General features: G+C 60.5%; 51 protein-coding genes and 1 pseudogene (1 of these 52 running past the window's edge). 37 read left to right on the top strand and 15 right to left on the bottom strand.

Translation table 11 applies throughout. From position 1 onward, the window contains the following. Positions 1–1,914: the 5' portion of an AAA family ATPase gene (locus IVB46_RS07250; protein ID WP_247311815.1), read on the bottom strand. It extends 1,191 nt beyond the left edge of the window; only the first 1,914 of its 3,105 coding nucleotides appear in the window; its start codon is at positions 1,912–1,914; its stop codon lies off the left edge, out of view. Positions 1,915–2,614: 700 nt separating this feature from the next. Here IVB46_RS07250 and IVB46_RS07245 point away from each other — a divergent pair. From IVB46_RS07245 to IVB46_RS07225, 5 genes are all read left to right on the top strand, one after another. Continuing rightward, positions 2,615–3,343 carry a sulfite exporter TauE/SafE family protein gene (locus IVB46_RS07245; protein WP_247311821.1) on the top strand — a complete coding sequence of 243 codons (729 nt, stop codon included), beginning with the start codon at positions 2,615–2,617 and terminating at the stop codon, positions 3,341–3,343. Between the two features lie 390 nt (positions 3,344–3,733). Then, positions 3,734–4,849 (top strand): DUF2336 domain-containing protein, encoded by a 1,116-nt coding sequence (locus IVB46_RS07240; RefSeq protein ID WP_247311824.1) that lies wholly within the window; start codon positions 3,734–3,736, stop codon positions 4,847–4,849. Positions 4,850–5,511: 662 nt separating this feature from the next. After that, complete coding sequence (locus tag IVB46_RS07235) at positions 5,512–6,354, top strand: enoyl-CoA hydratase-related protein (RefSeq protein WP_247311827.1); 843 nt, start codon at positions 5,512–5,514, stop codon at positions 6,352–6,354. 582 nt (positions 6,355–6,936) lie between these two features. Continuing rightward, positions 6,937–7,971, top strand: coding sequence for an ABC transporter substrate-binding protein (locus IVB46_RS07230; RefSeq protein ID WP_247311830.1), 1,035 nt, complete (start codon positions 6,937–6,939; stop codon positions 7,969–7,971). Between the two features lie 213 nt (positions 7,972–8,184). Continuing rightward, a complete protein-coding gene (locus IVB46_RS07225) occupies positions 8,185–9,132 on the top strand; it encodes an ABC transporter substrate-binding protein (RefSeq protein WP_247311833.1) in 948 nt (315 codons plus the stop codon). A 155-nt stretch (positions 9,133–9,287) separates the two neighbouring features. On the opposite strand, the gene IVB46_RS07220 is transcribed toward IVB46_RS07225, so the two are convergent. After that, positions 9,288–11,042 (bottom strand): amidohydrolase, encoded by a 1,755-nt coding sequence (locus IVB46_RS07220; RefSeq protein ID WP_247311836.1) that lies wholly within the window; start codon positions 11,040–11,042, stop codon positions 9,288–9,290. 784 nt (positions 11,043–11,826) lie between these two features. On the opposite strand from IVB46_RS07220, the gene IVB46_RS07215 reads away from it, so the two are divergent. Further along, positions 11,827–12,297 (top strand): hypothetical protein, encoded by a 471-nt coding sequence (locus IVB46_RS07215; protein ID WP_247311838.1) that lies wholly within the window; start codon positions 11,827–11,829, stop codon positions 12,295–12,297. A 476-nt stretch (positions 12,298–12,773) separates the two neighbouring features. Here IVB46_RS07215 and IVB46_RS07210 read toward each other — a convergent pair whose 3' ends face one another. Together IVB46_RS07210 and IVB46_RS07205 are read right to left on the bottom strand one after the other, a co-directional pair. After that, complete coding sequence (locus tag IVB46_RS07210; RefSeq protein WP_247342380.1) at positions 12,774–12,992, bottom strand: hypothetical protein; 219 nt, start codon at positions 12,990–12,992, stop codon at positions 12,774–12,776. 430 nt (positions 12,993–13,422) lie between these two features. Next, entirely contained in the window at positions 13,423–14,700 is a 1,278-nt protein-coding gene (locus IVB46_RS07205) for a complex I NDUFA9 subunit family protein (RefSeq protein ID WP_247316539.1), read from the bottom strand. 801 nt (positions 14,701–15,501) lie between these two features. Here IVB46_RS07205 and IVB46_RS07200 point away from each other — a divergent pair. The 3 genes from IVB46_RS07200 to IVB46_RS07190 all read left to right on the top strand — a co-directional run bounded on the left by IVB46_RS07200 (position 15,502) and on the right by IVB46_RS07190 (position 18,330). Next, a complete protein-coding gene (locus IVB46_RS07200; RefSeq protein ID WP_247316537.1) occupies positions 15,502–16,695 on the top strand; it encodes an aspartate kinase in 1,194 nt (397 codons plus the stop codon). A gap of 162 nt (positions 16,696–16,857) precedes the next feature. After that, positions 16,858–17,694 carry a glycosyltransferase family 2 protein gene (locus IVB46_RS07195; RefSeq protein ID WP_247316535.1) on the top strand — a complete coding sequence of 279 codons (837 nt, stop codon included), beginning with the start codon at positions 16,858–16,860 and terminating at the stop codon, positions 17,692–17,694. Positions 17,695–18,114: 420 nt separating this feature from the next. Further along, a complete protein-coding gene (locus IVB46_RS07190) occupies positions 18,115–18,330 on the top strand; it encodes a hypothetical protein (protein WP_085403297.1) in 216 nt (71 codons plus the stop codon). A 195-nt stretch (positions 18,331–18,525) separates the two neighbouring features. On the opposite strand, the gene IVB46_RS07185 is transcribed toward IVB46_RS07190, so the two are convergent. Then, positions 18,526–18,765, bottom strand: coding sequence for a hypothetical protein (locus IVB46_RS07185; RefSeq protein ID WP_247316533.1), 240 nt, complete (start codon positions 18,763–18,765; stop codon positions 18,526–18,528). Positions 18,766–18,978: 213 nt separating this feature from the next. On the opposite strand from IVB46_RS07185, the gene IVB46_RS07180 reads away from it, so the two are divergent. Then, on the top strand, positions 18,979–20,277 hold the full coding sequence (locus IVB46_RS07180) for a c-type cytochrome (protein WP_247342377.1): 1,299 nt from the start codon (positions 18,979–18,981) through the stop codon (positions 20,275–20,277). Here IVB46_RS07180 and IVB46_RS07175 read toward each other — a convergent pair whose 3' ends face one another. Then, positions 20,278–22,248, bottom strand: coding sequence for a 4Fe-4S binding protein (locus IVB46_RS07175; protein ID WP_247316543.1), 1,971 nt, complete (start codon positions 22,246–22,248; stop codon positions 20,278–20,280). Positions 22,249–22,294: 46 nt separating this feature from the next. Between IVB46_RS07175 and IVB46_RS07170 the strand changes: the two genes are divergently transcribed. The 10 genes from IVB46_RS07170 (at position 22,295) to IVB46_RS07125 (ending at position 31,618) form a co-directional block, all read left to right on the top strand. Next, positions 22,295–23,167: a biotin/lipoate--protein ligase family protein gene (locus IVB46_RS07170; RefSeq protein ID WP_256468550.1), complete on the top strand. Its 873-nt coding sequence runs from the start codon at positions 22,295–22,297 to the stop codon at positions 23,165–23,167. Beyond that, on the top strand, positions 23,164–23,703 hold the full coding sequence (locus tag IVB46_RS07165; RefSeq protein ID WP_247342373.1) for a DUF6505 family protein: 540 nt from the start codon (positions 23,164–23,166) through the stop codon (positions 23,701–23,703). The genes IVB46_RS07170 and IVB46_RS07165 overlap by 4 nt, the downstream gene beginning before the upstream one ends. Further along, positions 23,700–24,707 (top strand): DUF6352 family protein, encoded by a 1,008-nt coding sequence (locus IVB46_RS07160; RefSeq protein ID WP_247316528.1) that lies wholly within the window; start codon positions 23,700–23,702, stop codon positions 24,705–24,707. The genes IVB46_RS07165 and IVB46_RS07160 overlap by 4 nt, the downstream gene beginning before the upstream one ends. Then, a complete protein-coding gene (locus IVB46_RS07155; RefSeq protein WP_166082207.1) occupies positions 24,704–25,219 on the top strand; it encodes a DUF3305 domain-containing protein in 516 nt (171 codons plus the stop codon). Before IVB46_RS07160 ends, IVB46_RS07155 begins: the two co-directional genes overlap by 4 nt. Then, complete coding sequence (locus IVB46_RS07150) at positions 25,216–25,863, top strand: DUF3306 domain-containing protein (protein WP_247342369.1); 648 nt, start codon at positions 25,216–25,218, stop codon at positions 25,861–25,863. The genes IVB46_RS07155 and IVB46_RS07150 overlap by 4 nt, the downstream gene beginning before the upstream one ends. Positions 25,864–25,983: 120 nt before the next feature. Beyond that, positions 25,984–26,763, top strand: coding sequence for a molecular chaperone TorD family protein (locus IVB46_RS07145; RefSeq protein WP_247316526.1), 780 nt, complete (start codon positions 25,984–25,986; stop codon positions 26,761–26,763). Between the two features lie 28 nt (positions 26,764–26,791). Then, positions 26,792–27,001, top strand: a complete 210-nt coding sequence (locus IVB46_RS07140; RefSeq protein WP_063985307.1) for a twin-arginine translocation signal domain-containing protein — start codon at positions 26,792–26,794, stop codon at positions 26,999–27,001. Between the two features lie 12 nt (positions 27,002–27,013). Then, on the top strand, positions 27,014–29,962 hold the full coding sequence (locus IVB46_RS07135; protein WP_063985306.1) for a formate dehydrogenase subunit alpha: 2,949 nt from the start codon (positions 27,014–27,016) through the stop codon (positions 29,960–29,962). 12 nt (positions 29,963–29,974) lie between these two features. Beyond that, positions 29,975–30,571, top strand: a complete 597-nt coding sequence (fdh3B, locus tag IVB46_RS07130; protein WP_063985305.1) for a formate dehydrogenase FDH3 subunit beta — start codon at positions 29,975–29,977, stop codon at positions 30,569–30,571. A 42-nt stretch (positions 30,572–30,613) separates the two neighbouring features. Then, a complete protein-coding gene (locus IVB46_RS07125; RefSeq protein WP_063985304.1) occupies positions 30,614–31,618 on the top strand; it encodes a formate dehydrogenase subunit gamma in 1,005 nt (334 codons plus the stop codon). A 35-nt stretch (positions 31,619–31,653) separates the two neighbouring features. On the opposite strand, the gene IVB46_RS44840 is transcribed toward IVB46_RS07125, so the two are convergent. Continuing rightward, positions 31,654–31,776, bottom strand: coding sequence for a hypothetical protein (locus IVB46_RS44840; RefSeq protein WP_256376430.1), 123 nt, complete (start codon positions 31,774–31,776; stop codon positions 31,654–31,656). 306 nt (positions 31,777–32,082) lie between these two features. On the opposite strand from IVB46_RS44840, the pseudogene IVB46_RS07120 reads away from it, so the two are divergent. Then, positions 32,083–32,226 (top strand): annotated as a pseudogene (locus IVB46_RS07120) (SUMF1/EgtB/PvdO family nonheme iron enzyme); the annotation flags it as partial. Positions 32,227–32,356: 130 nt separating this feature from the next. Beyond that, positions 32,357–35,140: a UPF0182 family protein gene (locus IVB46_RS07115; protein ID WP_247342366.1), complete on the top strand. Its 2,784-nt coding sequence runs from the start codon at positions 32,357–32,359 to the stop codon at positions 35,138–35,140. Positions 35,141–35,326: 186 nt separating this feature from the next. Here the strand turns inward: IVB46_RS07115 and IVB46_RS07110 are convergent, their stop codons facing one another. After that, positions 35,327–35,539, bottom strand: coding sequence for a hypothetical protein (locus IVB46_RS07110; protein WP_038945406.1), 213 nt, complete (start codon positions 35,537–35,539; stop codon positions 35,327–35,329). A gap of 311 nt (positions 35,540–35,850) precedes the next feature. Between IVB46_RS07110 and IVB46_RS07105 the strand changes: the two genes are divergently transcribed. Beyond that, the gene (locus IVB46_RS07105; RefSeq protein WP_038945713.1) at positions 35,851–36,060 is read left to right on the top strand and encodes a cold-shock protein; all 210 of its coding nucleotides are present in this window, start codon (positions 35,851–35,853) and stop codon (positions 36,058–36,060) included. Between the two features lie 837 nt (positions 36,061–36,897). Here the strand turns inward: IVB46_RS07105 and IVB46_RS07100 are convergent. The 3 genes from IVB46_RS07100 to IVB46_RS07090 all read right to left on the bottom strand — a co-directional run bounded on the left by IVB46_RS07100 (position 36,898) and on the right by IVB46_RS07090 (position 40,109). Next, complete coding sequence (locus IVB46_RS07100; protein ID WP_247316524.1) at positions 36,898–37,629, bottom strand: protein-L-isoaspartate(D-aspartate) O-methyltransferase; 732 nt, start codon at positions 37,627–37,629, stop codon at positions 36,898–36,900. Between the two features lie 96 nt (positions 37,630–37,725). Beyond that, on the bottom strand, positions 37,726–38,913 hold the full coding sequence (locus IVB46_RS07095) for a 6-phosphofructokinase (protein ID WP_063985300.1): 1,188 nt from the start codon (positions 38,911–38,913) through the stop codon (positions 37,726–37,728). A gap of 50 nt (positions 38,914–38,963) precedes the next feature. After that, positions 38,964–40,109: a fructose-1,6-bisphosphatase gene (locus IVB46_RS07090; RefSeq protein ID WP_247316523.1), complete on the bottom strand. Its 1,146-nt coding sequence runs from the start codon at positions 40,107–40,109 to the stop codon at positions 38,964–38,966. Positions 40,110–40,832: 723 nt separating this feature from the next. On the opposite strand from IVB46_RS07090, the gene IVB46_RS45070 reads away from it, so the two are divergent. Beyond that, the gene (locus tag IVB46_RS45070; RefSeq protein ID WP_346016120.1) at positions 40,833–41,306 is read left to right on the top strand and encodes an Arm DNA-binding domain-containing protein; all 474 of its coding nucleotides are present in this window, start codon (positions 40,833–40,835) and stop codon (positions 41,304–41,306) included. Between the two features lie 241 nt (positions 41,307–41,547). Here IVB46_RS45070 and IVB46_RS07085 read toward each other — a convergent pair whose 3' ends face one another. Next, the gene (locus IVB46_RS07085) at positions 41,548–42,051 is read right to left on the bottom strand and encodes a MarR family transcriptional regulator (RefSeq protein WP_247316522.1); all 504 of its coding nucleotides are present in this window, start codon (positions 42,049–42,051) and stop codon (positions 41,548–41,550) included. Between the two features lie 145 nt (positions 42,052–42,196). On the opposite strand from IVB46_RS07085, the gene IVB46_RS07080 reads away from it, so the two are divergent. The 7 genes from IVB46_RS07080 to IVB46_RS07050 all read left to right on the top strand — a co-directional run bounded on the left by IVB46_RS07080 (position 42,197) and on the right by IVB46_RS07050 (position 48,814). Next, positions 42,197–43,327, top strand: a complete 1,131-nt coding sequence (locus tag IVB46_RS07080; RefSeq protein WP_247316521.1) for an amidohydrolase family protein — start codon at positions 42,197–42,199, stop codon at positions 43,325–43,327. After that, positions 43,324–44,427 (top strand): amidohydrolase family protein, encoded by a 1,104-nt coding sequence (locus IVB46_RS07075; protein ID WP_135217089.1) that lies wholly within the window; start codon positions 43,324–43,326, stop codon positions 44,425–44,427. Before IVB46_RS07080 ends, IVB46_RS07075 begins: the two co-directional genes overlap by 4 nt. Further along, positions 44,427–44,840, top strand: coding sequence for a Rieske (2Fe-2S) protein (locus IVB46_RS07070; protein WP_247316520.1), 414 nt, complete (start codon positions 44,427–44,429; stop codon positions 44,838–44,840). The genes IVB46_RS07075 and IVB46_RS07070 overlap by 1 nt, the downstream gene beginning before the upstream one ends. Before the next feature lie 47 nt (positions 44,841–44,887). After that, positions 44,888–45,904 (top strand): extracellular solute-binding protein, encoded by a 1,017-nt coding sequence (locus tag IVB46_RS07065; protein ID WP_224580631.1) that lies wholly within the window; start codon positions 44,888–44,890, stop codon positions 45,902–45,904. Between the two features lie 7 nt (positions 45,905–45,911). Continuing rightward, complete coding sequence (locus tag IVB46_RS07060; protein ID WP_247342363.1) at positions 45,912–46,628, top strand: ABC transporter permease subunit; 717 nt, start codon at positions 45,912–45,914, stop codon at positions 46,626–46,628. A 149-nt stretch (positions 46,629–46,777) separates the two neighbouring features. Beyond that, the gene (locus tag IVB46_RS07055; RefSeq protein WP_247342359.1) at positions 46,778–47,677 is read left to right on the top strand and encodes an ABC transporter permease subunit; all 900 of its coding nucleotides are present in this window, start codon (positions 46,778–46,780) and stop codon (positions 47,675–47,677) included. Between the two features lie 18 nt (positions 47,678–47,695). Beyond that, the gene (locus IVB46_RS07050; protein WP_247342355.1) at positions 47,696–48,814 is read left to right on the top strand and encodes an ABC transporter ATP-binding protein; all 1,119 of its coding nucleotides are present in this window, start codon (positions 47,696–47,698) and stop codon (positions 48,812–48,814) included. A gap of 14 nt (positions 48,815–48,828) precedes the next feature. On the opposite strand, the gene IVB46_RS07045 is transcribed toward IVB46_RS07050, so the two are convergent. Next, positions 48,829–49,881: an ABC transporter substrate-binding protein gene (locus IVB46_RS07045; RefSeq protein ID WP_247316517.1), complete on the bottom strand. Its 1,053-nt coding sequence runs from the start codon at positions 49,879–49,881 to the stop codon at positions 48,829–48,831. Positions 49,882–49,886: 5 nt separating this feature from the next. Beyond that, positions 49,887–51,215, bottom strand: a complete 1,329-nt coding sequence (locus IVB46_RS07040) for a Rieske 2Fe-2S domain-containing protein (protein WP_247342352.1) — start codon at positions 51,213–51,215, stop codon at positions 49,887–49,889. Positions 51,216–51,371: 156 nt separating this feature from the next. On the opposite strand from IVB46_RS07040, the gene IVB46_RS07035 reads away from it, so the two are divergent. Then, positions 51,372–51,851, top strand: coding sequence for a MarR family transcriptional regulator (locus IVB46_RS07035; RefSeq protein ID WP_085403315.1), 480 nt, complete (start codon positions 51,372–51,374; stop codon positions 51,849–51,851). 48 nt (positions 51,852–51,899) lie between these two features. After that, on the top strand, positions 51,900–52,277 hold the full coding sequence (locus IVB46_RS07030; protein ID WP_225048605.1) for a nuclear transport factor 2 family protein: 378 nt from the start codon (positions 51,900–51,902) through the stop codon (positions 52,275–52,277). Positions 52,278–52,569: 292 nt separating this feature from the next. Here the strand turns inward: IVB46_RS07030 and IVB46_RS07025 are convergent, their stop codons facing one another. Further along, positions 52,570–52,911 (bottom strand): YdhR family protein, encoded by a 342-nt coding sequence (locus tag IVB46_RS07025; RefSeq protein ID WP_166082224.1) that lies wholly within the window; start codon positions 52,909–52,911, stop codon positions 52,570–52,572. Between the two features lie 463 nt (positions 52,912–53,374). On the opposite strand from IVB46_RS07025, the gene IVB46_RS07020 reads away from it, so the two are divergent. The 4 genes from IVB46_RS07020 to IVB46_RS07005 all read left to right on the top strand — a co-directional run bounded on the left by IVB46_RS07020 (position 53,375) and on the right by IVB46_RS07005 (position 57,281). Continuing rightward, on the top strand, positions 53,375–54,505 hold the full coding sequence (locus tag IVB46_RS07020) for an ABC transporter substrate-binding protein (RefSeq protein ID WP_085398206.1): 1,131 nt from the start codon (positions 53,375–53,377) through the stop codon (positions 54,503–54,505). Between the two features lie 101 nt (positions 54,506–54,606). After that, a complete protein-coding gene (locus tag IVB46_RS07015) occupies positions 54,607–55,545 on the top strand; it encodes an ABC transporter permease subunit (RefSeq protein WP_224517721.1) in 939 nt (312 codons plus the stop codon). Continuing rightward, on the top strand, positions 55,539–56,327 hold the full coding sequence (locus IVB46_RS07010; RefSeq protein ID WP_063985287.1) for an ABC transporter ATP-binding protein: 789 nt from the start codon (positions 55,539–55,541) through the stop codon (positions 56,325–56,327). Before IVB46_RS07015 ends, IVB46_RS07010 begins: the two co-directional genes overlap by 7 nt. A 153-nt stretch (positions 56,328–56,480) precedes the next feature. After that, a complete protein-coding gene (locus tag IVB46_RS07005; RefSeq protein ID WP_247316515.1) occupies positions 56,481–57,281 on the top strand; it encodes a class I SAM-dependent methyltransferase in 801 nt (266 codons plus the stop codon). Positions 57,282–57,671: the final 390 nt, after the last annotated feature.

Below are 57,671 nucleotides of genomic sequence, written 5' to 3'. Positions count from 1 at the left end.
CTGTTGCTTGATCTCGCCCGCTTGTTCCGCGCAGGCAATCATGTCTCGCAGATCACGGATGGAGCCGGCGAGGTCGCCGCACGAGCGAAGAGCCCAGCTTCGCTCCCGCAAAAGAGCGACGCGGGTTGAGAATTTGTCGGCAGCATCGAAACGATCGAGTATGCCAAGCGCGCGGGTGAGATAGCTTGCGGCCTCCGCATGGCCGAGGCGTTTCGTCGAGTTATTTGCCGCTTCCCGGAGGTAACGCAACGCGCTCGGAAAGTCGCGACCCTGCTCGAAGTGAAGTGCGAGCGCGGGCGCAATTTCGGGGGTGCGGCCGGCATAGGCCTCCTCCAGCCTCTTGCCCAGGAACTTGTGCGTTTGTGCGCGGCGCCCGGGCGGCAGATTTTGGTAAATGATGTTCTGATAGAGAATGTGACGGAAAGCGTAGCAGCCCGAATATGTGCCGTCGGGCCACTCGGCAACCCCCGAACGAACGAGGATTTGATCCTTCCGGATCGACGCTTCGATGTCCCTTTCAACGTCGATCGCATCGTCGCACAGGCCGGCCGCAACGAGGGCCGCAGAAAATTCTTCGCCGGCAACGCTGGCGACGTCGAGCAGACGCCGCTCGTTGTCGGTGAGGCGATCGAGCTCGTGGCCGATCATGTTCACGAGGCTGTCCGGAATGCGGTCTTGCGCAAATGCCGCCTGTGAGGACAGGCGCCATCCGTCGTCCGCTTCGATGATCGACTCCTGGTCGATCAAGTGCTTGAGCAGCGTGGCAACAAACAGGGGATGCCCTAGCGTTCGCTCGAAGACCGGCTTTGACAGGCTGGAGGCAAGTTCCTGGTCGCCGAAGCGCAATGCCAGGTAACGCTCGACCTCCGGACGCGACAACCGATCGAGGCGCAATTCGCTGCAATATCCATGAATCTCGAGATCCCGGTGCAGGCGAGGGATGGGATGCCCGCCGACGGAACTTTCGGCCGGACGATAGGAGCAGAGAACCAGCACGCGCGCCTTGCCGTTCCCGCGCGCGAAGCGAGACAGTACGTCGAGTGTCGCGAAGTCGCTCCAGTGCAGATCTTCGAGAACAAGAACCCTGGGGCGGTCGATGCTTAGCGCTTCCAGAAGATCGCAGAATTCGCGCAGCATCCGCTCGCGCGTCGCGCCGAACACCTCGTCCTGGAAAGCCGCGCGTTCCGATGCGTCGATGACGCCTGGCAATTGCAGGATCCAGGTGGGTGCGTGGGCGCGAACTGCCGAAATCAATTCCGGACCGTTCGCGCGATAACGGCTCACCAGCGCATCGATGAGTGGAAGAAAGACTTCGTCTGTTCCGAACCGTTCGGTGCAGCGCCCATAGAGCTGATCGAAGCCCTGTTCCGTCAGCTGCTCGAGCGCCTTGGCGATGAAGGCCGTCTTGCCGATCCCGGCTTCTCCGGTGACAAAAACCATCTGCCGTTTGCCGGACAGGACGTGCCGCGTCATCTGGTCGATCGTCGCGAAGGAGGGGGTCCGGCCGACCACCAGGGTGGAGATTTCGGTTTTCAGAGGTACGACCGCGTTCTCGACCTCCCTGGCCGCTTCCCGCACCGTGCCGATAAAGCGGACGCCTTTGCGCGGCAAAGTCTTGATCAGCCGCTGCGCCTCGCCGGAATCGCCTATTCCGGTACGGGCTGCGTTGATGCGGGTGGTGAGCGCCGACTCCGAGACGATGCGCCCGCCCCAGATCGCACCGATCAGATCGTCCTTGGTCACCACCCGGGTGCGGTGGCGGATCAGATATTCGAGGATGTCAAAAACCTGGGGCTGCAACGGGATCGTACGTCCGTCACGGCGCAATTCCCGCCGGTCGGTGTCGAGGACAAACTCGTCAAATAGGTACAGCAAAACAATGCCTTCGGAGGTGTGCGCAAGGCGGATATTCAACCGGTACGCGGGCCCGAAAGCAAGCACACCCTTCAGAATCAAGGAAACGATAAGAACAAATTAAGCTCGCCTTAAAGCGTGGCGCGGCGTCCCGCTCGATACTTCCAGCCGTATCCAGTCACTCACACAAGGTGTTTGTGTCATGCGCTTGGAAGAAAAGGCGCGGCGTCTCACCCGCGTGTTCTATGGGTTGTTGCTTCAGAAGATGTTTCAGTCGATCGCGGCATCCTCCGCACCATTGTTCAGCAGCAGAGCTTCAACCAGAAGCGATGCGTTGTTTTCAGCGAGTTCGTTTGTCGCCTCCACAGGGTCTTCCCGAAAGGAAGGCTGGTTTGGACGCCTCCTTCAAGCGCTCCACCATTCGCGACGGCTGCAGGCAGAGCGCACCCTTCGACAGAATCGTCACCTGACCGACAATGGGTGGCCCCAGTTTGCCTCTCGGTCAGATGTTGGAGGGCGAGACAATGCCGGTCAGTGAAAAGTCGCCCGAACGCAAGCTTCGGATTTCGGCGCCGGGCGAGAATACGCTGCTCGCAACGATCGCCATCTGCGTTGTCATTTTTCACATTCTTGCAGCCACGATGTTGACGTCGACCCGCCAGAGCGATGCTGGGGCACCGCCCGAGCCGCCCGGACTGTCGTCCGGGGACTGATCGCCAGCTCGCTATTCCAGGATTTGACAGACAAGAAGGGTTAGCTCATGGGCGACATGGCGTCGTTTTGCCTGCTCAGCATCGCCGTGTTTTGCGGCGCTTTCGTCTCGGGCCTCGCGGGCTTTGCCTTTTCGGCGGTGGCTGGCGCGATTCTCCTTCACGTTCTCCCACCACGGGAGGCGGTCCCGCTGATGATGGCCTGCAGCATCACCGTGCAAGCCGCGGGTCTTTGGGCCTTGAGAAAAAGCATCTGCTGGAAGCAGAGCTCGGGACTGGTCGTCGGCGGATTGCTCGGCGTTCCGATCGCCGTGTGGTTGCTGCAAGCGGCGGACGCCCGGATCTTCAGGGAGAGCTTTGGTCTCGCCGTCGCCTGCTACGCGGCCTACACGTTATTCCGGCCGGCGCTTTCTCATCGCTTGCAGATGAATGCGGGACGTAATGCATTGATCGGCTTCAGCGGAGGCTTTGTCGGCGGGTTGACGGCAATGCCGGGTGCAATACCGACCATATGGTGTGACATCCACGGCGTGCCGAAAACCGAACAGCGCGGAATGGTTCAACCCTTCATCGCCGCCATGCAGATATTCGCACTTGTTCTCATGCTGATCCGAGGAGATCTGTCGACAAAGGTCCTGGCTGACTTCGCCGTCGGCATCCCGGCGCTCGTTGCAGGAACGGCGCTCGGGATTTACGTCTTTCGCTGCGTCAATGACGCGCTGTTCCGGCGAATTATTCTCAGCATCTTGCTGGTTTCGGGACTGTTGCTGGTATTGTAGTTACGCCGGTCGCGCCTCCAGTTACAATGGCAGCCATTCGAGTACGGCGCGCAGTAGCACTGCCGCCGTAATCCCTTGAGCGAGAGCCGAACCATTCGGTGGGCCGTGCTGCTGCCCCAGCCGAGGTCATCTTTCGCTTGCCAGAGGCTGCTGCTGGTCAAAACGCGCGACCTCGCGGGTGCAGCTCCGTTGGGTGGGTTGTCGACGGCGTCCGCCTCCTCCAAGTCAGGCAATACCTAAAATTCGATCGATCTGATTAGGCGGACCTTATGCCCGATCCAAGGCGGCGGGAATGACTTTACCGCGTGTTCAGGTCTGGGTGGTGTCATCGCCCATTGCTTTGAAATCCCGCTTTTGTCGTTCGATCATTTTCAAACTGCGAGCGCATCAATGGCTGCTATCACGTCATTCTTGGTCGAGCTGGACGAAGCAGTTGCGAGAGGAAATCCCGAGAGTTGTCTGCGGGCGCTCTGGCATGCGGCGGACATCCTGATCGCCGGCACTTATTCCGAGGAGCAGATCTGGACGTTCGGTGAGGTCATCGGTCGTCTCGCGCAAGAGATTGAAACGAGCGCGCGGGCGAAGCTCGCGGGAAAGCTCGCATGCAGCTCAAACGCGCCCTATGCGTTGACCCGGCAGATGGCAAGCGACGACTGCATCGATGTCGCATGGCCGGTTCTCAGTCAGTCGGAGCGCCTCGACACCGAGACATTGATTGCGTGTGCCAAGAACAAGAGCCAGCAACATTTGCTTGCAATCTCCAAACGGCAAACGGTCCCGGAAACGGTCACCGATGTCCTGGTGGTGCGCGGATCTCCCGAGGTCGTAACCTCGGTCGCTTCAAATGCCGGGGCGAACCTCTCCAAATCCGGATTTCTGCACCTGGTGCGGCGGTCGGAAGGGGATTCGATCCTCGCTGAATCGGTGGGACTTCGAAAGGATATTCCTCGACATCTCTTCCACCAGTTGATCGCCAAAGCCTCTGAAGAGGTGCGGCAAAAGCTGAAGAGGGAGCGTCCGGATATCGAACATCAGGTCCATCGCGTCGTCGTCGATGTCACCGGGGCCATTCACGCCAGGTTTGGCCCGGCGTCGAAGGATTACTTCACTGCGAAACGCACGGTGGCAAAACTGCACGAGAGAGGCGAATTGACGGAAGACAAGGTCTTCGAGCTTGCTCACTCTCTCAAGTTCAACGAGACCACCGTTGCCCTGTCGTTGCTCTGTGGGCTTCCAATAGACGTCGCGGAACGGGCATTGATCGAGAAGGATCGCGAGCCGGTGTTGATCCTGGCCAAGTCTCTCGATTTCTCATGGCCCACCACGATGGCGCTGCTGTTCCTGGGCGCGGCCAACTACCGGATAACCGTTGGCGAGCTGGATCAATTGAAGATCGATTTCCACCGGTTGAATGTCAAAGCGTGCCGGGAGGTCGTCACCATCTACCGAACGCGAAAGGAGGAGGTTTTCGGCGGCTCGTTTCAACAGCCTCGGCGCATGATCTAGGATCGCAATTGCGGCGACACAATTACGGTGACAGTGCACTTAATTCATGGGCCTTCGAACCCGTGAAACGGCCGGACTCACTGAGTGCACTGTCACCGCAATCCCGACGTCAGACATCCATGGATGTGGGGGCGGCTCACGCAATGGTGAGCGTGCCGATTTGCCGTTCGCGCAGCTGTGATTTTCCACTGCGTGTCTTTTCCCAAGCGCATACCTACCTAATCCTTGTCAAAAAAATTCGCAGGAAACGCTTTCAACAGAGCAGCCGATTCTAGCCAGCGCGAACGCTCCGCACGAAAACAACAACCGTTCGGAGTACGATTATGATTGGATTCAGGACTTCCATTATTGCAGCGATGATGTCGATTGGCGCGGTAAGCTCTGCAAGTGCCCAGTGCCCGACGTGGGCGACTCAAAATCCAGCTTCGTTTCAGGCGCAATATCCCAATAGGGATATATTGAACGACTGCGAGTTAACGCCAGCAGGCAGAATGGGCCTCGAACTCCCCGGCGGCGCGGCTCCCTGGTATGGGGCCAACAGGGCTTATGGGGCAATGCCTGGCGTTGCTCAACACCACAGCTTTCAGCACCGATCGCGGTGAGTAGTGGCCGTTCTTTTCGGGACGGTTGCGTTGCAGGCCCAGAAATCGGGAGACAAGTCGATGACATCACAAACCGACGAGGCCGCGCAGTCCAGGCTTATGGCGGACATCCCGTACGATCAGCAGACGAAGATTACCATCGAGCGCAGAGGCCAAATTGTACTGATTGGCATCAATCGGCCCTACATCGACAACCGGCTGGATCCGGATGCGACAGAAAGCGTGGCGAGAGCATACTACGAGTATGATCGGGACCCCTCGCTCCGTGCGGCGGTTCTGTTCGGCTATGGCGACCGCTTCTCCAGAGGTGTCGATGTCGATGCCTACAAGGCATTCGCTCAGTCTGGAAAAAAGATGATGGATGGGCCCGGCTTCATCGACCCTCTAGGGCGGACCGGGCCAGCGCTCACGAAGCCTCTGGTTGTCGCGGTGCATGGCGACACCTGGAATATGGCGCACGAGCTTTTCCTTGTAGCGGACATACGCGTAGCGTCGGAAGACACGGAGTTCGGTCAGGATGAGAACACGCACGGCCGTTTTCCCGGAGGCGGTGCAACGGTTCGTTTCCCCAGAGAAGCCGGATGGGGAAATGCCATGCGGTTCATTCTAACAGGCGATCATTGGGGTGCGAAGGAAGCCCTCCGGATGGGAACGGTTCAGGAAGTGGCCCCAAACCGAGATGCGGCTCTCGCGAAGGCTGTCGAGATCGCCAACAAGATCGCCGCATGCGGCCCTCTCGGGATTAAGACGTCCCTGGCCTCCTCCCATATGGCGCTCGAAGACTCTCAGACGGCGCTCGCTAAGCTCGGCGACCAATATAGTGCGCTGCTCACGACCAGGGATTTCCAGGAAGGCCGTGATGCCGAGGCACAAAAGCGTCCACCCGTTTACGAGGGACGGTGACAACAAGCTCGCGAACGGTCGTGTTGCGTTCGCGTATCGCCAGCGTATTTCGTTCTACCAAGTCTCGCCGAAGGGCAGGCGCTCTTCGACTGTTGGGCGACGTGCCACGCCTCATTGGGATGGCGGCGGGCTGGATAAAGAAGTCGTTGGGTGCATCGGGACGGCGAGCGCGCGTCCATTCGAGGTCAATCACCGCGTCGATCAGGACATAGGCGACGTGGACCCCTTTTGGCCCCAGATTCCCTGCGATCGACTCGGCACGATTACGGTGACAGTTTCATGAGCCATCGAACCCGCGAAAGCGGCCGGAGTCATTGAGTGCACTGTCACCGTAATCTCAGAATTGGTTGTTTCGCTGGTTGACGAAAGGGCGAAGCGGGAAGGGCGGGGCCAAGCGTCGCACGGTCCACTTCAGAGGGCTAAGCGGAATAGCGCCATAGAGCCGCCGAGGGCAGCCTTTGACCCATCTCGACCATCCCCCGGCGAATGCCGGTTGGGCAACGGGCTCGCTAAATTGCCGCACAGACCGCTGCAAGGTGCTAACCTCACCAGCCAATAGCGTGGCCCGTACAGGGGGGACACATGCGACGGCGGGAGTTCATCGAATATCTCGGCGTTTTTGGCGCTGCAGCAGGATCGACATTGTTTGGTCAAGGCTCAAGAGCGCAGCCCGCGCGAAAACGTCCGCTCATCGCATGGGCAGGACCTGCACCTCCGGGGGTGACGTTGCCCCAATTCATGGTGGACTTGGCGTTCGGCAATTTCGTTAAGGGGCTCTCGGAGTTCGGCTACGAGCAAGGCCGTAACATCGATATCATTCGGCGAACGGACATCTTCCGGGACCGGGTACCATCGATTGAGGAGATGGTGGCTCTGCTCAAACCCGATATCATCGCTGTGCCAGCAACACTGGAAGCCGTCGCTGCCCGAAAGGCAACATCGACAATACCGATTGTCTGTCCCGCGCTTGCCGATGCGGTCCATCTCGGCTTGATTGCCAGCGAAGCTCGCCCAGGAGGAAATGTAACGGGCATTGAGCCCTACATCGCCGGTTTGCCGACCAAGCAAATTGAACTCGCGCGAGAAATCGTGCCGAAGGCAAGGCGCGTCGGACTGCTCATCAACATGAACGATCCCAAGGGTCCGCCTCAAGTCGGGGATTTGAGGGCAGCTTGTGGGGCTTTGAGCCTCAGCGTGGTCGAAGCCGATGCCGGTACGGCGCAGGACATTCCGAATGCGCTCGCGGCGCTGGCGAACGAAGGGGTCGATGTCGCCGTTGTCCTTCAGACAAACCTGCTGCTCAACATGAGCGAGCAGATCGGTGCTATCGCCCTTGAAAAGCGGCTGCCGACCGTCTTCGGATATCGCGAGCACGTTGTCCACGGCGGCCTTGTGAGCTATGGCGTTGACTTGCGCTGGTGCTATCGTCGCGCCGGCTATTTCGTGGACAAGATCCTCAGGGGGGGCACACCCGGGCGATCTTCCCATCGAATTTCCAAGCAAGCTGTGGTTGGCAGTCAACCTCAAAACGGCAAAGGCTCTCGACGCGGCTGTACCGCCAGGGCTCCTCGCCCGCACCGACGAAGTGATCGAGTGAGGACGGCTTACTTCTACTGATGGCCCCAATGCGAAGTGCAAGCGAACTGCGAAGTGGTCCGCTTATCGGGGCGGACCGGAAGTGACCGGCCGACTTCCCAAGCGCCGTTTTTGACCCGTTGCGGACATTGCGTCGCACGGTTAGGGCGGGCTGCCAGCCCTTTTCTCGCTCGGCTCCCGGTTGAAAGATGCTAGGCTGTATGCCTCAGTCGGGCGCTTCAAACGAGTAACTTAATGAGGCGGCGCGAGTTCATCACGCTCGTCGGCGTTGCCGCGTTTATGGGCCCGAGCCCGGCGCGGGCGGAGCAGGCGAGAAAGCTACCCATCATCGGATTCTTGGGCCCGGCCTGGTCGGCCCAGGATTTCGAGGATCGGTTGCGCGAACTCGGTTGGATCGCGGGGCGGACCGTTGCGATCGAGTATCGCTCTGCGGAGGGACATACCGAACGCTCCAACGAAATTGCGACCGAGTTCGTCCGGCTCAAGGTGAATGTCATCGTCACGGTGGGGGGATCTCCGACCCTCGCGGTAAAACGTGCGACATCGCTCATCCCAATTGTCTCCATTTCTGGCGACCCTGTTGGCAGCGACCTCGTCGCAAGTTTGGCCCGACCGGACGGCAATGCGACCGGCCTGGCGCTCAACCCCATCAGTCTTGCCGGTAAGCGCCTCGAGCTGTTGCGCGAGGTTGTCCCGGGTTTCCGCCGCTTGTCCGTTATGGTCAATGCCAATAGCCCCGGTTTCAAAAACAGGATGGATGAGGTGCAGGCGGCGGCATCCGCGCTCGGCCTCGAGGCGACGATACTGGAAATCCGGCGCGCAGAGGACGTTGCATCGGCTTTCGAGGCCCTCAGGGAACGTGCGGACGCACTCTATGCCGTCGGCGTCCCACTCACCTTCGCCATTGCGACCCGAGCGCTGACCGCGCGAATTCCAACGATGTTTGAATACCGAGAGTTCGTCGATGCGGGCGGGCTGATGTCCTACGGCGTGGACGCAACCCACCTATGGCGGCTTGCCGCGACCTTTGTCGACAGGATTTTGCGCGGGGCGAAGCCCGCCGACTTGCCAGTCCAGCAGCCGACCAAGTTCGACCTCGTCATCAATCTGAAAACCGCCCGGGCACTCGGTCTGAAAGTACCGGAGTCATTCCTGTTACGCGCCGACGAGGTGGTTGAATGAGCGCGGCTGCCGGGCAGCCACCAAGGGACCGCCGCCCAGGAACTGGCTGGAACGTATGTCGGCCCGAGCTGCATGGTGTGAGACGAGAGCAAATATCGCTGCATTGGACAACACGCCGAGATTTCGCGAGAGCCGGCACGGCGGGCCTCCAGCTCCTATTTCGCGTTCGCGAAAGCATCCGCTGCGTAGACGACCTTGCCACCCACGACCGTCAGCAGAGACGCCGTGGCGCCAATTTGCTCGACGGGGACGGACATGAAGTCCCGATCGAGAATCGCGAAGTCGGCGAGCTTGCCGTTTTCGAGCGTGCCGCGCCGCGTCTCGTCGAAGCAGAACCAGGCGCTTCCCACGGTGTAGAGGCGCAAGGCCTCTTCGCGGCTGGGTGTTTCGTCCGGCCCGCGCGTCGAGTGTCCGCCGACGGTCTTGCCGTCGAGCATCCATTGCAGCGCAACGAACGGATTGTAGGATGCGACCCGATGCGCATCCGTGCCGGCCCCGACATGGACGCCCGTCCGCAACGCCGTGACGATGGGCGGCATGCTTCGCGCGGCTTCGCCCGCCTGCGCCACGATACGGTCGCCTCCGAGGTACATGGCGTCCTGCATGGTCCAGCCCACACCAAGGGCCTTCATCCGCGCCAGCGTTTCGGGCGAGGTGTTGTCGAGATGGGCGATGGACCAGCGCAGCGGCGCGATCGGCGTCTCCTTGTTGACCTCTTCATAGAGGTCAAGGAGCTGATGGACGGATTTGTCTTCCTGCCAATGGATGGTGACCGTCAGCCCTTGTTTTGCCGCCCAGCGAATGATCTCGAGGAACCTGTCCTTCGCCGCCGCGTCGGGCGCGTTGTTGTTGTACATGGCGCCGGTGATCCGCTCGCCGATTCCGTTGAATCGCAGCATGTCGTCGCCGAATCCCATCGGCAGGAACGGCGTGAGGTTCTTGTACTCCTCGAATTCGGCGTCGACATTCTGGGCGAACAGGCTGTAGGCGACACGCACCGAAAGTGATTTCTCGCGCCAGAGCTTTTGCAGGGCGGCGTAGTGGCTGGGATAGATGCTGAAGCCGCCGGGATCCACGATCCCGGTAATTCCGAGACGATTGAGCTCCGTGAAGAACTGCCGGGTTCCGGCGACATTCTCTTCGAAATTGGGCCTCGGCAGGCGATCGAACAGCGCGGAGATACTGACGATGGAGCCGTTGAACCAGCCCGTGGTTTCGCCCGATGCGGCGCGCTCGGCCGTGATCCCGGCCGGCAACTGATCCGCGGAGATCCCGAGGGCTTGCTGCGCCTTCGGCGTCATCAGCAGCGCCGAATAGAACAGCTGGATGTAGGCCGGATTGTCAGGCGCGGCCGACATCACCTCGGCGAGCGTCGGCCGCCGCTTCTCCGCAAATTGCAACTCGCTCCAGCCACCGGCCACGATGATCCAGGACGCCGGGCGCGCTTTGGCCGCCTGGCGCAAGCGTTCCATGGCTTCGCCAATGGTCTTTGCGCCGATCCAGTTGACCTCGGTGGCGTAGGTGAGGCCGGCGCGCACGGCGTGAATATGGGAATCGATCAAGCCCGGAATGATCGTGCGTCCGCCGGCGTCGACGCGGCGCGTCGCGGGCCCGATCAGGCCTTCCATGGCATCGTTGCCGCCAACTGCAACGATCTTGCCTTCGCGGACGGCGAGCGCCTGCGCGATCGTCGATGCAGGATCCAGCGTCACGATCTTTGCGTTCGTGACAATGAGGTCGGCCTTTTGTGCGTAAGCCGAAGTGGCCCAGCACGCGATCACCAAAATCGCCAGAAGCTTGCGCATGTTCAGTCCCGGAATGAGAGAGGCAGGAACGGCGCCACACATCCGCCGCTGGATGCGCTCGCGGGCATCGCGTGTCGCAACGGGGAGTGTCGCGATCTTGATCATGTCTGGCTCCAACAAAATCAGCCGGTCCACCGGAAAATTCGCTCAAGGCCCAAATCATTGATTTCGCAGCCCGCCTTCGCCCGTCGGGCTTCGGCGCCTTCGCCCGCTTCGCTTGCCATTTGTGGCGCTGGCTCGCCGAGCCGAAGCTCGCAAAGCGTGTCGGGACCAATCAAAAGCGAGTCGCTTAACCCATTGATTTATCTTGGCCTGCCAAAAATTCGCGAGTCGAAAAACCAAACAATCATGAGTCGATCTTCACCAAAATCCAAAACCCGAGAGTCGATAGGGAAAGCGCGCTCGATATTGAGTTCCGAGTTCGCGTTGCCCGCTAAATGTCGTAGGTCGAAGTCTCGTCAAAAGCAGCCTAGCGTGCCGCGACTCGTGAACTAAATTTAGGCCGCGAATTCTGACAAAAGCTCGAGCCAACAACCTAGTACTTGATGGATGGGCGGAACTCCGCTGAACCAAGGGCTCGGCTCTTGATCCTAGCCACAAACGCCGGCTGCGAACTCACTCTTGCTGCTCAGCCCTCTCAAGGCTGAAACAGGGGTTCGATTCCCCTAGGGAGCGCCAGCAAGTGTTTTCAGTCACTTACATCAACAAATAGCGGCGCTAGCGGCATTCGATAGCGGCAATTCGCGTGGGCGTCATGCTCGCCGGGCGAGTGCTTCGTGAAGTTGAATTTGGTTGGATATGGAAATCGACGAAAACCTGATCCGCCGCGACCTGACGTCGGCGCAACGGGCGAAGCTGATCTCCAAGCGAAAGGCGGCTTGACGGCCTTATGGACAGTTTCGCCAAGGACACGGCGGCAAAATCTGGCAAGTCCGAGCGATCGATTGAGCGCGACGTAACCCGCGCCAAAGCGCGAGGCTCCGACCTTGATCGCGTGGCCGGGACGTCGCTGGAGAAGGAGTGCTTAACTGGACGCGCGGGCGTGCTGCAGACCACAGTAGCGCTTGTTCCAGATTTAACCTTCCGCGACGACATCAAGCTTAATCCGCGTCTTCGATTGCACCCGAGCTGCGGAGCGCTAACCTCTCTGCACCGGACATTGCCCCGTCCGGGTTCACCATGGCGAGGTCGTCGCGCCAAGATATTCGGCGCGGCGGCTTCGTTTATCTACCGCAACGGTATGAGCTTCATTTGGCGAATAAGCCCGACGATGACCGGTTCGATCTCGTTGAGATGCGACGACAGATCACGAACTTACGCTCGCAACACTCTGACAATCTTCTCGTCACATCGCGATTGAACCGCTTCTTCGTGAAGATTGCATTCTTATCTGAGCCGAAGGATGCAGCACACGCGCAGCACCTGCGGTCCGAATTCGCGCGGACGCTGCAAGGTATTGAAACGATCGTCACCCGGAGGCCATCTGCGAAGCGATCTGGTATCGTTAAGCGGCCCAAGTAATACTAACGCGGGTGCGCTCTTGCGCTCGCCGGGTCCGGGGCCGATGGTCGATGGAGTCGCGAAGTCGTCCTCGTTTCGCGTATCGAAGCCGCATCGCCGCGTTGGCGTTGATGCACCGCATTCCGAGCTTCGCAACATCGCCGGATTTCGTCGGGGAAGGTGGTCTACTCGCTTACGGTGCGTCGAGACGGCGTCTTTTTATTCGATCAGCTTGCAAATTCCGTTCACGCGAGTAGACCGGAAGTCACCGGCTCAAAGGTAGACCGGTGCGCACGACCCGGACATTTGCACGGGACTTCTGTCCTGGGCTTTTCGTTAGGACCACGGCGGCTCTTCGCTCGCCCCGATTGCCTCGTGGTGGATTGTGAAGCCCGCCGAACGCAGACCTGTCAGCAATACAGTTCTTACAGAGGCAGGATCGAAACCAATATCCTTGGCGTTTGGTGGATGTGCCTCGCTGCCCTTCAATCGGAGCGTCAAGTGCAATTGCCCGCAAAGGTGCCGAGCCACGAGATTGACCTGATCGTCAGTCATGATCTGCTTTTCCCGCTACCATCTTGCGACCCAACTGGTAGCACATCTGATAGCCCTACACGCAGCGACCCCGCCTCGCGAGTCGCGTGGTAGGGCCGCCTACCGTCCGGACTTGGGCTGGATGAGTCGAGCCGGCCAACTCAATTTATTCCCGGTCAAAGTGAAGAGGTGACTGCGCAAAAGGAGCACTCCGTTGGGTATCCTAATGTGACAGATCGATTGTCCTAATTCGGACAGCTCCAGGCGGCTGGCCGCACGCTAAGGGTTCACTCGGGAGGGTCATTCCCCTTCGGCTCTTGTAAAAACTTTGGCGGATGAACTGACCCCTGAGCTGCGACCATCGATCTATCGGGCCTAGTGCGCGACCTCGGAGGTAAGCCGCTTCCCGACATCAGTAGTCACATCGTGACACGGTAACGAAGTCTCAACCCTACCTGGCTCGACCCCTATTTGTGTTTTGAGTTTCCTCGTTTGTATGCTCGAGCATCGCTTTGAGTTCTTCTTCGAGCGATCGCGGCGAAATTCCGAGTGAACCGAATCCCGGCCGGCTGCCCGAGACCATCGTGTCGATCTGCATAAGCTCAACCTGATTGCGCGTGAGCGGCGGGTGCGGCAGGATCTCAGCGAGGCCGGCGGCGGCATTCCAGAAAGCAAAGGGTACTCGCACCAGCATTGGCCGCAATCCGGCGGTGCGCGCAATGGTCCGCAACAGCTCGCCGTATGAGTAAACGCGCGGGCCGGCCAGTTCGTAGATTGGAAACGGTCTTTGTGTTTGCCGCAGGACCTGTGCGATCGCCGCGGCGACGTCGTCCACGTACACCGGCTGAAGCCTCGTCCTGCCGTCGCCGAATAGCGGATAAGCCGGCAGGGTCCGAAGCAGCCCAAGAATTGTCGTGAGAAAGGCGTCGTCCGGCGCGAACATTACCGCCGGGCGGATAACGACTGCGCCAGGGAATGCCGCTTGCACAGCCACCTCGCCCTCGCCGCGATTGCGAATATAGGGCGACGGCGATGTGGGGTCAGCGCCTATGCCTGATAGGTGCACAAACCGTTTGACCCCGGCCCGCCGTGCCACTCCAGCGATCCTGGCGGCCGCTTCGACGTGCACCGAATGAAATGTGTCGCCTCCACGCTCGGTGTAAAGGCTGATCGCGTTGACGACGCCGTCGGCACCCATAACGGCGGCCTCTACAGAGCGCTCGTCATGGGCATCAGCGATGACCTGTTCCGCGTTGTCGACCTCGGCCCGCGCAGGATGCCGTGAGGCTATACGCACCGTAACGGTGGAGACGCTCAAATGGCGTACAACGCGACAACCAACGAAGCCGGTCCCCCCAAACACGGTCACGCGGTTCATTCCCCGGTCCATCCCACGATCCTGCGCAACGTTCTGTATTGACCCGCCGAGCGCCGCGCGCACTGCCTCAGTGGCCTCCGCCGGCGAACTGCCTTTGTTGAGATGATGTGAGATCACATCAATCAAAATGTGCGCTGCAGGGCCGACCGTTTGCCACTCTTTCCTAGCTTGATCGATTAGCGGCTGCGCCTCATTATAGAGCGTTTCCGCCTGTTCGATGATCGGATGTGCCTTACTGAGAAGATCGATCAGCGCCTTGGTCGCGGGCAATGACCGCTCAATTTGTTCAAGCTGCGCGTCGCTGAGACCGGAAACGTGACCAATGACTTCAATGAGCAAGTGTTTCAGCATAGCGCAACCTTGCTGGTAGCGACGCACTAACTCAGGGCAACCAAGCGAAAGTAGGCACGGGCTCGGGGGGCGTCAGTTGTTGTCTCAGCCGACAGGGCCCGGCCGCCAAGCTCTCGGAGCTTGGAACAATCGCGCGCAATGGTGGATGATATTTGATCCACATCGATTATGTCCAGCATCTGGACCCAAATTTTCGTTAGCTGCCTTGGGCAAGGCCTTTGGGGAGTGCAAGGCTGACAAGTCTTGGTACGTCCTAGAAAACACGACGTCGGGCCACTCTGTTAGGACACATCCGGCGGGCCGCCTTGCCGAAAGGGGCGCGGTATTGAGAACTGTCCTGATGGACGGTGATGGGCTCAGTGCCCAAGTCGAACGGCTTGAAGCGGTGGAGACGGGTCGGCGGCACCGCTGGTCCGAGGACGTGCGTGTGGCCATTTCCCGGCGAAACCGGTACGACACTTTCATTCAGGGATTATTTTTCGGGTCGGCAGAACCTTTAGCGTTACCCAGCCGATCTTGTCGTGACCGCCAATCTTCCGCCAAGAAAAACGATTCTTGTATCGAATACTTGGAGAGCTGTGAAAGGCGATGAGCGGAGAGGTACGTGGGCAACCGCGTGCACTGGCCTAATCTCTGAACCTCAGAGACGCGCTGGCGCGCGGAAAAAACGTCGCGAAATTCGATAGGGGTGATCCAATCTTTGCGCGGACCGCAAGCAGTTCTGGAGCTAGATGCATGAAACTATCCGGCGGAGCGAAGCGAACATCAAGCCACCGCTCATACAGCTGCCGTCGCACGTAAATGCGCAACAATCCGACCATCGTGCAAAAATACGGCGGCGTCTGTCTAGAAACCCCGGAAAAAATCCGCGCGGTTGCGAGGAGCCTCGCCGATTTGCACAGCCGTGGTCATCGCGTCGTGGCGATCGTTTCAGCGATGGGTAAGACGACCGACGAATTAATTAAGGCGGCTTATCAAGTAAGCCCGCATCCCAACCGCCGCGAACTGGATATGTTGCTAACGACCGGTGAGCGCATCAGCATGTCGTTGATGAGCATGGCCCTGTCTGATCTCGGTGCGCCAGCCATCAGTTTTACCGGGAGTCAGGCCGGTGTAATGACAGACGAATCTCATTCTTCCGCGCGAATTTTAGATGTGCGGCCTGCGCGCGTGCTCGAAGAACTCGGTCGCGGACGCATCGTGGTTTTAGCGGGCTTTCAAGGCGTGAATCCGCGAACCAAAGAGATCACCACACTAGGCAGGGGCGGCAGCGACACCACTGCAGTCGCCATGGCTGCGGCGCTAAAGGCCGAGCGCTGTGAAATTATCAAAGAGGTCGACGGAATTTGCTCGGCCGATCCGCGCATCGTGGCGAACGCAAAGCCATTGCGCCGGCTGGATTTTGCATCCTTATCCGAAATGTGTTTTTGGGGCGCCAAGGTTCTGCATTTTCGCAGCGTGGAGCTGGCACAAAGCCAAAACATCCCTTTGTATTTGCGAAAATGGGGCAATTCCGAACACAGCACGCGAGTGATGAAAGAGGTTATCGGAATGGAAACCGGAAAAATTCTGGCCGTCAACTCGATGGCTCGTATTGAGCATGTGGAGATCGCTTCGACGAATCTCAGTCACGGTTTTGAGAAATTTGCGCAGCATCTCAAGCAAAACGGCCTATCTTGGCCGCAAGTCCTCGCCTCGGCTTTCACCGCCGGAAAAACGCGCATCATGATGACTTGCGAGTCGGAATCGCTCGACACTCTGCTGCGCACGCTGGAAAGGAGCAAGGACTTGCGCAAAGGGCGTGAGACTTTGAGTTCGGTGAGCCTTACTTGCTTCGGCGGCGTTTCTTCAGACTTGCCATTTCAGGCGATGCAAATTCTGCAATCCCGCGGGATTGTCGTTGAAAAGTGCGTTCTATCACCACATTCGATAAATTTGTTCGTTCCTGTGGAGACCCGCGAGGCCGCGGTCACGGCCTTGCATTCGCTGATCTAACAACCTCTTCGAGAAGATGTCACGAAATCGCGTAAGGGGAGGGATGGTCAAGAGGGGCGGCTCGCCGGCTCGATGCGGCGACAACGAGAGTTCTTAATCTTGCTGATACGCGCCCGTCCGCCATCGTTGGTGTCAATTTTTTATAGTCGGGAGGCGTCGATCATGCCGGGCACCATTGGTTGGCTACTTCGCGAGGGCGAACGAATCATTGCTTGCAACACAGGCTTATTAGGTCACAAGCACCTTTTAATCGGCATCACCCGCGTTCGTAACGAAGCGCTTATTCTCAGAGACACACTGGACTACGTCGGCAAGCACGTCGATGCGATAGTCGCTTATGATGACGCGAGCACGGATCGTACGCTGGAGATTCTATGCGAACACCCAAAAGTCGCTCTGATCGTGACAAATCGGTCGTGGGAAGCGGAGGTCGAGGCACGCCGGATTGCCGAGGGGCGGCATCGCGGCCTCTTGTTGCAGACGGCCCGCGAACATTTGCAGTTCGACTGGGTGTTTTGCTTCGATGCGGATGAGCGCGTTACCGGAGATTTACGCGGATTCATAGAAGGAGCGCATTCCAGCGAGTGCGACGGCGTGCGGGTTCAGCTGTTCGACGCCTATATGACTCCTGGGGATCATGCACCCTATCAGGCCGATTGCGAACTGTTGGACTTTCGTCGTTTCTTCGGTCCGGAACGGCGAGACATTCTGATGTTGTGGCGAAACCGGTTGGAGGTCACCTTCGCAGAGCGCCATGCGCGCGAGCCGGGTGGCGTTGAACGCGTGGCGACTGGCCTCTATTGCCAACACTACGGCAAATCGTTGTCGGTCGACCATTGGGAAGAGACCTGCGACTACTACATGCGACACTTTCCGTTCGATACCTACGGACGAAAATGGCGCGAGCGCAAAGGTCGAGCAATCCACACCCAGTCGGACTTCATGCGGCCGTTGTACGAGTGGGGTGACAGGCTCTTCGCGAATGCGATCAAGATGTGATTGTCCGAAAACCGAGCCGCCCCCGTGCCAATGCGGCCGCTTCGAAGTCGGCTTCGTTGATCTGGACGCGTTTTGGTCTGCGTCCGGTCGTGTTCGTTGTGTTCCGGTGAGATCGTTTCTGGTGCGAAACTGGTGCGGTAGATGGTCTGAGATTTTCGTGCCTGACGTGCTGTTTCGCAACGCCTCCCGAAGATTGTTCGTGACCAGCGCGCCAAACAAATCGCGCCCAACAAGCCTTGCCGCCCCGCGCGGTCGACGAACCTCGCTCCGGGATGAAGCCGGCTCTGACGGTTCCAAACTAGGAACCTGACAGGCGCTGAGCGCAAGAATCCCGGGAGGTGTGAGGCGGCTCACACCCCCACGTCAGGCTTCGCGCTAATCAGATCGCTGCGGGGATTTCTGGCGGACAGGAGATTTCGCATGAAGCCTTTGATCATTTGTTCCATCGCCGCTGTTGGTCTGCTTGCTGCTGTGACCGGCATCCCGCGATCACACTCGAACGCAACGGTCGGGCGCGCCGGAACATCAAGCACGTCGACATTGCAGGGCATGCAAAGCGGTCGAAGCGCAGACAAGCTGCCGGTCGACGATTTTGACGATCGGTCATTGGTCTTTCCGCGGGATTCCAAGCGCTAAGGCATGATCCGGAAAAGTGCGCAGCGGTTTTCCGAAAAGATCATGCTCAAACAACAACCTAAAGCGCGATGACGATTCATCCCAATCTCATCGCGCTTTAGGCAGAAGGCCGCGCAGCCGACCGTTCAGCCAGGGCTCGCAAATAGATGCGCTTGAGCCTGCGAGGTCGAACGAAAGCGTGGTCGAGAGGCGGGGCTACGGGCCCAGGAAAGCGGGCGGAATCGGGTAGTCGTTCCCCAAAAGGCCGAGCAATTCCAGTTCGCCTCGATGAGCGTCCAGTTCCAGAATGGCCAAGAGAAGCATCAGCACGGCCGCGGTATAGATGAGGAACGGTGACGTTTCAGCGGGCTCATCGTCATGGTGTGGCGGTATCGCATCGCGAAGTGATCGCCACAACGAAATGAAATGCAGATACGTTTTAGGTCGTATTTGCATGACGTCGTCCTCGACGTGTCAGATCAAGCATAGGTTCAGGCTATGCCCGGTTCAAGCCGACAACAGCCGTTGCGGCATTGAGTAGCGGAGCCATGCCCGTCCTGCGGTGCAGCATGGAAACCGGATAACGGCTTCAATCATTGACGAGACCGAGCGAGTGCACGTACGCCGTGTCAACACCGACGACATGCCCGAACGACCTGTAAGCCGCAGATGAATTGGGTCCCACGTCTCAGCACCAGTCTCTGCATCGTTGCCGCTCTGTTGGCGATGCATTCAGCGCCGGCGCCGGCGCAATTGACAGGTCACGGTGGGCCCGTGCGGGCGATTGCGATTTCCAGTGATGGCAACAATGTTCTGTCGGGCAGCTTCGACACCGCCGCCATCCGATGGTCGCTCAAGACCGAATCCGCCGAGCAGGTCCTTCGCTTTCACTCCGATGCGGTGAACGCGGTGGCCTTCCTGAAGGATGGGCGGATGGTGACTGCCGGAGCGGATGCGAAGGTAGCGATCTGGACGCCTGGCCGGCAGCAGCCGGATCAGGTTTTCGAGGGCCATGGCGCGCCGATCGCTTCACTTGCAGTCTCGCCGGATGGCGCAAGAGTGGCTTCTGCCTCCTGGGACCATACAGTTCGTATCTGGTCGCTCGGCGATGGCGCGCAGCAGGTGCTGGAAGGGCATGCGCAGAACGTCAACGGCGTCGCATTCACGCCGGATGGACGATCGCTGGTGAGCGTGGGTTACGATCGTGAACTGAGGATCTGGCCATTGGCGGGTGGCACCCCAAATGTCATCACGCTGGGCTCACCCCTTAATGCCGTGGCAGTCGCGCCTGACGGCGAGATCGTAACGGGTGGTGCTGATGGCAAGCTACGCTTTCTGATGTCGGAGGGCCGGGAAAGCGGCGAGGTGCAAGCTGGCCAGACGCCGATTGTCGCGTTGTCGATCTCTCCAGACGGCACGTCGGTCGCTGCTGCAGGAATTGGCGGTGTCGTGACGGTCATCGACCGAAAGGCGCGAAGCATCGCGCGAAGCCTGGTCGATACAGGTTCGCCCGTGTGGTCGGTCGCTTTCCTGCCGGACAACGCAACATTGCTGACGGGCGGCGTCGACGGCAGGATCCGGCGCTGGAACGCGCTGACCGGCGCCCCCATCGGCTCATCGTTGCAAGCTACGCCGCACGATCCGCTTGCAGCCTATACGGGAGATCACGGGGCCGAGGTGTTCAGGGCGTGCGTTGCCTGTCATACCCTGTCCGAGCAGGACGCGCAGCGCGCCGGCCCCACGCTTGCGGGCTTATACGGCCGCAGGATCGCGTCGCTGCCTGGTTATCGCTTCTCCGACGCGCTCAAAGCGATGGACATCGTGTGGACGCCCGAGACCGTGTCAAAATTGTTCGAACTCGGTCCGAACGCCTATACGCCTGGCACAAAAATGCCGGAGCAGCGGATTGGATCCGCGAAGGATCGCAAGGCGCTTACGGATTTCCTGGCGCGCGCCACCGCCAAGTAGCTAACGCTTGGTCTCACGCTCACGGAGATAATCATCGGTCGTGCGAGGCGAAGCGCGTTCGGGCACGCCGGCGAACGGGTCGAACTGTTGTTCACTCATGGCGGTGACGCGGCAGTCCGCGCACATTCTGACCACGTCCAGCCGCTTGTCGCCCGCGGGATACATCCAGTGTCGGCCCTCGAGTTTCGCAGCGATCTTCTCGATCGTGCTCTTTACCCCAAAGGGCTTATTGCAGCGGATGCAAAGCGCCGGCTCCTCCTCCTTGATGATCCGTGCCGGAGCCCTTGCGGCCCGGAAATCGATCTGCGGCTTCAGAGTGATCACCTTTTCCGGGCAGGTGCTCTGGCATAATCCGCACTGCACGCAGGCATCTTCGACGAATTTAAGCACGGGACGTTCGGGATCGTCGCGGAGAGCCCCGGTGGGACAGGCCGACACGCAGGCCAGGCACAAAGTGCATCCGTCCGTATTGACGGTAACCGTACCAAGCGGCGCGCCCTGGGACAGCGCAATGACGTCGGTCGGCACAGGCGCAACGCGGTGCAGTTCGTGAAGAGCGAAGCGAAGCAGGTCGCGCCGCTTGCCTACCGTCTTGAAGGTTGCGGGACGCTCCACGGCCGGCGCGGGTTCAATCGACCGCAGCACTTCGCCCAGCACGTCCGGGTCGTCCGTTTCGATAGTCGCAACCCGGCGCCCCGAAAAACCTAATCCGGAAACAATGGCATCAGCCATCGTTATGGTTTGAGAAAGCCCGGAGATGTCGTGCAGAGGTCTAGCGCGGAGGAGAAAGCGTATCCCCGCTGCGCCATAGGCGAAGGATGCCACGACCGCTTCCAATCCAACCTGTGTCACCTCGTTGACGGCGAACGGCAGCACATTGGCGGGAAGCCCGTCGCCGTGGCGGGCGAGCGCATCGATCAGCGTGCTGCCATGTTGGGTGTCGTGCAGCAGCACGACCGCACCGGAGCCGCCGGCTTCGCGGTAGGTCAAAAGCATTGCGCGCAATTTGTGCAGCAGCGCATCGGGCGGCGGAAGGGCATAGGTTGCTGCACCCGTCGGACAGGCCGCGGCGCACTGGCCGCATCCGGCGCAGACCTCGGCGTTGATCTTGACGTGATCGCCATGTGGCGTGATCGCTCCGGTCGGGCAGAGATCGAGACAGCGATGGCAACCCGTCAGCCTCGAGCGCGAATGGACGCAGATCTCTGCGGTGAAATTGACGTATTTCGGCTTGTCGAAGTTGCCGACGAGGTCGCGTGCCCTGAGCACCGCACGCAGCATCGCGGCCGGGTCCCGCGGATCCGCGCGGAGATAGCCGTCGCGCAAGTCATGCGCGGGAAAAAGCGGTTTCCCGCCGGAGAGATCAAGGACGATGTCGCAGCGCGAAGTCAGGCCGTCGCACGGAGCCTCGAAGACGAGCGTATCGCGCGAGGAGGGGCGGGGGGCCGCATAGTCGTCGACCGTCAACTCGAAGGCCCCCAAATGGCCCTTGGCGTTACGGATCGTTCCTTGGACGATCGGAAAGGATGTCGTAGCCGGCGGCATAATCTGTGACGGCTTTGTGATCATGATCGTCACGTCGAGATGATCGGCAAGCAATCGACCAGCTTCGACCGCAAGTTCGTCGCGGCCATAGATCAGGATCACCCCTTCGCTCGATAGGGTGACAAACGGAAAAGCAGGCGCAGCCTCGGACACAGCGGCGAGCAGTGCTGCCATTTTTGGGCCTGCCTTGGTTCCCTCCACCGACCAGCCGGCCGTCTCGCGAAGGTTGATGAAATCCAGTTTCCCCGAACGCCCCTTCGCCTCGTGGCCAAACAGTGGGGCCTCCTGGGTGCAGCCGACGATGAGCGGTCCTTCCGCCTTCGCCGCGTTGCGAAAATGATCGAGCTCGGCCCTGCAGAGCTGGCGGAACTCGGCGATTTCGCTTTTGCGGCATCCTCGCTTCACGGCGACCGTATCGAGGCGCATCGTGTCTTCGCACGAGCAGATCAGGATCGTGTTCGGCGGATCAGGCATGCGCAGCCCTTCACCTCCTGAAGAGATCCGGGAACGATGGCGAGCGGACTCGCGTCGCCCCTCCTGGTCGATTAAGTTATTCTCACAAGAGAAGAAAAGAAAGCTGGAGGTCCGCCTGACACCGACAGCCCCTGGGCACTCATCGGTCACGGAGCCAATCAATCTGCCTCCGCCATTCACGCTGGTGAGGCTGCGCGAAAGTCGTGACTCTTTCGCCCATGCCATGCATATCGCCGAAGAGAGTGGGGCAGGTACGCTGACCTACGTGGGGCGGTTCGATCTTGCCGAGTTCGCAGTCGTGCTTGAACCTGGCGAGCCGTTGCGTACCGCGCGCCGCGCTTTCTATGCGGGGATGGTGGCGCTGACCGACGCCTTGCGCGCGTATGCGCCGCCGAACAAGGAGATCGCGATCGACTGGCCGGACGCGATCCGTGTTGACGGCGGCCTCGTTGGTGGCGGGCGGCTCGGCTGGCCTTCGTCCGCAAAGGAGGACGAGCCGCCGCGCTGGCTGGTGTTCGGTGCCATGATCCGGACGGTTGCGATGAGCGACAGGGAAGCCGGCGTTTATCCGCTTGCTTCCGCCCTGGATCAGGAGGGTTTTGGTGAGGCCGGCGCGATTCAGGTGACGGAGAGCTTTGTGCGGCATCTGATGCGCGCTCTCGACGCCTGGCAAGCCGATGGATTCGACGGCATCGCACGCGAGTTTCTAAGTCGGTTGCCGCGTGCGCGGCAAACCACATATGTGATCGCTGACAACGGTGACCTTATTGCCCGCCGGATTGGGACAAACAGGACCGATCGGCACGACCTGAAGAAGGGCTTGCTACCGCCGTCATGGTTCGATTCAATACTCGGAGGACCGCGTCTGTGAAGCTCTTGCGCACCATTGCGCTCGATCCATCCGACACGTTCGTGTTCGACGTGCCGGCGCAGCCCGGCGATTGGGCAGTGTCGGGCGGCTTCCGCTTTTGTAATCGGGATGCAGCGAAGCTGAGCGGCAAGGACCGTTCGGCGTTTCGAAGCGGTTTCCTCGGCGTGCAATCCTGGGGCTGGTCGACACTGGTGCAAATCGTCCCCGCGACTGAAGGCGATCGCCGGACGTTGGTGGAGCTCCTTGCGAAACAACTGGTCGAACGGTTCGGGGCGCCGGACCTTGCAACCGCGCGCCTTGCCGCTGAAGAGGAAGTCGCCTTTGCGCAATCACTCTGCACGCATCCCATCAGCGCGCTGATCGCGGTCCACCGCTCGGCGAGCAATGGCGAGGTCCGCGAGTCATTCCGCAGATTGCAACTGCGCGAGGGCCAGCGTCACGGCAAGGCGTTCTCGTTCATGGAAGTGGAGGATGACACCGAGCCCGACAAGGATCTCAATCTTGCGAATATGAGCGAGGAGCCGTCGCGCCGATGAGGGATTTCTGGATCGCCTGCGGCCACCATCTGCTCGATCACAATGCGAGCGGCGGGCTCGTGGTCACGGATGAGTTCCTGAAGGCCTACTTCGCGCGCCCCGAACTGATGCCGCCGGACGACGCTTGCGCGGTCGAACGCAGGTTGCACCAGGAGCTGCTCGCTGACCCGGGCCGGGCAGTCGCTGCGGAGGAGGTAGCTGCGATCGCCGATGCGGATGCGCGGGAGAACTGGCAATTCGTACTGGCATTTCGGAAGCTTCTGCTGCGCGAACCCACGTTGGAAGCGGCCTATCTTGCATTGGTTCGCTCACGTCACGTCAACCTGCCGCCGCTGTTTGTGAACCACCTTGTTCACGTGATCCTGCGAAATGCGCTTGACGGCTGCGAGGACCCGTTCGTGCTGCGCGCGGCCGAACTGTTCTTCCGGCCGCAGCGTATCGTGCCGCACGAACACTTGCTGCTGTTGGGTGACGAGGAAATCATTGGCGGGCCAAGCCAAACGCCCGTGTTGTCGCTGATGTCCATGTTGGGGGCAACAACCAGCGCGGAGATCGACGTCCTCAGCGAGGGGAATGCCGACAGCTACTGGCAGCGCAGCGATCAGTTCGATCTTGCGCTCGATTTCACCGGCGGAACGCGGGGCCCCGCTGCGCTGGCAGAGGCCATGGGGCGCTGGATTACTCATTTGCTTGGATTTGCCGTCGGAATTGAGCCGCTCACCGCCCTGCGCGATGCGAAGCTCACCTGGTATGTTGGGCTCGATGCTGAAGCCACCCGGATGGGCGACCAGCTTTGGCATGGAGAGGCGCTGGACGACCGCACCGCAAACCGTGTGCTGGCGCTGTTCCGGCTCACTTTTCCAGATTCCAGCCTGGTCGTTGATGCGGTCGGGCGCGAGCCGGTCTACCTGATCCTTGCAACGACCTCCGATCAGCTGGTGCAGATGAAGCCGCAGAATCTGTTGACGGGGTTGCCGATCAAGCACCTGGAGGCTGCAACGTGAGCCCCGGCGCGCTGCCATTGTTGCGCATTCCGGTCGGCGTTGTCGTCGAGCGCCGCAAGGCGGATTCCCCATGGATTGATTTTGTCTGGCGCGGCATCGGCGTCTTGCCGGATGAGTCGGAGATGATGCCGTGGACTGTCCTACGGGCGCAGGAGGGATTGACGCTCTTTTATGCCGGGAACGCCATGGTCGATCTCTATCGCTCGGAAACCGAGCGCTACCGCGACAATCTTGCCACGGGCGCTCCCCGCATCTGGATCGTATTGACTCCCTCCGAGGGCGCCTGGCCCTATGCCGTTTCGGCCGTCACCGCAGATCCAGCGGAAGGCGAGGCATTCACGGAAGCAGGTGCCAATCTGGTCGAAGCGGTGCCAATGCCTGAGATACTGCATAAGGCGATTGAAAAGTTCATCGCCGAGCACCACGTCGAGAGGGAATTCGTCAAGCGCGAGCGACGCCGCGCCGATCCTGAGGCGCTTGCGCGGCGTCACCACGACGGTGAGCACGAATGAGCGACGAGCAATTCCTGGCGCGCTGGGCGCGCCGCAAGCAAGAGGCGAAGGCCGGTCACGCTGAACCAGCCCCTGAAGAAGCCGCTGAGGCGCATGGGCCGGCGCTGTCCAACCGGGCCGCGGCAGAGCCGGCTCCCCCGGAGACGGAGCTGTCGAACTTGCCCCCGATTGAATCGATCGATGCTGCCACCGACATCACGGCTTTCCTGCGCAAAGGCATTCCGCAGGAGTTGAGCCGGGCGGCGCTCCGTCGCGCCTGGAGCGCCGATCCCACCATCCGCGATTTCGTGGGGTTGGCGGAAAACGCCTGGGACTTCAACGACCCGAACGCCATGGCTGGCTTCGGTCCGCTGGACTATTCGGCCGAGCAAATTGACGCTCTCGTCCGCCGCGTCGTCGGGGTAGAGGCCGCCGAGGGCCTCCCTAATCCGCGCGAGGCTGCCGAAGACGCCGCGCGATCAGCTCCCGCGGAGGCCGGTTTCGAGCAATCATCAAATCCGGTGAAGGCGATCACGGAACCTCGACCGCTCGGCGAGTTCGCAGCCGCGGAATTGCCGTCGAATTCTACTGCATCGCAACCCGTAGCCGCGAGTGAAGAGACTCCCCTTCGGCACCGCACACACGGCGGGGCGTTGCCCCGGTAGACTGCGACTAAATGCGATAGCCTCAGGCTATGGCTATCAATTGACCGCTCCCGGACACGCGGCGTAGTCTTTGTTACGCAAACGCAATCAAGCGCTTGGCCCCCTGGATGGGAGGTCGGCATGCGCGATGCGGGCCTTGAACGAGCCATCGATGCGGCGGGCGGCGTTGCCGAGCTTGCCCGAAAAATCGGTATTGCCCAGCCCTCGGTGTCGAACTGGAACAGGGTGCCCGCGCAACGTGTGATTGCGGTCGAAGGCGCAACGGGTGTGTTGCGCGAAGTGCTTCGTCCCGATCTCTATAGCGAGCCGGCCGCGCCGGACGACGCGGTTGATCCGACCGATGCCGCGCGCGCGCAGGAATACGCGCTGCTTGCAACCTTGCTCTCGTCCGCGCCGTCGGCGGCATTGCTCGAGCAGATCGCGCAACTGCATGGCGATGCGACGCCGCTTGGACGCGCCCACGCAACCCTTGCAGAAGCTGCATCGGTAGCGGCCGTATCCGAGGTCGAGCGCGAATATTTTGACCTCTTCGTCGGTCTGGGTCGCGGCGAGTTGCTGCCTTACGCATCCTATTACTTGACGGGCTTTCTCCACGAACGTCCGCTGTCGCGCCTGCGCGACGATCTCGCCGCGCTCGGCATTGAGCGGGTCGAGAGCAATTTTGAGCCCGAGGATCACGCGGCGACGCTGTGCGAGATCATGGCGGGCCTTGCGGTGGCACGCTTCCCGGTGCCAACGGAAGCACAGCGCACATTCTTCGAGAAGCATGTGTCCCGCTGGATGGGACGTTTGTTTGCCGACATGGAGAAGGCGGAAAACGCCAAATTCTACCGGTCGGTCGGAACACTTGGACGAAATTTTCTGGAAATCGAATCCGAGGCTTTCACGTTCGTCAACTGACCAGCGCCGCTGGTCCAGGAGAGATGCGATGAGGGACGAGCAGAGAACGACAGTCGGACGCCGCGATTTCCTTCGCAAGGTCGGCATCGGCACGGTCGGTGCGGGCGCGACGCTGGCAACGCCCTTGATCACGCCTGCTCAGGCGGACAGCGAGACCGACGATGAGAAACGCAAGGCGCGCTACAAGGAGACCGATCATGTGAAGGCGTACTACCGTGTCAATCGCTATCCGGGTTGAGAGGAGGCGGCCGTGCTGATCAGGAGAACACAACAGCGTTCCGAATCCGCTTCACGCGGATCAATCGCGGGAGGTTTGTCCGGGCAAACCAATGGTCTCGACCGCCGCACCTTCCTGCTCCGGTCTGGCCTTGGTGGCGGCGCTCTCGCCGCAGTGAGCACGCTGCCGGTCGGCGGCGTCCGCAAGGCGAAAGCAGCAGTGGCAGGTCCCCTCACATCGGGAGCAACCGTTCGCAAGAGCGTCTGCACGCATTGTTCGGTTGGATGCACCGTGACGGCGGAGGTGCTGAATGGGGTGTGGATCGGCCAGGAGCCGAGCTGGGAGTCCCCGATCAATCGCGGATCACATTGTGCCAAGGGCGCTTCTGTGCGCGAGCTCGTGCACAGCGAGCGGCGGCTGCGCTATCCGATGAAGCTTGTGGGCGGGCAGTGGACGCGTGTCTCCTGGGATACGGCGATCAACGAGATCGGCGACAAGCTCCTGGAAGTCCGCGAGAAATCTGGGCCCGATTCCATCTATTGGCTCGGCTCGGCCAAAATGACGAACGAAGGCGCCTATCTGTTCCGCAAGCTCGGCGCGTTCTGGGGAACCAACAACACCGATCATCAGGCGCGCATCTGCCATTCAACGACCGTTACCGGCGTGGCCAACACCTGGGGCTACGGCGCGATGACCAACAGCTTCAACGATATCCGCAATGCCAAGACCCAGGTCATCATGGGCGGCAATCCAGCCGAGGCGCACCCTGTATCGTTGCAGCATCTGCTTGAGGGCAAGGAGCTTCAAAAGGCCAACTTTGTCGTCATCGACCCGCGCCTGACGCGAACCGCGGCACACGCGACCGAATATGTTCGGATGCGGCCGGGCACCGACATCCCGGTGCTGTACGGCATGATGTGGCACATCCTCCAGAACGGGTGGGAAGACAAGGAGTTCATCCGACAGCGGGTCTATGGATTCGATGATCTCCGGAAAGAAGTGGAGAAGTGGAATCCGGCAGAAGTCGAGCGTGTCACCGGCATTCCCGGCGAGCAGCTCAAGCGCGTCGCCAAGATGTTTGCTACCGAGAAGCCGGCGACGCTGATCTGGGCCATGGGCCAGACCCAGAAGACCGTTGGCACCGCCAACGTGCGGGCCAGTTGCATCGCACTGCTGATGACCGGCAATGTCGGTGGAGCGGGCATGGGCGCCAACATCTTCCGTGGCCATGACAACGTGCAAGGCGCGACCGATGTCGGGCTCGATATCGTCACGCTGCCGTTCTACTACGGGCTCGCCGAAGGCGCGTGGAAGCACTGGTCGCGGGTTTGGGAAGTCGACCATGAGTTCCTGAAGTCGCGCTTCGACTCCAAGCAGATCATGGAAACGCCCGGCATCCCGCTGACCCGCTGGTTCGAAGCGGTGACGCTGCCAAAAGATCGGATCGCGCAGAGGGACAATGTGCGGGCCGTGTTCGTGCAGGGGCACGCCAGCAACAGCATCACCCGCATTCCTGAATCCCTTAATGGCCTGAAGGCGCTCGAGCTGCTCGTCATCGCCGACCCGCATCCGACGACCTGGGCCTCGCTCTCGGTCGAGGCGGGACGCAAGGATGGAGTCTACATTCTCCCGGTTGCCACGCAATTCGAGTGCAAGGGTTCGCGCGTTGCCTCGAACCGCTCGTTGCAATGGGGCGAGCAGGTCGTGAAGCCGATCTTCGAATCGAAGGACGACCTCGAGATCATCTATCTCCTGGCGAAGAAGTTCGGCTTCGCCGACAAGATGTTCAAGAACATCAAGGTCGAGAACAATCTGCCCGAGGCGGAGGATGTGCTGCGTGAGATGAACCGCGGCAGCTGGTCGACGGGATATTGCGGGCAATCGCCCGAGCGCCTCAAGGCGCATATGAAGAACCAGGCGAAGTTCGACATGCTGACGATGCGGGCGCCCAAGGACGATCCCGAGGTCGGCGGCGACTATTACGGTCTGCCTTGGCCGTGCTGGGGATCACCTGAAGTCAAGCATCCGGGCACGCCGCTGCTCTACAACACCAATCTGCACGTGATGGACGGTGGCGGCACGTTCCGTCCGCGCTTTGGCGTCGAGCGCGAAGAGAAGCTGCCCGACGGCACCACGCGCAAGGTCAGCCTGCTCGCGGACGGCTCGTACTCGAAGGGTTCGGCGATCGAGGACGGCTATCCGGAATTCACGCTGGCGAGCCTGAAGAAGCTCGGCTGGGACACGGAGCTCACGGAAGCCGAAATGGCTGTTATCAACAAGATCAACCCGGCCAAGCCAGACGTGGTGTCGTGGTCGCTCGACCTGTCGGGCGGAATCCAGCGTGTCGCGCTCATGCATGGTTGCGTGCCCTATGGCAACGGCAAGGCGCGGATGAATGCGTTCGGCTTGCCCGACCCCATTCCGGTACACCGGGAGCCGATCTACACGCCGCGCGTCGACCTGGTCGCGAAATATCCGACGTTGCCCGACGCCGAGCAGTTCCGGGTGCCCAATATCGGCTTCTCGGTGCAAAAGGCGGCGGTCGAGAAGGGGATCGCGAAGCAATTTCCGCTCATCCTGTCGTCCGGCCGTCTGGTCGAATATGAGGGCGGCGGCGAGGAGACGCGCACCAACCCCTGGCTCGCCGAATTGCAGCAGGACATGTTTATCGAGATCAATCCAGCCGATGCCGCCGAGCGCGGCGTCACGGACGGTGGCTGGGTCTGGGTCACGGGCGCAGAGAACAATTCGAGGGCCAGGATGAAGGCGCTCGTCACCGAGCGTGTCGGCAAGGGCGTTGCCTGGATGCCTTTCCACTTCGGCGGTTGGCTCGCAGGCAAGGATCTTCGCAGCAACTACCCCAAGGGCACCGATCCGATCGTGCTCGGCGAAAGCGCGAACACGATCACCACCTACGGGTATGATCCCGCGACCAACATGCAGGAGACGAAAGTCACTCTCTGCCAGATCGCGGCGGCATAAGGAGCAACGACGATGGCACGTATGAAATTTCTCTGCGACGCCGACCGTTGCATCGAGTGCAACGCCTGCGTGACGGCCTGCAAGAACGAGCACGAGGTCCCCTGGGGCATCAACCGGCGTCGTGTCGTCACCATCAATGACGGCAAGCCGGGCGAACGCTCGGTCTCGATGGCCTGCATGCACTGCACCGATGCGCCCTGCGCTGCGGTGTGTCCGGTGAACTGCTTCTACACCACCGCCGACGGCGTGGTGCTGCACTCCAAGGACCTCTGCATCGGCTGCGGCTATTGCTTCTACGCCTGTCCGTTCGGCGCGCCGCAATATCCGAAGGTCGGCAATTTCGGCTCCCGCGGCAAGATGGACAAATGCACCTATTGCGCCGGCGGTCCCGAAGCCGACGGCAGCAAGGAGGAATACGAGAAATACGGCGCGAACCGGCTTGCCGAAGGCAAGCTGCCGCTTTGCGCCGAGATGTGCTCGACAAAATCGCTGCTCGCCGGCGATGGCGAGATCATCGCCCAGATCTACAGAGAGCGCGTACTGAAGCGCGGCTACGGCTCGGGCGCATGGGGCTGGAAAACCGCCTATCGCGAGACGATCGAGTCCTGAAGCAGGCCGCGGCCACGCGGCGCAGATGCCGAGGAGGAGTTCATGTCGTCATCCGGAAGGTTCATTCCAGTCACCATCGGCGCGTGGGCATTGCTTCTGTTGATCATTGCGGCGCCGGCACCGTCACTGGCCCAGCAGGTCAATCCGACAGCGAGCTCGGTTAACGAGCGGCAGCTGCTCCAGGAAATGGACCGGATCCAGGGGCGCGTCAGCATTCCCGACCAGCGCTCCAGCGTGCTCATGCAGCCGGCTGGCCGCGAGTGGCGTGAATTCCGCAACGTGGCGCTGCGCTGGATTGGCGGGGTTGCCATCCTCGGCATGCTGGCGGTTCTCGTGATCTTCTATTTGACGCGCGGCATGGTCCGTCTGGAAAGCGGACGATCCGGCCGCACAATCGTGCGCTTTTCCTTATTCGAGCGTTTCGTGCATTGGATGACTGCGACCTGCTTTGTCGTTCTGGCGATTTCCGGATTGAACATCACCTTCGGCCGTCCGTTGCTCCTGCCGCTGATTGGCCACGAGGCGTTTTCCGAATGGTCGCAGTGGGCGAAGTATGCGCACAACTACCTCAGCTTTCCGTTCACCATCGGAGTCGTGCTGATCTTCCTGATGTGGATCGCTGGCAACGTCCCGAACAAGGCGGATGTCGATTGGATCAAGCGCCGTGGCGGTATAGTTGGTCACGATCATCCACCGGCCTATCGTTTCAACGCCGGCCAGAAGGCGATCTATTGGATCGTGGTCATCGGCGGAGGCCTGGTGGCGGCCACCGGATATGTGCTGATGTTCCCGTTCTATCTGTCAGGTATCGAAGGGATGCAGTTCGCGCAGATCGTTCACTCCATCGTGGCGATGCTCTTCATCGCGGCGATGCTGGCGCACATCTATATCGGGACGATCGGTATGGAAGGCGCGTTCGAGGCAATGGGCAGCGGCACTGTCGATGTCAACTGGGCCAAGGAGCACCATGGGCTCTGGCTTGAAGAGCAGAATGCGCGCGCCGAAGCGAATGCACGGCCCCGGCCGGCGGCCACCGCGGCGGAGTAGGGATCGCGCGGCCCATAAATGTGCCAGGCGCTTGGTCAGAGCCGCACGCCCGTCGTCGCAAACGCTTGTTGGACGGGTTCCTGGATCTGGTCAAGGACGACAAAACCGGCCGCCGCGATCACAATTGCGGCTGCGCAGGCGAGCAAGAAGGCTTTCATGGCAAGGCTCCGCAGGAGATCGGGGGGGAGTTTATATGAGCGAGCAACCTGCGGACAACTGAATCAGCACGTGTCAAAATCCGATCGTTGGTTGGTCGGTTGGCACGATAGCGCCGCCGAATCTACCACAAGAACGGAGCGACCATAGTCAGCTGTCGAGCAGTAGTTTGACGAAACAACATAGGCAATCATCGCGACTCGTTGGCGCAATCGCTGAGCCGTCAGGAAGAAAACTGTCCGCAGATCATTTAGGTCGCGCCGATGATCGGTACATCGCGCGCCTTTGAATTATGACAAATTTTCTGCTGGCGGCGGCCTTACGGACCGGGCAGCTCGATCCGCGAGCTGGACGAGCACCCGGTCGTGCATGTGGCGTTCAACGACGCCGAGGCTTTTGCCAAGTGGGCAGGCAAGGAACTTCCGACCGAGGCCGAATGGGAATTCGCGGCGGACCTCGCCACTTTGCGCTGTTTCGCGATCCTGGCGACCCAGGTTCGAGCACCCGTGCCCCCGCCTTGAGGCGCTATTCCGACCGCGAAATCGAGCGGCGGGCGTCCCTCATTTCCGCTATGATCAAGCCATGACGATCGGGATCACCGGACCCGAACGGAAGGTACCAAGGCAGAGTGCCGTGGTCGGGCTCACTATTGCGGCCGCTGTCATTGGGGTTTGCCTGATCCTGCTCTGGCTCGCGAGCGACCTCCTCGTCGACTGGCTGTGGTTTTCCTCGATCAATTATCAGCAGGTTTTTTGGACGACAATCGGTGCGAAAACCGTCATCTTTCTTGCGGCATGGACCGGAACCGCCATCATCCTTTGGGTGAACGGATGGTTCGCACTGCGCTTTGCCCGACGGCGGTCGACACAGCTTGTCACTGCTTCGGTGTGGAACTTCGCGGGCAACGCGCCGCCAGATTTGCTTGCGCTTTTACGCGATCGACTGCCATGGTCCCGGTTGATCGTAGGTGGGGCAGCTTTGCTCGCTCTGCTCGTCGCCGCCGCAGAAGTCGGCAACTGGGGCGTCTTCCTGCGGTTTGTCTATCAGGTGCCATATGGCGCAGACGATCCGCTCTACAACAAGGACATCGGCTTCTATCTCTTCTCGCTGCCCGCCTATATCCTCATCAAAAACTGGATGATGCTCGCGCTCGCTCTGAGCGCGCTTTTCGCCGCGGCGATCTACTGGGTGCACGGCGATATCGAATACGACCTTCATCGTCGATCAATGTCGTCGATGGCGATTGCCCACGGCTCAGTGCTGCTCGGTCTTTTCTTTGCGGTGAAGGCCTGGTCCTATGGTCTTGATCGCTATCTGCTGCTCTACGGCGACAACGGTGTGGTCGTCGGCGCAAGCTACACCGATGTCCACGTGAGGCTCCCGGCCTTGTGGTTGATGATCGGACTTTCGGTCATCGCGGCGTTCGCCACGTGGGCAAATTTGCGGGTGCGCACCTACCGGCTTCCTGCCGCCGCGTTCCTGCTTGTCGTGATCGGGTCTTTCGTGCTGTCCAGCGTGATTCCCGTGCTGTTCCGGGAGTTCTTCGTCAAACCAAGCGAATTGGAGCTGGAAAGGCCCTATATCGAACGCAACATTGCGCTCACCCGGCAGGCATACAATCTCGATCAGATCGCAGCCAAGCCGTTTGCGGCGGAACAGAAGCTTAGCTTCAAGACGCTCGACGCCAACAAGGCGACAATTGACAATATCAGGCTGTGGGACTGGCTGCCCTTGTCGGACACCTACGCGCAGCTGCAAGAGATCCGCACTTACTACAAATTCCATGATCTTGATGTTGATCGCTACTGGCTCGATGGCTCCTACCAAAGCGTAATGCTCTCGGCTCGCGAATTGCGGCCCTCCCTGCTGCCGCCGAATGCCCAGACATGGGTCAATCGCCACGTGCTGTTTACTCACGGCAATGGCGCGGTGATGAGCCCGGTCACGCGCAAAAGCACCGAGGGGCTACCGCTGCTCTATTTGCGGGATATCCCTCCGGTCGCGGATGGAGGCCCCAAAATCCACGAGCCGCGCCTCTACTACGGCGAACGGAGCGACAACTACGTCATCGTCAAAGGGAGCACGCCGGAGTTCGACTATCCGAAGGGAAAGGACAATGTCTACGCGGCTTATGACGGTACGGGCGGCGTTCCGATAGGAGCGATGGTGTGGAGAGGCCTGTTCGCTTACTACTTCAACGACCCGAACCTACTGCTCTCAAGCTACATCACGATCGACAGCCGTATCATGATCCGGCGCAATATCGGGGAAAGAGTACGAACGATCGCCCCGTTCCTCAGGCTCGATCACGATCCTTATCTGGTCATCAGCAATGGGCGGATGTTCTGGATGCAGGACGCCTACACGGTGAGTTCCTACTTCCCCTCCGCGCAGCCGGCGCAAGACGAGGATATCAACTACATTCGCAATTCAGTGAAGGTCATCGTCGATGCCTATAACGGGACCGTCGACTTTTACCTGATGGACACCGGCGATCCGATTGCAGCGACCTATCGGCGTATCTTTCCGAGCCTGTTCAAGCCATTCTCGGCCATGCCGGCGGATATGCAGAGGCACATTCGCTATCCGGAGGACCTGTTCCTGATTCAGGCGCAGCTCTATCAGAGCTATCACATGGAGGCCGCTGACGTTTTCTATAACCGCGAGGATCTCTGGCAGTTCCCGCGCCAGCCGGGCGGCGGCGGCATCGCGACGATGGCCCCATATTACATCATCATGCGACTGCCCGGCGAGCCGCAGGCCGAGTTTTTCCTCATGCTTCCCATGGTGCCAAGCCGCCGCGACAATATGATCGCGTGGCTCGCCGCGCGTTGCGACGCACCCGACTACGGCAAGCTGATTGTCTACGAGTTTCCCAAGGAGAAGCTCGTCTACGGGCCGTTCCAGATCGAAGCGCGGATCAATCAGAGCACCGATATATCGCAGCAGATCACGCTGTGGAATCAGATGGGCTCGCGGGTGATACGCGGTGCGAACCTGCTTGTGATCCCAATCGAGAACTCGATCCTCTATGTAACGCCGCTCTATTTGCGAGCGGAGCACGGACACCTGCCGGAGCTGAAACGCGTGATCGCAGCCTATGGTGAACATGTGGTGATGAAGGAGACGCTCGACGAGGCCTTGTCAGCACTGTTTATCGAGCCTGGCGCGGTGCGGCCGGTCTCGAACACGAAGGAGGAAATGCCTGTCGCACGCCCGTCGGCAAGTCAGGCACGGGAGGCGCTCGACCGCTACAATCAGGCCGTTGAACGATTGAAGTCCGGCGACTGGAAAGGCTTTGGCACGCAGTTCGACGCAATGCGCGAGCTTCTGGAGGAAATGAACCGGCACGCCACGGGCCATTAGCGCCGCGGCTCCTTTGGCGCTCATTGGGGAACACAGGGGCTGCATAGTTCGGGCTGAACACGCAACGAAGAGAGGCCTTGAGCTTGATCCGATACAGGCGGTGTTTGCACTCGCGGCGCGAGGAGGACCGCAAGCAGGTTGAGCTGGATCTCCCCTGTGTACCAACCGACAGGCCCACTGTCGCGCCTACTGCCGTAGCCACTGACTGAGTTCATCCTCAGTTACAACACGCTCGAAATTCTCGGTTTTGCTTTTGATGCGGTAACGAATGCGTCCGTCCGCCTCAATCGGGAGGCATGCAACAATAGTGTAGACGGTCCGTCCGCCATTGTCGGCGCGGCCCTGCGGTCGCTGGGCTTGATGATGAACGTCGTCGTTGATCGAGAAGATGTAGGGCATTGTGTTCCTTACAGCATTTGTGGCGCGTGCGCCGCACAGAGAAGCCCGCCGGCCCGCTGATTGCAATCAAGGTTTTGCGGGCCGTGAACAGTCCCTTCGAGAAGGCCGCGGAACCCGAGGCCAGCCGCGGCGCCCTCTCATCTCATTCCCGTGGCAACCCATGCCACCGGTGGTATGGTGAAGGGGTTCGACCTATTGAATGACTTGATGGCCGCGCCCCGAGGGGGCCTTTCCAAGACATCGCTGGATCGAATTTGCTCACACGGATTGTGGGTAACGAACTCTTTCGTGGGTATTGTTGGAGACGGATAATGGCAACGGGTGTCGTGAAGTGGTTCAACGGCCAGAAGGGCTTTGGCTTTATTCAGCCGGACAATGGTGGGCCGGATGTATTTGTTCACATTAGCGCCGTCGAGCGTGCGGGCCTTCATGGACTAGCCGAAGGGCAGAAGGTCTCCTTCGAGGAGAAGACCGATCCGAGGCGCGGAAAGACGAGCGCTGAAAATCTGAAGACCCTATAACATCGGTCGACGCTTCGGTTTCACGGATGTACTGAGAAGCAGGCTACAGGGGGGATATCATCGCCGACCTGCGGCGGAGATGCCGCACGATTGTTCGTTAAGTTTTATCGTTCATCCGCTAGGTCGTGGAACTTAGCACCAGCGGCACCGTCCCCAGCGTGCGCAGCAGCCGCCGCAACCCCCGCAGCCACCGCAACCACGCACAGCTCGGCACCCACGGCAGCCACGGCAACCACCGCAACCTCGGCGAACAACAACGGCGGCTAGCTGCACGTCGCTTCCAGCATTTTCCTTATCGAAGAGATAGAACGTGGCGAGACTGACGTCGGCCATTTCCTCTTCGCCAAGAACGAAGCGCTGATTGGGCGAGATGTTGTCAGAATGCGGGATATGAGCAGTGGGTATCGTGTGCGCGGATGCGCTCCCCGCCAGCGAGAGACCCAGTCCGGCCGTACCGAGTGCCGTCACGGCGGCGGCTTTGGTTGCGCGTGCGTGCTTCGCAGCTTGCTTCACCCGTGGCATGGTCGCCATCCTTTCGGAAGTTGTCGTGAAAGGGTCAGCTTGACGTAGCAAGTGTGCCTGTACGTCTAGAAATGCGACCTAGCGCATTCGGTTCCCCTTCGCGCGCGGGTCTTTTTGAGTTACAACTGATGGTGGACCTGACTGACCGTCTGACGATGTCCGTCAACAGGGGCAGAGCGGAAGTTGGACTTCGCGGCGGTCAGTGCAGCTTTTGACCCGAAGCCGACAGGTTCGAACAGCTGGCGCTTTCCGCAAGGCTCCAGCCAGCGAGGCGACTGCGCAAGTGCTGCTCAAGAATTAAACGTCGATTGGCTTTTAATCTGATGAGCGCGTAAAGGGTACAAACCGCACGAGGCTGGCGGCGCGCGTTGTTGTCTTGCCCGGGCCGGTTTTTTCCACCACCGTGAGCTGCTGAGTGGTGTAGGCAGGTCCCACCGGCATCACCAACCGGCCACCCAATTTGAGCTGCTCAATCAGCGGCGCCGGTACGTGCCCGAGCGCTGCGGTGACGATGATTGCTTCAAAAGGACCGCAATCGGGCCAGCCAGCATAGCCGTCGCCAAGCCGAACGCTCACATTGTCATACGCGAGGTCCTTGAGCGTTTTGGCTGCGGCTGCGGCCAACTGCGGGATGATCTCGATGGTGCAGACCTTTCGCGCCAGGTGCGCAAGGATGGCAGCCTGATAGCCCGAACCCGTACCGACTTCGAGCACAACATCATCGGGCGCGACGTGAGCTAGCTGAGTCATCAAGGCCACGATGAATGGCTGCGATATGGTCTGGCCGGCGCCGATCGGAAGCGGCATGTCTGCGTATGCGATGGAGCAAGATCGCTCAGGGATGAACAGATGGCGTTGTGTTTGCCCCATGGCCTCAAGGACTCTCCCCGACAGCCCCTGCTGTCCCAAAACACTGACGTGAGACCGGGCGTAGGACCGGATGGTTTCGACCATGGCGGCGCGTTCGAGGACGCATTGCGCGTCCTGTGCGGTCACTTCGCGCGCGACGGTCACCATAGAAAGCACGAGCAGCAGCAAGGTCCTCATGAGCCGTCTCCCCGATCTCGGTGGCGCGGCGGCGACAAGGCCGGTTGCGACGCACCCGCAGCAACCAGTCATGCCGGCGCTTGGGTCACCATCTATCTATGACGCGCGGTTGAGAAAGATCGGCAACCCCTGCTTGTTGCCGTAGATGGGGCGATAGCGCTCCGTGTTGTAGCTGCTGGCGACGTCCAATTTGCGCGGGCCGAGCTTGGCGTCAGGGATGGGCACGAGGTCGTAGCAGCCCTCTACCAGCGCCGACATGAGGCCGGTCTTGCCTTCCAGGATGGCATCGTAGGCCATGTTGCCGAAAGTCAGGGCCACAAGCTTGTCGATGAAGTCCGGATCGCCCGATCGCAGGTCGTAGGTGAGGTCGGAGGTGATCGTCTCCTCGCCGGCGCGCCGCTTGATCTCGTCGGCAAGCGATTCCGCCACGTTGGCCTTCTTGCGGTGACCGTAGGCGTCAGGCTCGCCGTATTCCTGCAGGTTGAAGCCCTCCCACTCGGCACCCTCGCTGAGCACGATCAGCGCGTAGTTGCTTGGGTTCGCTCGCTTCTCCTCGAGGAGCAGCTGGATCAGTTTGTCGAGGTTGACCTTGTACTCCGGTATGACGCATCGTATCGAGGTCGCATACGCGGCGTAGAGCGCTGTGAATCCAGCATCGCGGCCAAAGACGCGGAAAATGCCAATTCGCTCATGCGAGCCGACAGTGGTGCGCTGTCGCTGGATGGCATCGCTGGCGCGGGTGATCGCGGTCGAGAAGCCGATGCAGTACTCGGTGTTGCGGACGTCGTTGTCCATCGTCTTCGGGATGGCGATGATCTTGACGCCTAGTTCGTTGAGCTTGGCCGCATAACTGAGCGTGTCGTCGCCGCCGATGGCGATCAGGTGTTCGATTCCGAGCCCCGAAAGGTTCGCCAGCACCTGGCCGGTGAGGTCCCAGGTCTTGGTTACGATGCCGTCCTTGGTACTCAGGGAGACTGGAACGTCCCTGCCGACGAGATGATCGGGCAGCTTTTGTATTTTGGACGGATTGATGCGGCTCGAGTGCAGCACGGTGCCGCCGCGCCGGTCGATAGTGCGAGTGTTTTCACGGTTGAGCGGGATGACATAGTGAGACCTGCTGGTCGGGTCCTCGAGGTTCAAGTGCGTGAGGGCCTCCCAACCACGGCGGAGACCGACGACCTCGATGTCGTTCTCACTGCCGCGATAAGTCACGCTCTTGATGACTGCGTTGAGGCCGGCGACGTCGCCGCCGCCCGTGAGAATGCCGATGCGTCTTTTCGCCAAGCCAAACCTCCCAGCATTGGCAGGTCGTAATAATGCACAGCGCAGCTTCGCTACTCGGCCGCTTCCGGCTTGCGCTCCTCACGCAGCCGAAATTGCTTCACGAGTGCGGATACGGTGTCGCGGAAGCCGCCATATTCCAGCTCAGAATAGGGCAGCATCGCAGCGCCGGACCAGCCCTGGCTGCGCATCTCGATTGCCTTGCGTTGCGCGCGCCGGCGCACCTCGTCCCACGCCGGGTTGTCGAAGAAATCGGTATAGGACTCGGAAAAGCGGCCGTCCTTGTCGACCGAAAAGCCAGCGCAAGAAACGATCGGCAGGCAGTACATGCCAGTGACCGGTGTATTGAGCGGCACGGGCATTAGCGGCATCACATGCGAGCCGCGCGCATCGCCGCCCACGAAGTGTGCCTTGGCGAAGGGCGAGATAATCTCCTCGGGCGCCGGGAAAATTCCCTGGTTTCTGATGATTGCGACCGGATCGTCCTTGCCGGTGTACTTGCCTGCGATTGCGTGAAGACGTTGCGCCGACACGGCGGCGGCAACCTCGCCATATGTTTGAGAAACGATGCGATCAATGCCAAAGCGCTCGTTGTCGCGGAGCAGCGCGGCCATGTGGTAGTTGTCCTCGGGCGCATCGAGTTCGATCACGCTGTCGCCCGCCGTGTGGTCCATGTCGATGACATGGAAACGGAATCCCTTGATCATCGGGGGTAGCATCAGCCCGGCGCAATACATGGGATCAGCGAAGGCGAGGTAGAGCGGCAGGTTATAGGCGCCGGGGCCGCATTTGTCGGCGGCGAACACCATGAATGATTCCGCGGGTCTCGGCCCCGAGAGGCTGTGGTCGAAGCTGAGCTCGGCGACGCCCGGGCCGGCACCGCGAATGTTTCCGGAAGGTGCGTCTGCGAGAAGATCCTGGCCGGCGCCGTAGAGACCGGAAGTCCTTGCAACCGAAGTGGCCGCAAGAAACGCCTTCCAGGCGAGTTGATGGATCTCGGAGCTCCCCTCGCCCCGAGTGTGCGTCATGATGATCGCAATGTCGTCGCCGGTGTGGCAGACAAAACCGTCGATCAACAGACCATTGCAGATCGCCTTCGCGACCTCGCCCTCGACAGCTGCCATCATGCGTGAAGATGGTTTCGTATGCCCGCCGACTGAGCCAACGTCAGCCTTGATGACCGAAAGAGTGAGTCTCATGAGCTTTCTCTCCGACCAGCACAGCGCGACGCCTCTGCGCAGGCTGCGCCGGGGCGACGGCGCTGCTCATACGCCGGAAGAACGTCTGATGTTACGTTAGGTTCCGCAGATGCCCTTCCTGCTCGAAAAATTCGGGCTCATCCGCTTCCCGAGATCTTCAACCACCTTAAGGATCATCCCAGAACCGATAGGATAAGTAGATCATGCGCCATCATTTTCTGCGGTGCACGGGTCCGGTTTTGGCCCGCGTGATACATGCCGGTGCAGTCTGACGATTTCCGTTCACAGGGGTAGACCGGAAGAGAGCGGCATTGTCCGCCGCTTGTGCCCGCACTGTGGGTAAGAAGGTGTCGAAACCACGGGAGAAGCGGCAGCCCAAAGAGCTCAGCAAGCGCCAGCTTTACGCCATACTAGCTGAGGCGGTCAGGAATAAGGACTAAGAGCTAGCCCGCGAAGCGCGCCCGCCCTCCATAGTCCTGAAACGGGAAATGATATTGCCCGTCAGAATGCGGCGTCTATTGCAGATCGTGCCAAGACCGGGAAAGTTCGGCAATCTATGACGGCGTGTTCCGCCCGTGAATACACCGTATGGTTGGCCCAGAACAAAACGGGCCACGTTGTCATTTCAAACTAGGCCACTGTCGCCGGAAACAGGCCAGTGCCAAGACTTTGACAGTGGTCCGACCAGATCGACTTGCTTGAGGATGGGAGACCGCTTGGCCTATCACACAGCCCCTCAAAAGTGACCAACGGAAGTTATTCGCATTTTCGCAGTGCCGTCATCATCTTCTCAGCCAGCAACAACAACGGCGACGGTCTCTACCTCGTCATCGCGAGTGCAAGAACTGGTGCTACCGGTACTGGAAAGAAGGTAAGCCGCGCTGGCTCGGTCTAGGATCGCTCAAGGACGTGTCGCTAAAGGACGCGCGGCTTGTCCGCGACGCAGCGCGTCTTCGTGTCAAAGGCGATCGCAGCGCACCCGGCGTCGACATCGTGTGGAGAAGCGAGCGGCGCCTGAGGAAGCGAAAGCCGGAGAGACCAAGGTCACCCTGCCTACTTTCGAGCTGTGCGCCGAAATCTACATGCGCGAGCACTGGTCGATCTGGAGCACGAAGCATCGCGGTCAATGGCCGTCGTCGCTCAAACTGTACGCTTACCCGGCAATTGGAAACTCACGACCCCAGAGATCAAGCCTAGCCACGTCTACGAATTGTTGCGGCCGATCTGGGTTGAAAAGCGAGAGACGGCTACAACTTTCAGAACAATGCACCACCTAGCAGGACTTTGGGGGCGATCCGAAACCGCCGGCCGTCTCCCTAAGGGGGGCAAGAGCGTCGCGCTTGCGGTGAGTGAGACGGGGACATCCTATCGAGAAACGTTCTGCGGGATGGACTTGAGCATCGTAGCTCACTTGATCCTTCCGCTGCTGTGGGATCCGTCAGTGCTCCCAATCAGCATGATCCAAGGCATTAGAAAGCTGATGTAAAAGTTGCGACAATTGTTGTTTGTCGGCGGTTGAGAAATCTTTGAATAGCCGAGCCTCGCGCTTACGCGAAGCTTCGGCCATTCTCGTGGCGAAATCTCTACCTTCGCGGGTAAGCTTGGCGATGGCGGCTCTGCCACGGGAGCGAGTTTGCTCGATCGAGATCAGCCCTCGATCCGCCAGGACGGCGAGACTGCGACTTGCTGCAGCCTTGTCGATGTCGGCGGCGTCGGAAAGTTCACTGACATTGAGGGATTCGATGCTCTTGAGCGTCATGAGAAGACGCCATTCCACGATGCCGATGTTCCAGGCCGCGCGGTAATACGCGGTCGCGCCTCTGTTGAGGCGCATGCCGAGGGTCGACACCAGCACGGCGACATGTTCACGGGCCAGCATTCCGGCATTCCGGGAACGTTCGTCCGAAGCTTTCTCCCTCTCGATTTTCTTGGTCGCCGGCATTTTCGAAGATCTCCAATGGACTTCGTTCCAAGTCCCGCATTTTGCAGTGCATTGATCCAGATCAAATTTCTTGACAAAACATTTATTGACATATCAACATAGAGCCCAATCTCCCAATTCCAAGAAAAAAAGTGGCGAGAGTGACATGGAAGGAAACGGCTTGGTCGCCGGTCTTGATCAGGCGAGGACGTATGCCGGCGCAATCGATTGCGACCTTCACCCGGCGGTGCCCGGAATGGGCGTCCTCCTGCCATATCTGGACGACTATTGGCGCGAGATGGTCTCCGTCCGCGCGCTCGATCGTCTCAATCTGAGCCTGACCAGCTATCCGCAGAACTCGCCACTATCCTGTCGTCCAGACTGGCTTCTCCCGGGCGGCGCGAAGGCGGGCTCCTCGCTCGAAGCGATGCAGGACCATGTGCTCGATCGGTTTCGACCGCGCTATGGAATTCTAAACTGTCTCTACGGCGCGCAGGTCCTTCACAGTGAGGATATGGCGGCAGCGTTCTGCCGAGCGACCAACGACTGGATCAGGGATCACTGGCTCAACCGAGATCCGCGGCTCCGCGCCTCGATCGTGATCCCGTCGCACAACGCGGAACTCGCCGTGGCGGAAATCGACCGCCGTGCCGACGACTTCCGCTTCGTGCAGGTGCTCATGCTGGTGTCCGGTGAAACGACGCTGGGCCGGCGGCATCTCTGGCCCATCTACGAACGCGCCGAGCGCCTCGGCCTGACGATCGGAATTCATGCAGGAAGCGCCTATCGATATGCGCCTACCGCCGTCGGGTGGCCGTCATACTATGTCGAGGACTATGTGGCGCAATCCGCCGCATTCGAGAGCCAGCTTCAAAGCCTGATATCGGAAGGTGTGTTCGCGAAGTTCCCCGGGCTCAAGGTCGTTGCAATCGAATCCGGGTTGACGTGGCTGAGCGGGTTCATCTGGCGCGCCGACAAGACATGGAAAGGCGTGCGAGCCGAGGTTCCGTGGGTCACGCGCATGCCGTCCGAGATCATCCGTAACAATGTGCGCTTCACTGTCCAGCCGGTCGATGCGGCGGACGACGGCGAGGCCATCATGCGGCTCGCCGATCACATCAAGTCGGACGAACTGTTCCTGTTCTCGACGGACTATCCGCATTGGCATTTCGACGGGGATGCGGTTCTCTCCGGCCGGCTCCCTGATGCGCTTTTCCGCAAGATCACCAGTGAAAATGCGCTCGCCACTTACTCGCGATTGGCCACGGCCGATCAGATCATGGAGGTTGTGCCATGAGCACCGTTGAACTGGAACGGCCACGGGCCTCGAACTACAAGCTGAAAGTCATCGATTGCGACATCCATCCGGCGATGACGTCCTGGACCGAGGTGCATCCTTATCTGGAAAGGCAATGGATCGAGCATCTCACGGTCTATGGCAGTCACCTGCGCCACGCCTTCTCCGAGGCACTGTCGCATCCGCGCATGTCGCCCGACGCCGCGCGGATCGATGCCTATCCGGAGGAGGGTGGGCCGCCGGGATCGAGCCTTGACCTGATGAAGAAGCAGCACCTCGATCCGAACGGGATCGAGGTGGGCATGTTGATACCCCTGCGGTGGAATCCGGGCAGTCAGAGAAATCTCGACCTTGGCGTCGCATTGACCCGCGCGATGAACACCTGGCAGGTCGAACGCTGGGTGAAGCAGGAGCCGCGTTTGAGGGCCTCGGTGCTGATCGCCCAGGAGGACACGGTTGCCTCCGTCGCCGAGATCGATTCCAGGGGAGGGGATCCCAACTTTACCCAGATCTTGATCCTGCCCAAGACGGACGAGCCGCTCGGACGCCGACGCTACTGGCCGATCTATGAGGCGGCCGTGCGCAACAACCTGCCGATCACGATTCATGTCGGTGGCACCAATGGTCATCCATCGACCGGCGGCGGATGGACATCCTATTATATGGAGGAACATCACTCGGTCGCCCAGACCATGCAGGCGGTCGTGGCGAGCCTTGTCTTCGAAGGGGTCCTGGCGCGCTTTCCCGAGTTGCGCGTCGTGATCATGGAAGGCGGCTTGGGCTGGGTACCGTCGCTCAATGCGCGCATGGACAAGCACTGGGCGCGCCTTCGGAGCGAGGTTCCCCATGTGAAGAAGCCGCCGTCGGAATACGTGCGCGAGCAGGTGTGGTTCAGCACGCAGCCGATGGAAGAGCCGGCGACGTCAGCCGAATTGATCGATCTGTTCGACAGGATCGGATGGGACCGGCTGCTGTTTTCCACCGACTACCCGCATTGGGATTTCGACGATCCGCGCTACGCGTTTCGCGCCAACCTCACGCAGGCCCAGCGCGAGCAGCTTCTCTATGAGAATGCGCGCAAGTTCTACAGGTTGGACTGATGGCGCGGCATGTGGTTGCGACCGTAGATCAGATCCCGCCGGGCCAGCGCCTGCTGGTCCAGGTCGATGGGCGCGAGATCGGAATCTTCAATGTCGAGGGCGAGTATTTCGCCGTCGGCAATCGTTGCCCGCATGAGGGGGCGTCCTTGTGCAAGGGGCGCATCGTCGGGCTCGTCGAGGCGACGGGGCCCGGTGACTATCAATACAGCCGTCGTGGTGAGTTGTTGCGCTGCCCGTGGCATGGCTGGGAATTCGATCTGCGAACCGGTCGGTCATGGTGCGAGCCGGATCGCACCAAGGTCCGAAGCTATGAGCTGAAAGTCGAGCCCGGAGGCGCGCTGATCGAAGGCGAACTGCGCGCCGAAACGTTTCAGGTCACGATCGACAAGCAATACGTTGTCTTGGAAGTCTGAAGACCAGTGAATCAATTAAGCAAATAAAAGCGCATTGGGAGGAGTAAGTGTTGTTCAAGCTAGGAATGTCGGCGGCTGTCGCCTGTTTCGTGGGTCTGTTGAGCTCCGCGCAAGCCGAGGACGGTTCTTGGGACAAGGTCATCGAGGCCGCCAAGAAGGAAGGCAAGGTCGTGGTCTACAACATGGCCTTGGGCGCTCCCTACTTCACGGCTGTCCTCAAGTCGTTCGAAGCGAAGTACGGAATTCCGGTCGAGAGTCTCGACCTCCGTGCCAGTGAGCTCTCCGAGCGCATCCGCACCGAGCAGGCGGCCGGCCGCTTCCTGGGCGACGCGGAAATGGTCACGACGACCATGATCGAGGAGCAACTCAAGAACGGCGATTTCGTGCAGAAACTGCCGCCGATCCCGAATGCCGCCCATTTGCGACCGCCGTTCAAGGCCAATGAATACAGCGTGCCGGCATTCATGCAGCCGATGGGCATCCTCATCAACACGCGGCTGGTCAAGGAGCAGGACATCCCGACGAGCTGGAACGATCTCAACGATCCCAAATGGAAGGGCAAGATCCTCTCGGACGACATGCGGCCGCTCGGCAGCGGGAATACCATGTTCGCCATCCTGGAAAAGACCATGGGCACCGACTTCAACCAGAAGCTCGCCGAGCAAAAGCCCGTGTTCAGCCGCGATATGCGAAACGACGCGCGCCGCGTGGCTCGCGGCGAGTACGCCATCTATATCCCGCAGATCTTTGCCTTCACGTCCGATCTGAAGGGGCTGCCGGTGAAAGTCGTGATTCCGAAGGAGGGTGCACCTTTCGCGGAGATGGATCTCGCAGTGCTCAGGAACGCGCCGCATCCCAACGCTGCGCGTTTGTTCATCGACCACTTCCTCAGCGTCGAGTCGCAATTGCTCTACGCGAACGCCTGGATGCTTCCGGTGAACGCCGCGGCCGCCGAGCGCGCCAATCCGGACGCGCAGCAGTTCGTGAATGCCAAGATCATTGGTCCCGCCAAGCTGGCTGAGCGCTCCTCGATGATGGATCTCGCCAAGAAGCTTTACCCCTGAGAGACCCATGAGCGTTTCAGCCGGAGAGGGAGTGAACAACCTCGTCGAGAGGCGTACGACCGGCCTGAGCGGGATCGGGCGGTGGCTGCAGGCGACTGCGGCAGGCCGCCTTGCGGCGCTCGCTCTGCTCGTCCTCGTTCTCGCCTTCCTTTCCGTCTATCCGCTGTCGATGCTGCTCTATGGAAGCCTGCATTCGACGCCGCCGGGAATGGCCGGCACTTTCAATTTGGACGGATATCGCGACGTCATCACGCTGCAAAGCGCGGTGACACTCCTCAACACCGTCGGCATATCCCTGGCCAAGACCATCCCTTCGGTAATCCTGGCCGTCTTGCTCGCCTGGATACTGGCGCGAACCGACACGCCATTCCGGGGGGCTCTGGAAGTCCTGATCACGCTGCCATTCTTCATTCCCCCGATCCTGACCGCAATGGCGTGGGGCATGCTCGGCAATCCGCAGGTCGGATTGCTCAATCAGCTCTATCAGTGGGTCACGGGATCAGAGACAGCGCCGATCAACGTCTATTCATATGGCGGCGTAGTCTGGCACATGATGCAGTATTCCGTGCCGTTCCTGTTTCTTCTTATCGTGGACGCCTTCCGAGCGATGGATCCGAGTCTCGAGGAGGCGGCGACCATGTGCGGCGCATCACGCTTGCGAACTTTTCGCTCTGTCACGCTGCAGCTTATGCTGCCCGCGCTGACCGGTGCGGCCATATCCTGAGCTTCATTCGCGGCATCGAGAATTTCGAGTCGCCGCTCTTCTTCGGCTCACCGGCGGGAATTAGGGTCATCACGACGGACATCTACGACTCGATCAACCAGCGGTCGCCGCCGCAATATCAGTATGCAACCGCGATCAGCTTCGTCATCATGGCGCTATTGTTCCTGATCGTTCTTCTGCAGCGGCGGATGCTGCGCGGCCGAAGTTTTCAGACCATCACTGGCAAGGGCTATTCGCCTTCGGTGATGAAACTCGGTGCATGGCGATGGGCAACCTTTTCCTTTTGCGTTCTGTTCTTTGTGGTGACGGTGGTTCTCCCGGTCGGACAACTCGTCATCGGCTCGTTCTTCAAGTTCTTCGGGTTCTACCAGTGGGACATGCTGACACTCGAGCACTATCAGGCGGTATTCGGCAGCAGCGAGTTCTGGCGCGGGTTCAGCAACACAATGTTCCTGGGCCTCGTCGGCGCCACGCTGACGATGTTGCTCGGCGCAACCGTCGCCTATGTCTCGGTCCGAACGAAGTGGCGAGGCCGGTTGCTGATCGATTCGATGGCCTGGCTGCCGTGGATGATGCCCGGCATCGTCCTTGGTGTCGGGTTTCTCTGGGGGTTTGCTCTGCTGCCTCACGCGATTCCGATCTACGGCACGATCTGGGCGCTGCTGCTGGCCTATATTTCGCTTGGGACGCCGCTTTCGGTGCGCGCGATGTCGAGCGCATATGCGCAGCTTTCGTTCGACCTCGAGGAGTGCTCCCGGGTGCATGGCGCAAGCTGGCTGCAAACCATGAGGCGCATCGTCCTTGCCCTGGCCTGGCCTTCCTTCGCCGTCGGATGGGTGCTGGTGTTCTTCGGCATCATGCGCGAGCTGAGCGCATCCGTTCTGCTCTATTCTGTCGGCTCCGAGGTGTTGTCTGTCGTGCTGCTGAAGCTGTGGGCGAACGGCAACGCGGAGCAGGTCAGCGTGATCGGGCTCATCATGATGGTTCTCGTGATCGTCTTCCGGTGGGTTCAACTCAAGTTCATCAGCAGCCGTATCGGTGGAATGTGACCAGGCTTGGATCGTGCCATGTCGAATGTCGTTCTTGAGAAGGTAAGCCGGAGCTTCGGTAATTTCGTCGCGGTCGACGGCGTCGACCTGCGGGTCAGCGAGGGTGAATTCGTCACCCTGCTGGGGCCGTCGGGGTGCGGCAAGACCACGACGTTGCGGATGGTCGCGGGCCTCGAGCAGAATACCGGTGGCCGCATCAGCATCGGCAACGAGGTCGTCAGTGATGCGGCTCGCGGCGTTTTCGTTCCGTCGGAGCGCCGGCGGCTCGGCATGGTCTTCCAGTCATACGCGATCTGGCCGCACATGACCGTCTTCGAGAACGTCGCCTATCCGCTGCGGGTGCGCCGCAAATCCGCGGCCGAGATACGCGATCTCGTCGCCAGGGCACTCCGCCTCGTCGAAATGCAGGATTTCGCCGAGCGGCCGGCACCGGCGCTGTCCGGCGGCCAGCAGCAGCGAGTGGCGATCGCGCGGGCCCTCGTCTTCGAACCCAAGGTGCTGCTGCTCGACGAGCCGCTCAGCAATCTCGACGCAAAGCTCCGTCTGCAGATGGGCGACGAGTTCCGTTCGATCCAGAGACGGCTCGGCATGACGAGCCTGTACGTGACACATGATCAGGCCGAAGCGATGGCGTTGTCCGACCGTGTGGTCGTGATGGATCGCGGCCGAATCCAGCAGATCGGTGCGCCCGAGGAAATTTATCGCTATCCCGCAAACCGGATCGTGGCGGCCTTCTTCGGAACACCGAACCTGCTGGAGGCCAGTGTGGAGGCCTGCACGCGGATCGACGATCATCGGGTGCGGCTCAACGTCGTCGGCAAGGGCTGGCGTGGAGCGTGCCAGTCGGCAAGCGAGATCCGGCCCGGGCGGCCCGTGACCGTCATGGTTCGTCCCGAGGACGCCCGTATCGCGGCCCCAGATGCGGCTCACAGTGACCACGAACTTCGATGGTCCGGACAGATTGCGCATACGATCTTCCGCGGTCCGATCCGGTCGGTCGTGGTGCAGACCGACGATAGCCGCCTCAATGTCGATGCGCCGCCGTTCGGTGGCTTCTCCGTCGGAGACAATGTGACCGTCGTCGTTCCGCAGCAGTCGGCTTGGGCTGTGCCGGAGCAGGCCGGCGCAGCCCCTTAAGCCGGGAATACCTCTCAGCGATAGATCTGCTGAGCCAAAAACAGCATCTCGTTCATGCGTTCTGGATCCGTGGTGCCGAGAAGCTTCGTTGTTTCGATCTGTGCCACCGCGGGATCGACACCGGTCAGCGCGTCCGCCGTGGTCGGCAGCAGCCCGAGCCTCGCAAGGTTCTGCTGCATCGTCTTGCCCAGATAGTATTCCATCAGCAGCCGCGCCGCGTTGGGGTGGGGTGCATTCTTCAGCAGCGCGAGATCGTAGCCGACATAGGGCAGCCCCTCCTTCGGCGCGATGAACTTGACCGGGAGGCCCTTGAGTTCAAGCAGCGACGTCAGGCTGTCGGGGATGTAGAGCGGGTATTCGCTGCGCGCTACGCGGCGCTCATTTGCGGGTATCTCCCGGCTGAACTTCAGGTCCTGCTGGGCAAGCTTCTCGTGGAAGGCGCGCCCGTAGAGGTCCTGCAGGACCGAGAAGAGCACGCCGCCGCCGCCGAGCGTCCGCGGATCGTCGCTGAGGATTTTTCCTTTCCAGCGCGGATCCGTCAGGTCGAGCCAGCTTTTCGGCTCGTCCGCCGGCTTGACCAGCATGGTGTTCGCCAGGATGCCGTAGACGATGGCAAAGACAGGGAGCCGCATGCCGTCGCTTGGGAAGTCCGTCTTGAGACGGCCGAGGCTGGGGAGGGGGCCGTGAGGTTCGAAGACACGCTCCTCCTTGATCTGCAGCGTGGTCGTGGTCCGCCCGTTCTCGGAGACGTCGGCTGCGTTGCGGCCCGCGGCCTGCTCGATGCGGATGCGCTCCCGGACTTCGCTCGCGCGCGCTTCGAGAATGTCCACGGTGATTCCGTAGGCGGACTCGAAGTCCTTCTTGAGCTCCTTGTGCGCGGCAAGGCCGACGAACGCGCTGTAGAGCACCACGCGGCCTTCCTTCTTTGCGGCGGCGACCAGCGCGGACCATTCACCCTCCGCTCTCGACGGAGCCATGATCGACGGCAGGATCGAAGAGGCCGTCAGTCCAAACACCGTAGCGCGGCGCGTGATGCGCGCGCGCTTTTCCCGGTCCGGCGTGGCCATTGTTGCTACTCCGCGGCTTGCGGGCTCGGGGCACGCCAGCGAATGGCGGTCTTCAACTTGTCCTGATAGGCCTCGAGCCAGTCGATCTTCGCGTCAGCGTAGTAGGAGCCTGCGCGCGCGTTCCAGAACACCTCGGCATCGTCGACGCCGGGCGGCACGGTGCCGCTGTTGGCGAATGCCCGTGCAGCGTTGAGCAGGCGCCGCCTCGTCCGCGCGATCATCACGTCGCTCGGTGCGAGATGTTCCTTGGTGTGATCGACGATCGGCCCCATGCTTTCCGTGACGGCTTGGTCCTGCATCACGATGTTGCGGATGCCCGTGTAGATCTTGTTGGTGCGCTGAGCTTCGCGATCGATCTGCCAGTCGTTGCCGATGTTCTGGACCGCACGCCAGCGCCCATACCAGTCCGTGGTGTTGGGTAGATAATCGAGACCGTCGGCCCCGGGGATGCCGCCACCGGATTTCAGCTTGGAACTCGAGTAAGTCGCCCCTTTGGCGCGGCCGCCATAGATCGAGATCAGCATCGTGTGGGTGTCGTCCATGGGCACCCACGCTTTGGCGACTACGTGGTCGGCAAAGTCGGCGTTCGGGGTTTGGGTCCAGAACGGCAGTGAGAAATGCGCCATTCGCCAGTGCATTCGATCGTCAGCTTCCGGCCGAAATGCGCCGTACATCGTGCCCCAGTCGGTCTCGGTGACCTTGTACTCCGGCGCTCGGTTGGAAACCGTATGACGGGCCGGGTGGCCTTCCTCGAAATCATCAGGGTTGATGTGTCCGGCATGCAGGAAGCCGAAATGCGACGTGTCGATATCGCCTTCGAGGCCCTGGAGCCAGTTGGCTTCGCGTTGGAGGATGGTGACGGTCAGATCCTGCTCCGGAACGAACAGCGCTTCGTGCATCGGCATCGGCGGCGCCTCGGCCCGCGCGCCCATGTAAACCCATATGAGGCCCGCGCACTCGCGAACCCTGTAGCTTTTTGCGCGGACCTTTTCCTTGAAATCCTGCGGAGGGGGAACGTTCGGCATTTCGAGGCAGCGGCCGTCAACGTCGAACTTCCAGCCGTGATAGACGCAACGGATGCCGTCCTGCTCGTTACGGCCGAGGAACAGCGAGACACAGCGGTGCGGACATTGGTGATCCAACACGCCAACCCGGCCCGAGCTGTCACGGAAGGCAATGAGCTGCTCACCGAGCAGCATCAGGCGCATTGGATCGCCGTCGACTGATAGTTCCGAAGAAAGAGCGGCGGGTATCCAGTATTGCCGCATCATCTCGCCCATGACCGTACCTGGGCCAACCAGCGTCAGATCCTGGCCGTCAGTCGATTTCGACATGGTGATCCTCCCTAGCTCTTTTGAATGCTTATTATTTGCATTATGCAAGTAATGCGGTCCTGCGTCAATGACGCGATCGTCCGGAAAGCGAGCGGTTGAGCGGTGCAGTGCAACTCGTTATGGTTCTGCTCCCATCACCGCGAGCAAATTGTCTTGATGAACAAGGTCAGCACGATCCTCCCGCTCGAGAACTGGACCGGATACCGGTTCGGTCTCATCGCTTCGCGGTTGGGCAGCTTCATCTCCCCCATGTACGAAGATCGTTACGAGCTGACGATGCCGGCCTGGCGAAGCCTCGCGGTCATTGCCAGGCATCAGCCGCTGACGGCCACGCAACTTGCGACATTGACCTCGTCCGACGCGTTCAAGGTCGCGCGCTCCATCGAATTGTTGGTGCGTCGAGGGCTGATTCATCGTGACGTGGATAAAGCGGACCGCCGCCGCGCCAGCCTGAGCCTCACGACCGATGGCCGCAAGGTCTACAAGGATATCGAGAAATTCGTTGTTCGGGTCGAGCGCAAGCTCATGGCCGCGCTCGATCCGCACGAAATCGAGGTTTTGAGGCGAAGCCTCGACAAGCTCGATCAGCAACTGGAGACCGAGATCAAAGCACAGGGCCGCGAGAAATTCCTATAGCGGTCTTCAACACTACTCATTTGTCTGCTCGGCGCGCCGGGAATTTCGTTGGCCGCGGACGCCAAGGGGGACGTGGAGAAGGCTTACGCCGCTTGGGATGCCGCATTTAATAAGCACGACGAGAAAGCCATCGGCGCCTCCTATGTCGCGACGGCAAAATTGATGCCGCCCACACATCAGGTCGCGTCGGGGCCGGCCGAGATCGAGAAGTTCTTTGCCGGACTCTTCGCGAGCGGTGTGACGGATCACAAGTTGGAGATGATCGATGCCGGCGGAGACGACAAGGTAGTCTTCGGCACAGCCAAGTGGAGCGCTACGGGTAAGGACAAGGAGGGCAAGCCGTCTCCCTTCAGTGGTTTGGCGACGCACGTCTTCGAACGCCAAGCCGACGGATCGCTCAAATTGAGGCTGCAAACATTCAACTAAAGCGGTCGAAGCTTAATCGGTCCGGCGAGGCGGCGGCCTTACCGGACGCCCAAAAGGGCTACTTGTCTCCGGTGCAAGATATGTCCGGGTTGGGTCAAACTGCGACTTAACGGGGAGGGCAGTTCTTGGCGAAACGCGGACATTTGCCCTGATCGGCACGTCTCCGAAGAGCCAAGATCAGAGTGATCGTCGCATTCGGTCGCGGCGTGGACTTGCTACCTACGATGACGTGAGGATTCCGCAGCTATCCTCTCATACAACGCCACCTCTACGCGCTAGTGCGGCAGAAGAGCTATCTGCTGGGGTCATTTGGAGCAACGGCCTCCTCGAACAGCTCAACCTTACCGCGCGTGTTGTCTGTTACCGCAAAAACCTCGTAAAAATCGATCTGCGGCTTCATGCCGTAGCGCTGGATGATGCCCTCGAGCCACGGCCCGGTGTAGAACGCCTTGGCATCCTCAATACGCTCCCACTGGTACACGCCGCCCGCCCAGCCGCTTTCGGACCAGATGAAGTGCTTGCTGATCAGCCCCGTCACCTCGCGGAAGTTGGGGGCGATCTTATGAAAGTGCTCGCGACACGTCGCGTGGTCGATCTGCGGCGGCAGTTTGTATCGTACAACGGCGGTAATCATGCGACCTCCTTGTAAGGATGCCCCGGCTCAATTGGCATTCCCGCGATCAAGCAAGCGGGAAGCCGACATGGATCAAAAGCGCAAAGCCTAACCAGTAGTTTCCGTTCTGCTGCGACCAGCCGACTATCCCAGATCATGCTGACTTAGCGTTAGAAGTTAGACCGCGTCGCTGAATTCGCGCAACGCAGGCTCCATGCTGGTGCGTGCGCACGACCGAAATTTTGATCATCTACCCCCGCCGATCGCGACTAAATGCGACAGAGGCTTCCGTGAGTAGGTCAACACGATTGACAAGAGCCTTAATCGCCGCGCGGCTATCTCCTTCCAATTTTTTGCGTTAATGTGAAGCTCTTCACACCTGTGTAGCAGACGGGCTCGGATGATGCCCAAAGAGAGGTGAGCTAAGGCCCCGCAAAGCGCCGCCCAGTTCTATTCCATTCACACGCGAGTTTGGGAGTGACACATGGAAAAGCGCGAAATTGGCAACAGCTTGACGAAAGGTCTGTCCGAAGCGAAGCGGGGCGCCTTCTCCCGCCGCTCGGTGTTGACGTTGGTTTGCACCCTCGGCGCCACGGCGCCGCTTGGAATGTTTGGAGCGGCTCGCGCGCTGACGGCATCCGGGACTGGATCGCTGTCTTATATTCCCGGCGAGCCTCTTATTTGTCGCGCCGCAGCGAGCAGTGAAGAGCTGCAGGGCCCACCCCGCCAACTCAAACTCGCCTGGAATGCGAACGCGGCGTGCACCGTCGCTGCGGCAGTCGCAAAGGAGCGGGGTATCTTCGCCAAGCACAACCTCGATGTCGAATTCGTCAATTTCGGCGGTTCGACCGACCAGTTGTTGGAGGCGATTGCAACTGGCAAGGCGGATGCCGGTTTGGGATTGGCCCTGCGCTGGCTCAAACCGCTGGAGCAAGGTTTCGACGTTCGGATCACCGCCGGTGTGCACGGCGGCTGCATCCGGCTCCTCGGCTCCAAGGCTGCGAATATTGACAGCCTGGAATCCCTGCGCGGCAAGGCTATCGGGATTAGCGATCAAGCGAGCCCAGCGAAGAACTTCTTTTCGATCTACCTCGCCAAAAAGGGCATCGATCCGGCCCAAGAGGTAGAGTGGCGCCAGTACCCGGCCAATCTGCTCGCGCTTGCCGTCGACAAGGGCGAAGTGCAGGCGCTGGCCGAGATTGATCCGCTGCCCTACCTCTGGCTCAAGGAAGGCAAACTCAACGAGATCGCGACGAACTTGACGGGTGAATTCGCCGACCGCACCTGCTGCGTTCTCGCGATACGTGGCAGCCTCACCCGAAGCGAAATGCCGGTGGCGGCCGCTCTGACCCGATCGATACTGGAGGGGGCAGACCTAGTTGCCAGCGATCCCGCCGATGCCGCAGCAATCTATTCGGGCTACGGCGGGAGAGGATCCGTAGAGGATCTCGCCACCATGTATCGTAGCCATACTCACCACAATCACCCGGTCGGGGCCACGCTCAAGAAGCAGCTTCTACTCTACACCGACGAACTCAAGGCAGTGAACGTCATGAAGCGAAGCACTGACCCGGCCAAGTTCGCCGAGCGGATTTATCTTGACGTTCTAAGCTGAGCCGATTGGGAAGATCCGCAGTGAGCTCGGTCATCGATGAAGTGCCGAGGCCATCAGAGAAATCGGGTTTCGGCTTTTTTGAAAGTTCGACCACTCGGTCGTTGATCGGCGGACTGTCTGTTGCCGCCGCATGGTCTATGGTCGCCGTGCTCACTGCGCTCTGGCCGGATAAGCCCGAGAGCGATTGGGCCTACACGGGCGGCTTCGCGATTGCCTGCGGCGCGTTGGCCCTTGCGCTCGCCCTGGCAGCCTTTGCCGGCGTTCGTTTTGTTGCTTTTCAGCGCCTCCAGCGGCTCTCCCCGTGGCTGTTTGCGCTCGCGCTGTTTTTTGCTGCCTGGGAGGCCGTCACAGCAAAGCTTGGATTGCTGCCGTTGCCGTTCTTTCCGCCGCCGCAGGCCATTGTCGAAGTCGTAATCGATGATTGGGGGCGGCTGGCTGAAGGCATCTTCGCCTCAGCGCGTCTGCTCGCGACCGGTTACTTTCTCGGTGCGGCGGTGGGGTTCGTAACCGGCGTGGCGATCGGCTGGTCGCGGCTCGCCGGTTATTGGATCCACCCAGTTTTGCGGTTCATCGGGCCGCTGCCCGCGACAGCTTGGCTGCCGCTCGCATTTTTCGTTTTCCCGTCGAGCTTCAGCGCCAGCATTTTCCTGATTGCGCTCGCCACCGGGTTTCCGGTCACCGTGCTGACCTGGTCGGGCGTCGCCTGCGTGAAGAGCGCCTATTACGATATTGCGCGGACATTGGGAGCAACCCAGCGCTTCCTCGTGCTCAAGGTTGCCATTCCGGCGGCAATGCCACATGTCTTTGTCGGCCTGTTCATGGGTCTCGGCAACTCGTTTGCGGTTCTTGTCGTAGCCGAAATGCTGGGCGTGAAGGCGGGGCTCGGCTGGTACCTGCAATGGGCGCAAGGTTGGGCGGCCTATGCCAATATGTACGCCGCGCTGCTGCTCATGGCGTTCTTGTGCTCCGGGCTGATCACGCTGCTGTTCCGCTTGCGGGACCGCCTGCTATCCTGGCAGAAAGGTCTGGTGCGATGGTAGCGGCGATCGCAAGCGATCACGCGGTCCGTGGATCGACGCTAACGCTCCGCGAAGTGAGCCACAGCTTCGATCTCGAAGGGCAGCCCCTGCCGGTATTGGACCGCATCAGCCTTCAGGTCGGCCGCGGCGAATTTGTCGCTCTCCTGGGTCCGAGTGGGTGCGGAAAATCGACCCTGCTGCGGCTGGTCGCGGGGCTCGACACTCCAACAGCCGGCTCCCTGCTAGCGGAGGGAAGAGAGATCGAAGCACCCGATCCGTCGCGCGTCGTCGTTTTTCAAGACCCAACGCTCTATCCATGGCGGACGGTACGGAGCAACGTTGCGCTCGGTCTGGAAGCCCGCGGGTTGCTACGCACTCATGGCGGGCGTATCGAAGACGCCTTGCGCCTGGTGGGGCTCACGGGCTTCGCCAATGCCTACCCGCACCAGCTTTCCGGTGGCATGGCGCAACGCGCGGCTCTGGCGCGTGCGCTTGTCAACGACCCAAAGCTGCTCATTCTCGACGAACCTTTGGGCCAGCTCGACTCGCTGACTCGCATCGCGATGCAGGCGGAACTCGTATCACTTTGGCAGCGCTCGCGCTTCACGGCGCTGATGGTCACGCACGATGTTGAGGAGGCGCTATTGCTTGCTGGCCGTGTCATCGTGCTGAGCGACCGGCCTGCACGGGTCAAGGCTGAAGTCGTCAACAGCCAGCCCTATCCTCGCCACCGGGGCGATCCGCACTTCGTTGAGCTTCGTCGCGAGGTGTTTGGGCAACTCGGCCTCGATGAGGCATGGTAGCCCTCAAAAGGAGCTCGCCGTGACGGATATTCTCATACGCATCCACAGAGCAAGCAGCACGGCGTTCTCGCCGCGATCGCAATGCGATTGTGTTAGCGGCTGTGCAGCCACCTCGTGGAGATCTAAAAATCTGGGAAGCGCACGGAGACTTCGATGACCTCAGAATTCAACGTCCACAGCGCCGCGGGCTATGAGCAGCTCATGGGCCGCTGGAGCCGAAGACTCGCGCGGAAATTCATCGACTTCACAGGGGTTTCCGACGGCGAAAGGATTCTCGAGATCGGCTGCGGCACCGGTAGCTTGACCTTCACGCTCGCCAAAGCCGCCGACCTCGCCGAGATTACCGCGGTCGACTATTCGCCAATCTTTGTCGAGGAGGTAATCCGGCGCAACACAAACCCGCGAATAAAAGTCCGACAGGCGGATGCCTGCGCCCTGCCCTTCGAGGGCCGCACGTTCGATCGCGCTTTGGCGCTTCTCGTGCTCCAGTTCGTTCCCGAAGCCGGTAAGGCAGTAGCCGAGATGCGCCGCGTCGTTCGGCCGGGCGGCGTAGTCGCGGCAGCGGTGTGGGATCATCTCGGCGGGATGCCCGGCATGCGCATGATGGTCGACACGGTGGCGGCACTCGGTGAAAGCGGGCGCCAGCTGCGCAGTCGCTATTGCTTTCAACCAATGATGCAGCCGGGCGAACTGAGACGGACTTTTGCCGAGCAGGGTCTCGTGAGCATTGCGGAAGTAGAGCTGATGATCCGCATGGACTACAAAAGCTTTGCCGACTATTGGACGCCGATTGCCGCTGGCGAAGGGCCGCTCGGCAAGTATGTGGCAGCGCTCGATGCTGCGGAGCGAGCGCGCACCGACGCCGCCGTGCGCGATGCCTACGAGGCCGGCCGTCCCGATGGCCCGAGGTCCTTTGCAAACGTCGCGTGGGCGTGCCGAGGCATCGTTCCCTAACTCGACGGCCAGAGCGGTCTCTTCCGAGGTCCTGACTATCTGAGTGCCCGGGTGGAAAGTCGATGAACGTCTGGGCTTAACCAGGACGAGCGGGCTTGCTGCTCTGCTACGCGGATACGAGAAGATTGGCGAAGTGGAAATTTTTCATTTTCTGCTTGAAGTCAGGTGAGTGAGCGTCTATGCGTTTGCCAGCGTTGCCCGTCTGTCGGGGGCTCTCTTTGGCCTAGATGCCAAGGGAAGCATGCACGCTCTTGATGCTCCTCACCTTGTTGAGTGACACAACAGTCGACATAAGTCGATTGGAGTTCATTCATCGTCGGTAAGGGTGTCGGAACCCTTCCACTCTGGAAGGTTGGGGCCTCCTGGTCCCGGGCTGTTTGACAAGTGAAG

Source organism: Bradyrhizobium sp. 61, from assembly GCF_023073075.1.
Classification (GTDB): domain Bacteria; phylum Pseudomonadota; class Alphaproteobacteria; order Rhizobiales; family Xanthobacteraceae; genus Bradyrhizobium; species Bradyrhizobium barranii.
This window is presented reverse-complemented; position numbering and strand designations above follow the sequence as displayed.

Bases quoted from the DNA above. Each gene is read 5' to 3' on its own strand.
- IVB46_RS07225 (WP_247311833.1), top strand. From the start codon at position 8,185: ATGAGGCGGCGCGAGTTCATCACGCTCGTCGGCGTTGCCGCGTTTATG.
- IVB46_RS07075 (WP_135217089.1), top strand. From the start codon at position 43,324: ATGAGCACCGTTGAACTGGAACGGCCACGGGCCTCGAACTACAAGCTG.
- IVB46_RS07245 (WP_247311821.1), top strand. From the start codon at position 2,615: ATGGGCGACATGGCGTCGTTTTGCCTGCTCAGCATCGCCGTGTTTTGC.
- IVB46_RS07160 (WP_247316528.1), top strand. From the start codon at position 23,700: ATGAGGGATTTCTGGATCGCCTGCGGCCACCATCTGCTCGATCACAAT.
- IVB46_RS07050 (WP_247342355.1), top strand. From the start codon at position 47,696: ATGTCGAATGTCGTTCTTGAGAAGGTAAGCCGGAGCTTCGGTAATTTC.
- IVB46_RS07010 (WP_063985287.1), top strand. From the start codon at position 55,539: ATGGTAGCGGCGATCGCAAGCGATCACGCGGTCCGTGGATCGACGCTA.
- IVB46_RS07125 (WP_063985304.1), top strand. From the start codon at position 30,614: ATGTCGTCATCCGGAAGGTTCATTCCAGTCACCATCGGCGCGTGGGCA.
- IVB46_RS07110 (WP_038945406.1), bottom strand. From the start codon at position 35,539: ATGCCCTACATCTTCTCGATCAACGACGACGTTCATCATCAAGCCCAG.
- IVB46_RS07175 (WP_247316543.1), bottom strand. From the start codon at position 22,248: ATGCGCCTCGATACGGTCGCCGTGAAGCGAGGATGCCGCAAAAGCGAA.
- IVB46_RS07235 (WP_247311827.1), top strand. From the start codon at position 5,512: ATGACATCACAAACCGACGAGGCCGCGCAGTCCAGGCTTATGGCGGAC.
- IVB46_RS07145 (WP_247316526.1), top strand. From the start codon at position 25,984: ATGCGCGATGCGGGCCTTGAACGAGCCATCGATGCGGCGGGCGGCGTT.
- IVB46_RS07140 (WP_063985307.1), top strand. From the start codon at position 26,792: ATGAGGGACGAGCAGAGAACGACAGTCGGACGCCGCGATTTCCTTCGC.
- IVB46_RS07230 (WP_247311830.1), top strand. From the start codon at position 6,937: ATGCGACGGCGGGAGTTCATCGAATATCTCGGCGTTTTTGGCGCTGCA.
- IVB46_RS07045 (WP_247316517.1), bottom strand. From the start codon at position 49,881: ATGGCCACGCCGGACCGGGAAAAGCGCGCGCGCATCACGCGCCGCGCT.
- fdh3B (WP_063985305.1), top strand. From the start codon at position 29,975: ATGGCACGTATGAAATTTCTCTGCGACGCCGACCGTTGCATCGAGTGC.
- IVB46_RS07055 (WP_247342359.1), top strand. From the start codon at position 46,778: ATGGCGCTATTGTTCCTGATCGTTCTTCTGCAGCGGCGGATGCTGCGC.
- IVB46_RS44840 (WP_256376430.1), bottom strand. From the start codon at position 31,776: ATGAAAGCCTTCTTGCTCGCCTGCGCAGCCGCAATTGTGATCGCGGCG.
- IVB46_RS07170 (WP_256468550.1), top strand. From the start codon at position 22,295: ATGCGCAGCCCTTCACCTCCTGAAGAGATCCGGGAACGATGGCGAGCG.
- IVB46_RS07115 (WP_247342366.1), top strand. From the start codon at position 32,357: ATGACGATCGGGATCACCGGACCCGAACGGAAGGTACCAAGGCAGAGT.
- IVB46_RS07040 (WP_247342352.1), bottom strand. From the start codon at position 51,215: ATGTCGAAATCGACTGACGGCCAGGATCTGACGCTGGTTGGCCCAGGT.
- IVB46_RS07080 (WP_247316521.1), top strand. From the start codon at position 42,197: ATGGAAGGAAACGGCTTGGTCGCCGGTCTTGATCAGGCGAGGACGTAT.
- IVB46_RS07150 (WP_247342369.1), top strand. From the start codon at position 25,216: ATGAGCGACGAGCAATTCCTGGCGCGCTGGGCGCGCCGCAAGCAAGAG.
- IVB46_RS07190 (WP_085403297.1), top strand. From the start codon at position 18,115: ATGAAGCCTTTGATCATTTGTTCCATCGCCGCTGTTGGTCTGCTTGCT.
- IVB46_RS07195 (WP_247316535.1), top strand. From the start codon at position 16,858: ATGCCGGGCACCATTGGTTGGCTACTTCGCGAGGGCGAACGAATCATT.
- IVB46_RS07210 (WP_247342380.1), bottom strand. From the start codon at position 12,992: ATGACTGACGATCAGGTCAATCTCGTGGCTCGGCACCTTTGCGGGCAA.
- IVB46_RS07200 (WP_247316537.1), top strand. From the start codon at position 15,502: ATGCGCAACAATCCGACCATCGTGCAAAAATACGGCGGCGTCTGTCTA.
- IVB46_RS07070 (WP_247316520.1), top strand. From the start codon at position 44,427: ATGGCGCGGCATGTGGTTGCGACCGTAGATCAGATCCCGCCGGGCCAG.
- IVB46_RS07005 (WP_247316515.1), top strand. From the start codon at position 56,481: ATGACCTCAGAATTCAACGTCCACAGCGCCGCGGGCTATGAGCAGCTC.
- IVB46_RS07020 (WP_085398206.1), top strand. From the start codon at position 53,375: ATGGAAAAGCGCGAAATTGGCAACAGCTTGACGAAAGGTCTGTCCGAA.
- IVB46_RS07060 (WP_247342363.1), top strand. From the start codon at position 45,912: ATGAGCGTTTCAGCCGGAGAGGGAGTGAACAACCTCGTCGAGAGGCGT.
- IVB46_RS07185 (WP_247316533.1), bottom strand. From the start codon at position 18,765: ATGCAAATACGACCTAAAACGTATCTGCATTTCATTTCGTTGTGGCGA.
- IVB46_RS07100 (WP_247316524.1), bottom strand. From the start codon at position 37,629: ATGAGGACCTTGCTGCTGCTCGTGCTTTCTATGGTGACCGTCGCGCGC.
- IVB46_RS07090 (WP_247316523.1), bottom strand. From the start codon at position 40,109: ATGAGACTCACTCTTTCGGTCATCAAGGCTGACGTTGGCTCAGTCGGC.
- IVB46_RS07240 (WP_247311824.1), top strand. From the start codon at position 3,734: ATGGCTGCTATCACGTCATTCTTGGTCGAGCTGGACGAAGCAGTTGCG.
- IVB46_RS07180 (WP_247342377.1), top strand. From the start codon at position 18,979: ATGAATTGGGTCCCACGTCTCAGCACCAGTCTCTGCATCGTTGCCGCT.
- IVB46_RS07205 (WP_247316539.1), bottom strand. From the start codon at position 14,700: ATGCTGAAACACTTGCTCATTGAAGTCATTGGTCACGTTTCCGGTCTC.
- IVB46_RS07220 (WP_247311836.1), bottom strand. From the start codon at position 11,042: ATGATCAAGATCGCGACACTCCCCGTTGCGACACGCGATGCCCGCGAG.
- IVB46_RS07085 (WP_247316522.1), bottom strand. From the start codon at position 42,051: ATGCCGGCGACCAAGAAAATCGAGAGGGAGAAAGCTTCGGACGAACGT.
- IVB46_RS07105 (WP_038945713.1), top strand. From the start codon at position 35,851: ATGGCAACGGGTGTCGTGAAGTGGTTCAACGGCCAGAAGGGCTTTGGC.
- IVB46_RS07025 (WP_166082224.1), bottom strand. From the start codon at position 52,911: ATGATTACCGCCGTTGTACGATACAAACTGCCGCCGCAGATCGACCAC.
- IVB46_RS07035 (WP_085403315.1), top strand. From the start codon at position 51,372: ATGAACAAGGTCAGCACGATCCTCCCGCTCGAGAACTGGACCGGATAC.
- IVB46_RS07215 (WP_247311838.1), top strand. From the start codon at position 11,827: ATGGACAGTTTCGCCAAGGACACGGCGGCAAAATCTGGCAAGTCCGAG.